At 65.3% G+C, this 57,671-nt stretch carries 47 protein-coding genes, 1 tRNA gene and 1 pseudogene (1 of these 49 running past the window's edge); 16 read left to right on the plus strand and 33 right to left on the minus strand.

The window, feature by feature from the left end; all coding sequences use genetic code 11:
• Window positions 1–667: 667 nt before the first annotated feature.
• The 6 genes from AC1DT6_RS13560 to AC1DT6_RS13585 all read right to left on the minus strand — a co-directional run bounded on the left by AC1DT6_RS13560 (window position 668) and on the right by AC1DT6_RS13585 (window position 6,583).
• Window positions 668–1,423, minus strand: coding sequence for a DUF4393 domain-containing protein (locus AC1DT6_RS13560; protein WP_477102605.1), 756 nt, complete (start codon window positions 1,421–1,423; stop codon window positions 668–670).
• A gap of 118 nt (window positions 1,424–1,541) precedes the next feature.
• Window positions 1,542–4,463 carry a DUF927 domain-containing protein gene (locus AC1DT6_RS13565; RefSeq protein WP_477102606.1) on the minus strand — a complete coding sequence of 974 codons (2,922 nt, stop codon included), beginning with the start codon at window positions 4,461–4,463 and terminating at the stop codon, window positions 1,542–1,544.
• A 113-nt stretch (window positions 4,464–4,576) separates the two neighbouring features.
• Window positions 4,577–4,942, minus strand: coding sequence for a hypothetical protein (locus AC1DT6_RS13570; protein WP_477102607.1), 366 nt, complete (start codon window positions 4,940–4,942; stop codon window positions 4,577–4,579).
• Window positions 4,939–5,256 carry a thioredoxin domain-containing protein gene (locus AC1DT6_RS13575; RefSeq protein ID WP_477102608.1) on the minus strand — a complete coding sequence of 106 codons (318 nt, stop codon included), beginning with the start codon at window positions 5,254–5,256 and terminating at the stop codon, window positions 4,939–4,941. Before AC1DT6_RS13575 ends, AC1DT6_RS13570 begins: the two co-directional genes overlap by 4 nt.
• Window positions 5,257–5,829: 573 nt before the next feature.
• Window positions 5,830–6,219: a hypothetical protein gene (locus AC1DT6_RS13580; protein WP_477102610.1), complete on the minus strand. Its 390-nt coding sequence runs from the start codon at window positions 6,217–6,219 to the stop codon at window positions 5,830–5,832.
• 49 nt (window positions 6,220–6,268) lie between these two features.
• On the minus strand, window positions 6,269–6,583 hold the full coding sequence (locus AC1DT6_RS13585; protein ID WP_477102611.1) for a helix-turn-helix transcriptional regulator: 315 nt from the start codon (window positions 6,581–6,583) through the stop codon (window positions 6,269–6,271).
• A 1,549-nt stretch (window positions 6,584–8,132) separates the two neighbouring features.
• Between AC1DT6_RS13585 and AC1DT6_RS13590 the strand changes: the two genes are divergently transcribed.
• A complete protein-coding gene (locus tag AC1DT6_RS13590; protein WP_477102612.1) occupies window positions 8,133–8,687 on the plus strand; it encodes a hypothetical protein in 555 nt (184 codons plus the stop codon).
• A 246-nt stretch (window positions 8,688–8,933) separates the two neighbouring features.
• On the plus strand, window positions 8,934–9,491 hold the full coding sequence (locus AC1DT6_RS13595) for a hypothetical protein (protein WP_477102613.1): 558 nt from the start codon (window positions 8,934–8,936) through the stop codon (window positions 9,489–9,491).
• 884 nt (window positions 9,492–10,375) lie between these two features.
• On the opposite strand, the gene AC1DT6_RS13600 is transcribed toward AC1DT6_RS13595, so the two are convergent.
• From AC1DT6_RS13600 to AC1DT6_RS13625, 6 genes are all read right to left on the minus strand, one after another.
• On the minus strand, window positions 10,376–11,800 hold the full coding sequence (locus tag AC1DT6_RS13600) for an efflux transporter outer membrane subunit (protein ID WP_477114728.1): 1,425 nt from the start codon (window positions 11,798–11,800) through the stop codon (window positions 10,376–10,378).
• A gap of 11 nt (window positions 11,801–11,811) precedes the next feature.
• Window positions 11,812–12,726: an HlyD family secretion protein gene (locus AC1DT6_RS13605; RefSeq protein ID WP_477102615.1), complete on the minus strand. Its 915-nt coding sequence runs from the start codon at window positions 12,724–12,726 to the stop codon at window positions 11,812–11,814.
• On the minus strand, window positions 12,713–13,462 hold the full coding sequence (locus AC1DT6_RS13610) for an ABC transporter ATP-binding protein (RefSeq protein ID WP_477102616.1): 750 nt from the start codon (window positions 13,460–13,462) through the stop codon (window positions 12,713–12,715). The genes AC1DT6_RS13605 and AC1DT6_RS13610 overlap by 14 nt, the downstream gene beginning before the upstream one ends.
• A gap of 10 nt (window positions 13,463–13,472) precedes the next feature.
• Window positions 13,473–14,597 carry an ABC transporter permease gene (locus AC1DT6_RS13615; RefSeq protein WP_477102617.1) on the minus strand — a complete coding sequence of 375 codons (1,125 nt, stop codon included), beginning with the start codon at window positions 14,595–14,597 and terminating at the stop codon, window positions 13,473–13,475.
• Window positions 14,598–14,604: 7 nt separating this feature from the next.
• Window positions 14,605–14,994, minus strand: a complete 390-nt coding sequence (locus AC1DT6_RS13620; RefSeq protein WP_441631059.1) for a hypothetical protein — start codon at window positions 14,992–14,994, stop codon at window positions 14,605–14,607.
• A 151-nt stretch (window positions 14,995–15,145) separates the two neighbouring features.
• Window positions 15,146–15,739: a TetR/AcrR family transcriptional regulator gene (locus AC1DT6_RS13625; protein ID WP_441631061.1), complete on the minus strand. Its 594-nt coding sequence runs from the start codon at window positions 15,737–15,739 to the stop codon at window positions 15,146–15,148.
• A gap of 461 nt (window positions 15,740–16,200) precedes the next feature.
• Here AC1DT6_RS13625 and AC1DT6_RS13630 point away from each other — a divergent pair, with 461 nt between their 5' ends.
• A complete protein-coding gene (locus AC1DT6_RS13630) occupies window positions 16,201–17,061 on the plus strand; it encodes a hypothetical protein (protein ID WP_441631063.1) in 861 nt (286 codons plus the stop codon).
• Window positions 17,062–17,106: 45 nt separating this feature from the next.
• Here the strand turns inward: AC1DT6_RS13630 and AC1DT6_RS13635 are convergent, their stop codons facing one another.
• Window positions 17,107–17,577 (minus strand): cyanophycin metabolism-associated DUF1854 family protein, encoded by a 471-nt coding sequence (locus tag AC1DT6_RS13635; protein ID WP_441631065.1) that lies wholly within the window; start codon window positions 17,575–17,577, stop codon window positions 17,107–17,109.
• A gap of 14 nt (window positions 17,578–17,591) precedes the next feature.
• Window positions 17,592–19,892: a cyanophycin metabolism-associated ABC transporter gene (locus tag AC1DT6_RS13640; RefSeq protein ID WP_441631067.1), complete on the minus strand. Its 2,301-nt coding sequence runs from the start codon at window positions 19,890–19,892 to the stop codon at window positions 17,592–17,594.
• A 240-nt stretch (window positions 19,893–20,132) separates the two neighbouring features.
• On the opposite strand from AC1DT6_RS13640, the gene cphA (AC1DT6_RS13645) reads away from it, so the two are divergent.
• Together cphA (AC1DT6_RS13645) and cphA (AC1DT6_RS13650) are read left to right on the plus strand one after the other, a co-directional pair.
• Window positions 20,133–22,769, plus strand: a complete 2,637-nt coding sequence (cphA, locus tag AC1DT6_RS13645) for a cyanophycin synthetase (RefSeq protein ID WP_477102618.1) — start codon at window positions 20,133–20,135, stop codon at window positions 22,767–22,769.
• 20 nt (window positions 22,770–22,789) lie between these two features.
• Window positions 22,790–25,360: a cyanophycin synthetase gene (gene cphA, locus AC1DT6_RS13650; RefSeq protein WP_441631070.1), complete on the plus strand. Its 2,571-nt coding sequence runs from the start codon at window positions 22,790–22,792 to the stop codon at window positions 25,358–25,360.
• A 974-nt stretch (window positions 25,361–26,334) separates the two neighbouring features.
• Here cphA (AC1DT6_RS13650) and AC1DT6_RS13655 read toward each other — a convergent pair.
• From AC1DT6_RS13655 to AC1DT6_RS13670, 4 genes are all read right to left on the minus strand, one after another.
• The gene (locus AC1DT6_RS13655; protein WP_441631072.1) at window positions 26,335–26,994 is read right to left on the minus strand and encodes an amino acid ABC transporter permease; all 660 of its coding nucleotides are present in this window, start codon (window positions 26,992–26,994) and stop codon (window positions 26,335–26,337) included.
• Window positions 26,995–27,101: 107 nt separating this feature from the next.
• Window positions 27,102–27,899 carry a transporter substrate-binding domain-containing protein gene (locus AC1DT6_RS13660; RefSeq protein WP_441631074.1) on the minus strand — a complete coding sequence of 266 codons (798 nt, stop codon included), beginning with the start codon at window positions 27,897–27,899 and terminating at the stop codon, window positions 27,102–27,104.
• A 142-nt stretch (window positions 27,900–28,041) separates the two neighbouring features.
• Window positions 28,042–28,953, minus strand: coding sequence for a glutamate/aspartate ABC transporter substrate-binding protein (locus AC1DT6_RS13665; RefSeq protein ID WP_441631076.1), 912 nt, complete (start codon window positions 28,951–28,953; stop codon window positions 28,042–28,044).
• Window positions 28,954–29,051: 98 nt separating this feature from the next.
• Window positions 29,052–30,314 (minus strand): D-amino acid dehydrogenase, encoded by a 1,263-nt coding sequence (locus tag AC1DT6_RS13670; protein ID WP_441631078.1) that lies wholly within the window; start codon window positions 30,312–30,314, stop codon window positions 29,052–29,054.
• Window positions 30,315–30,446: 132 nt separating this feature from the next.
• Here AC1DT6_RS13670 and AC1DT6_RS13675 point away from each other — a divergent pair, with 132 nt between their 5' ends.
• A complete protein-coding gene (locus AC1DT6_RS13675) occupies window positions 30,447–31,400 on the plus strand; it encodes a LysR family transcriptional regulator (RefSeq protein ID WP_441631080.1) in 954 nt (317 codons plus the stop codon).
• Between the two features lie 95 nt (window positions 31,401–31,495).
• Window positions 31,496–32,809, plus strand: a complete 1,314-nt coding sequence (gene paeA, locus AC1DT6_RS13680; protein ID WP_477114729.1) for a polyamine export protein PaeA — start codon at window positions 31,496–31,498, stop codon at window positions 32,807–32,809.
• Window positions 32,810–32,966: 157 nt separating this feature from the next.
• Here the strand turns inward: paeA and AC1DT6_RS13685 are convergent.
• The 7 genes and pseudogenes from AC1DT6_RS13685 to AC1DT6_RS13715 form a co-directional block, all read right to left on the minus strand.
• Window positions 32,967–33,767 (minus strand): annotated as a pseudogene (locus AC1DT6_RS13685) (phosphatase PAP2 family protein); the annotation flags it as partial.
• A 3-nt stretch (window positions 33,768–33,770) separates the two neighbouring features.
• Window positions 33,771–34,640 carry a DUF1653 domain-containing protein gene (locus AC1DT6_RS13690; RefSeq protein ID WP_477102619.1) on the minus strand — a complete coding sequence of 290 codons (870 nt, stop codon included), beginning with the start codon at window positions 34,638–34,640 and terminating at the stop codon, window positions 33,771–33,773.
• 154 nt (window positions 34,641–34,794) lie between these two features.
• Window positions 34,795–34,884 (minus strand) — tRNA-Ser (locus tag AC1DT6_RS13695).
• Window positions 34,885–34,963: 79 nt separating this feature from the next.
• Window positions 34,964–36,268 carry a serine--tRNA ligase gene (serS, locus tag AC1DT6_RS13700; RefSeq protein WP_441631086.1) on the minus strand — a complete coding sequence of 435 codons (1,305 nt, stop codon included), beginning with the start codon at window positions 36,266–36,268 and terminating at the stop codon, window positions 34,964–34,966.
• Between the two features lie 157 nt (window positions 36,269–36,425).
• Entirely contained in the window at window positions 36,426–37,787 is a 1,362-nt protein-coding gene (locus AC1DT6_RS13705; protein WP_441631088.1) for a replication-associated recombination protein A, read from the minus strand.
• 107 nt (window positions 37,788–37,894) lie between these two features.
• A complete protein-coding gene (locus AC1DT6_RS13710) occupies window positions 37,895–38,944 on the minus strand; it encodes a TRAP transporter substrate-binding protein (RefSeq protein WP_477102631.1) in 1,050 nt (349 codons plus the stop codon).
• 97 nt (window positions 38,945–39,041) lie between these two features.
• Window positions 39,042–40,142: an ABC transporter ATP-binding protein gene (locus AC1DT6_RS13715; protein ID WP_477102632.1), complete on the minus strand. Its 1,101-nt coding sequence runs from the start codon at window positions 40,140–40,142 to the stop codon at window positions 39,042–39,044.
• A gap of 201 nt (window positions 40,143–40,343) precedes the next feature.
• Between AC1DT6_RS13715 and AC1DT6_RS13720 the strand changes: the two genes are divergently transcribed.
• Window positions 40,344–41,996 carry an ABC transporter permease gene (locus tag AC1DT6_RS13720; RefSeq protein WP_477114730.1) on the plus strand — a complete coding sequence of 551 codons (1,653 nt, stop codon included), beginning with the start codon at window positions 40,344–40,346 and terminating at the stop codon, window positions 41,994–41,996.
• Between the two features lie 219 nt (window positions 41,997–42,215).
• Window positions 42,216–42,881: a hypothetical protein gene (locus AC1DT6_RS13725; RefSeq protein WP_441631096.1), complete on the plus strand. Its 666-nt coding sequence runs from the start codon at window positions 42,216–42,218 to the stop codon at window positions 42,879–42,881.
• A gap of 49 nt (window positions 42,882–42,930) precedes the next feature.
• Here AC1DT6_RS13725 and AC1DT6_RS13730 read toward each other — a convergent pair whose 3' ends face one another.
• The 4 genes from AC1DT6_RS13730 to AC1DT6_RS13745 form a co-directional block, all read right to left on the minus strand.
• Window positions 42,931–43,965, minus strand: a complete 1,035-nt coding sequence (locus AC1DT6_RS13730; protein WP_276286312.1) for a Fe(3+) ABC transporter substrate-binding protein — start codon at window positions 43,963–43,965, stop codon at window positions 42,931–42,933.
• Between the two features lie 199 nt (window positions 43,966–44,164).
• The gene (locus AC1DT6_RS13735) at window positions 44,165–44,587 is read right to left on the minus strand and encodes a hypothetical protein (RefSeq protein WP_441631100.1); all 423 of its coding nucleotides are present in this window, start codon (window positions 44,585–44,587) and stop codon (window positions 44,165–44,167) included.
• A gap of 8 nt (window positions 44,588–44,595) precedes the next feature.
• A complete protein-coding gene (gene lolA, locus AC1DT6_RS13740) occupies window positions 44,596–45,234 on the minus strand; it encodes an outer membrane lipoprotein chaperone LolA (RefSeq protein ID WP_045237963.1) in 639 nt (212 codons plus the stop codon).
• A gap of 131 nt (window positions 45,235–45,365) precedes the next feature.
• On the minus strand, window positions 45,366–47,693 hold the full coding sequence (locus AC1DT6_RS13745; protein WP_441631102.1) for a DNA translocase FtsK: 2,328 nt from the start codon (window positions 47,691–47,693) through the stop codon (window positions 45,366–45,368).
• Between the two features lie 170 nt (window positions 47,694–47,863).
• Between AC1DT6_RS13745 and trxB the strand changes: the two genes are divergently transcribed.
• From trxB to AC1DT6_RS13760, 3 genes are all read left to right on the plus strand, one after another.
• Complete coding sequence (trxB, locus tag AC1DT6_RS13750; protein WP_477114731.1) at window positions 47,864–48,811, plus strand: thioredoxin-disulfide reductase; 948 nt, start codon at window positions 47,864–47,866, stop codon at window positions 48,809–48,811.
• Window positions 48,812–48,979: 168 nt separating this feature from the next.
• Window positions 48,980–49,654 carry a Smr/MutS family protein gene (locus AC1DT6_RS13755; protein WP_441631106.1) on the plus strand — a complete coding sequence of 225 codons (675 nt, stop codon included), beginning with the start codon at window positions 48,980–48,982 and terminating at the stop codon, window positions 49,652–49,654.
• A gap of 13 nt (window positions 49,655–49,667) precedes the next feature.
• Window positions 49,668–50,309 carry a trimeric intracellular cation channel family protein gene (locus AC1DT6_RS13760; RefSeq protein ID WP_441631108.1) on the plus strand — a complete coding sequence of 214 codons (642 nt, stop codon included), beginning with the start codon at window positions 49,668–49,670 and terminating at the stop codon, window positions 50,307–50,309.
• A 72-nt stretch (window positions 50,310–50,381) separates the two neighbouring features.
• Here AC1DT6_RS13760 and glnK read toward each other — a convergent pair whose 3' ends face one another.
• Complete coding sequence (glnK, locus tag AC1DT6_RS13765; RefSeq protein ID WP_441631110.1) at window positions 50,382–50,720, minus strand: P-II family nitrogen regulator; 339 nt, start codon at window positions 50,718–50,720, stop codon at window positions 50,382–50,384.
• Between the two features lie 308 nt (window positions 50,721–51,028).
• Between glnK and AC1DT6_RS13770 the strand changes: the two genes are divergently transcribed.
• Window positions 51,029–52,195: a GNAT family N-acetyltransferase gene (locus AC1DT6_RS13770; RefSeq protein WP_441631112.1), complete on the plus strand. Its 1,167-nt coding sequence runs from the start codon at window positions 51,029–51,031 to the stop codon at window positions 52,193–52,195.
• Window positions 52,196–52,224: 29 nt separating this feature from the next.
• On the opposite strand, the gene AC1DT6_RS13775 is transcribed toward AC1DT6_RS13770, so the two are convergent.
• Window positions 52,225–52,779: a cytochrome b gene (locus AC1DT6_RS13775; RefSeq protein ID WP_441631114.1), complete on the minus strand. Its 555-nt coding sequence runs from the start codon at window positions 52,777–52,779 to the stop codon at window positions 52,225–52,227.
• Window positions 52,780–52,974: 195 nt separating this feature from the next.
• Complete coding sequence (gene ppa / locus AC1DT6_RS13780; RefSeq protein WP_035859760.1) at window positions 52,975–53,502, minus strand: inorganic diphosphatase; 528 nt, start codon at window positions 53,500–53,502, stop codon at window positions 52,975–52,977.
• Between the two features lie 188 nt (window positions 53,503–53,690).
• On the opposite strand from ppa, the gene AC1DT6_RS13785 reads away from it, so the two are divergent.
• The 3 genes from AC1DT6_RS13785 to AC1DT6_RS13795 all read left to right on the plus strand — a co-directional run bounded on the left by AC1DT6_RS13785 (window position 53,691) and on the right by AC1DT6_RS13795 (window position 56,853).
• Window positions 53,691–55,127, plus strand: coding sequence for an aldehyde dehydrogenase family protein (locus AC1DT6_RS13785; RefSeq protein WP_477114732.1), 1,437 nt, complete (start codon window positions 53,691–53,693; stop codon window positions 55,125–55,127).
• Window positions 55,120–55,362 (plus strand): hypothetical protein, encoded by a 243-nt coding sequence (locus AC1DT6_RS13790; RefSeq protein ID WP_035859752.1) that lies wholly within the window; start codon window positions 55,120–55,122, stop codon window positions 55,360–55,362. Before AC1DT6_RS13785 ends, AC1DT6_RS13790 begins: the two co-directional genes overlap by 8 nt.
• Window positions 55,363–55,548: 186 nt before the next feature.
• Window positions 55,549–56,853 carry an MFS transporter gene (locus tag AC1DT6_RS13795; RefSeq protein WP_441631119.1) on the plus strand — a complete coding sequence of 435 codons (1,305 nt, stop codon included), beginning with the start codon at window positions 55,549–55,551 and terminating at the stop codon, window positions 56,851–56,853.
• A gap of 537 nt (window positions 56,854–57,390) precedes the next feature.
• Here AC1DT6_RS13795 and AC1DT6_RS13800 read toward each other — a convergent pair.
• Window positions 57,391–57,671 carry the 3' portion of an Hpt domain-containing protein gene (locus tag AC1DT6_RS13800; RefSeq protein WP_477114733.1) on the minus strand. Its footprint extends 5,914 nt past the window's final position, so 281 of the gene's 6,195 nt are visible here — the last part of the coding sequence; its start codon lies beyond the right edge, outside the window — the gene reads right to left on this strand; the stop codon is at window positions 57,391–57,393.

Below are 57,671 nucleotides of genomic sequence, written 5' to 3' on the forward strand. Positions count from 1 at the left end.
CGTTACCGGTGCACCACCGCCCGATCTATCGTGATGATGGACGGCGCTGCCGCGCCGGGTGGCAGGCCGCTGGCATCGAGCGGTAGACACGCCGCCGGCACGCGTGTCTTGGAGCTGGCCAGCAGCTCGCCGACCGCCGCGCGAATAGCGCCTCCACCGGGCCGCCACCGCCGCACCGCCAGGCGCTCACGCTACAGGCCACCACGGCACGCATGAGCGGGACGCAGTCCGGTCACCACCTGGTCGGCAGCGAGCGGCGAGCCTGCGGCTCGCTGTAGGTCCTGCCGGCGCATCACCGTTGGGAGGGAGTTCCAAAGGCAGAGGGCGACGAGCATCAAGCCGCTGGCAAGACCCCGCTCAATAGGGAATATCGAAGCCCTCGCGCCAGTCATCCAGACGGATCGACTCCGACTGCTCGATAAGGTGGACGGCGCTGCCGCGCCGGGTGGCAGGCCGCCGCCGCACCGTCAGGCGCTCACGCTGCAGGCCATCACCGCTCGCCTGAGCGGGACGTAGGGCGTCACCACCTGGTCGGCATCGAGCGGCAAGCCTGTCGCCCGCTGCGGGCCTGCTGGCGGAGCACCACCCGATCTAGTTCGATCTTGCATAGTGGGACCCAAAGGGGCGCCGCACCTTGCAGCGCTCCGCGCTGTGAAGCGCCAGATGGTTAGGATTCCCTCTTCAGACAGGCTCTATGAAAGAGCCTACCAAACTCTGTGAGCTCCACAAACCAGTAGCGATGCCCTTCTAGCGAATCGTGCTCAAAGTTGTCGTACCTATTCGTGTAGCGCACTAGCCCGAGCGAAACTAGGTGTTCAAGATACGTCGTAAAGAGCGTTGGCTGAGCGAGTGCCTCAGGCTGCAACCAACACCCATTGAGAAACAATTGATCAGCACCGCTTAGCTGAGAAACAGATACGACCCGCACTCTCTCGACGGCATCAAGCAGCTTGGATGGCGAGGCATTTACGAGGATGTACGCGCTCGGATTCCTGACCGCAAGCTGCTCGATGAATGCGGCCTCATCCGGAGCAAGTTGACCAATCAAATGGACGAATGCCGGGTGCGCTTCACCGACACGCTCTCGGTCCATCGCACGAGCAAGCAACTCAACATACATCTCGGTAAGAACGCTCCCCTCGTCTTGATAGCGGAGCTTCTCAGCAATTGGCAAGACTAGCGACTCAACCGGTGCAATTCGACTCTCGGCAGGCACCTTGCGAATAGCCGCATTGATATAGCTGGCAACACGATCCTGAAATGCGGCGGTGAATTGCAACGGGAAAAGCGCGAGACGTATCGTTTTAACGGCGTCCACTCCCATCTTCCCCACCTCACGTAAAGCCCCACCAACCGCGTCGCTATAAACCTCTTTTGCAACCTCCGCCGGCACTGCTTTCAAGACACTAACAGGGTCTACCATTGCCCTCTCCTCTTCGGGACCGTGAGGCGAAGGATATCAAGGCTGTACGACACCTCTCCGCCAATATCGAAGATCATACTTCAATGAAGAACAGGCCAGTTCGCCCTTAGGATGAAGGTCACACATCCAGCTCGAATAGCCCCGAGGAAATGCAATACACGCGCGTTCGCCCCACACCGGGTATTCGCATCAGCTTGTCTGGCCGCCCGCTCTTCTCTTCGTGCTGCAGCACATCCATGGCGATCAACAGAGCAGCCACTGCCTTCGGGTCATAGCCCTTGCACACCTCCCTGCGCCACACCTCAGGTTGGATGAAGTACTCGCACGCGGAGGCCTCCTCCGCCTCATGGCTCATCTTGTCGCCAAACTCGCGCAGGTAGTCAGTATTGGTGTTGATCGGCGTTCCGTTGCCCGTTACCAGCCGCTTGTAACCCGCTCGACTCATCGTATTTGGCTTGTGATCATCCGCCGCACGATTCACCCAGGTGAAACGCGCATCGCCGTGCAGCTCCAGGAAGCTGCGCACCTGCCGGAGCATTGATTTGTGCTCGCCGCTGCCGGCCCCGCCCCGCTCAGAAAGCCACGCCTCAAAGCAGGCGCGGGCGGCATCAAGCGCCCCGCCCTCCGGCCAACCGGTCAATCCTGCTGACGAGGCGCACTCCCCCGCCATGCCCACCAGGGCGAAGCGGGAAGCAACACGGAATACTTGCCCATGCGCGCGGTCAGGCACCCACTCATTGACCAGATCATTGACGCCCTGCCGGAGATCCTCTGCCAACGTATCCTGGTTCTCCACAGCCCATTCAATAAAGCTCATACCGGCAACGCCGTAATAACTTCGCGTTGCCTCCTGCAGGTGGTCGGACAACGATTTTCCCGATGCAAACCCGCACAGGTGATCAAAGACGCCAAGTTTCTTACCAGCGTCAGCCGGGATATTTGCAAGGCGAATCTCCTGCCCTGATTTCGCAGTCTTTCCCGCTTCTGCCATGTGATCAGATAGCTTGATCTCGCCATCGGACAAGAAAAGCAGCCGCCACGTGAGCGCCGGCCGCGCCGTGGCAGTGCGAGTGGCGCGACCCTTGCCGGCCTCGTTGGCCAGCATGTAGACGGTATCCCCTATGATTTTCGGATCGACCTGCCCAATCTCATCCAGAATCAGCAGCGCATCCGAATGCTGCGCAGCGGTCAGTTCTAAGGCGTTGTCAGTCGCACGCCAGCTCCGCGCATAGTCACGCCCTCCAAACACTGAGGCCGCGACGCGTAAACCCGTTGTCTTGCCGCTGGAGCTATCCCCTACCAGGTGAAAGCCGCCCGACTGCAAGCCGGCATGATGCAGGAGTGGTGCTGCAAACGCCGCAGAGGCGCAGAAGGTTAGCCGCGTGTTTCCGACGCACGCCGCCGCAACCTGCGTTTTCCACTCATCGAGCGTGCCACGTTGCTTGAACTGCGACACGACACCAGCTGCAGATTGGAATATCACCCGCTCGCCTTCTTGCTCACCAATAGTGCGATCTGGCAAGACGAATGCACCGCCGTGCCAGCCAATGCGATCCGTACACCGTGCACGTGCCTCCGTTTCCGCCGTTTGAATGTAGGTTGTCAGATAGTTCTTAGCCTTCGAGCCTGGTGCAATTTTGACGCCCATGGAAAGCAGCGTCGCCCGGTATTCCGTCCCATCGCCCGCCAACATACGCGCCGGCATTGCCCATTGCTTTGGGCGGCCATCTGCATCTTTGGCCACCAGGAGAAAACCCCACTCTCCATTGTGTTCGTCGCGGGTCTTGGCTTCGACATCGAGACACGAACAGACCCAGTACGGCGGCAACGGGTCGCCCTGGTCGCTAAAGCCGTGATGCCAAACCCCTTTCTCGTCCGCATCGAACCATCCGCGGCCAGCCGACCGGGCCGATTTAGCGGCCTTAGGCGCTTTCGCTTTGGTGGCGGCCACCTCACCCCCGCCCTGCACCTTTGCGTCGCGCGTAGCGGCTGCCTGCTGGCTCGCCGCAGCCTTATCACTGCAGCCCGCTGCGGCCACCTCCGAAAGCTGTGACCGCATAGCTGTCTCAAGCTGCTGGCGCACCTGATCAGTTCCAGAAGCGCGGGCCAGGTCGTTAAAGTCGCTGCCATCGTCTGGCAAGCCTGCCGGCGCCACCATCTGACCACGTGCCCGCCGCGCGGCGTCCTTGGCCGCCAGCAGCCCCGGATTCTTGCCCGTCTCAGCTTCGGTGGCCCGGTCATCATCGGCGCAGATAAGCAACTGCACATCCGGGAAGAGCCGCCGCATGGTTTCTGCCACGTGCCGCAGATTCGACGCATTGAAGGCGACCACCACCGGCAAGCCGCACACCTGGTGCAACGTCGCTGCCGTAGCATATCCCTCGGCCACCAGCAGCCATCCGGTCGCATCCGGCGTGCCAATCACGTGATAGCAGCCTGACACGCGGCCACCCTTCAAAAAGATCTTGTCATTCCCGCCGCTCAGCGGTTTGCCGTAGATCCGCTGCAGATTCCACAACTGGCCAGCAGCATCACGCACCGGCACCAGGATGCAGCCTTTGGCGAAGCGCAGGCCGTGGGCCTCCACGCCCTTGCGCTTGAGATAGGGCGAACTGCCCGACTCGGCCGCCGCCTCCCACAACTCCGCAGCCTTGGCAGCAGCCTGGCGCTGCTCGCCCTCCTGCTTTGCCTTGTCACTCAGCTCACGCTGTTTGCGCTCGGCATCGCGGCGCGCCGTCTCTTCTTTCGACAAGGCCGGCGCCGGGCCAAACCGCTTAGGATCGAAGCCCAATGCCATGGCGTCGCGCAGCAGCGTGCCAATGCCCACGCCACCCGAAGCCTTGCAGCTCTTCCAGGTAGCCTTAGCTGCGGCAGCATCGTAGTTCGCCGCGGATTCGCTCCACTCGTTGAATAGAGGCCAGCCATCGTCGCCGTACTCGTTTTTGAGGGCCATGCCCATGCGAACCCAGCGCTCCCGGTCATCAGCGGGGATATGGGTCAGGGCGGCGCGAATCTTGTCTGGTGTGTGTTCGTATTGCATCAGGCTTCGCCCCCTCCCTGAGGATTCACCCATTCGTCAATTCGTAGGGGCGAGTTCGCCCCGCCGACCCCGCAGCGGGCCAGCATGTAAAGTTCATTCACGGTGTTTTGTTCCTAGTGCAGGTGCGCAGCAGTGCCCGGGCCGGAGCTCATCCGGCCACCAAACCCCGCGAGCAAGTACTGCTGCAACCGACCCAGCAGCCCCGATACGAAAGCGTCGCCGGCCGCCACTAACTCGGCTGCGGGTACCGCTTGCCCTGCCTCTGCCCCCGCTCGCTGCAATGAAGCTCGAAAGCTCATTGCGCAACCCGGTACGAAAACGTGCAGCGGGATTTCACCAAGTTGCTGCAAGCAGCCATCCGCAGTCTCAATGCCCAGGTCGACGGCCCATTGATACTGAAGGCCAACAAAGGCGTCACGTGCCGGCGCGTGCGCAATGGCAGGAATCACGGCAGTCTTGGTACGGTTCATTGCGCTCATTGCCAGCTCCCCATAAAGCCATTCCAGATTTGGCGATCATTGCCAACCAGGCGAACTTTGCCGCTCTCCACCGCAGCCACCAGGCGCTCAATACCTACCACGTGCGCGGCACGGGCGAGCAACGCTGGCAGGCTAACAAAGGAAACCTGACCGGCCTCGCCGTGCAGCTCAGCGAGCAAGAGCGGATCGGAGCTTTCATCAACCGCAAAGCCGACGCTAACTAGCGCAGCCCGCACCTGGCCGAACGGGTTCTGCATGGTAACGAGGGCGTCGGCAGCGGCGACGCTCGGAACGGGTTTGATAGTGCTATGCATGGCGCACCTCCGCTTGCAGGGCACGCACGCGGTCAGCGATGGACACAAGGGCAGCGCCGGCGACATCGAGCGATTCGCGGTCAGTAGGCGCGGAAACGGCATCACGCAACGCGGCGCGGACGATAGCGAGGATTTCGGGAAGGGGGGATTGCCCGGTATGGGCGAGCGAAGACTGGCGCATAGTGCGGCCTCCTATGGTGGTGGAGGCCCGCCGCTCATTCTCACATGAGTGGTGGCAGGCCTGACAGCGAGGGTGAGAATCCGGCCCATAGGAAACCGGCCAGCCTTGCGGCTGCCCCGCCCGGCCCGCCATAGAAGTAAGCGCGCAGGAGCAGACAGACGAAAAAAAGCCGCCAAAAGTAGGCGGTCGTCCGCCTATGGAACTCGGGTTCTCACGCCCGGCCGCTGTGGTTGCAGCGACGGGCACAGTATAGCGCGAGCTGGCCATCGTGGCGAAGGCCCACGCCGGCGAGGCCTGCGAGGCCAGCACCAGGGCAAGGGGCTCTGGGCCGCAGCGGGCGAGCGTCAGGGCGGCTGACATGGCCACAAGGCGCAAGTGGCTAGCGAAAGCGCTCACAACAGCTCCCCCTGCATGGCCAGCGCGGATTTGCCCGCCAGGCAGGCGCCGCGACAGCAATAGTTGCCTTGCGGCGTGACGCAGGCCGGCGCCAAGAGGCCGGGCTCCTCCGTCGCATGGATGCGCAATCGGCCCACCAGCCACGCACGCGATGCGCCGGATTGCCGGCACAGCATCAACATTTTGCGAATACGCAGTTGATCGAGTGGGCGCCGCAGCGCTTCCGGCAAGATTCGCGTGCCCAGTGCGCCAGGTGCATCCGCCACAGCCACCTCAACCAATGCCTCCACGATGGCAAACAGCTGACAGCCACCCGTCAGCAGTGGTGCAGAGTCGGCCGCGGCGCCAGATTTTCCAAGATTTACGTTACGCGGCATGGCGTTCACGCTCCCTCTCGCTGGCAGCCCACCTGATCGCCGAAGGGAACCAGGCGCGTCATGCTGCACCACATTTAGAGCGCGAGGCAGCCCAGGCCAATACCTCCGACGAGTACCAGGCGCGGGAACGCTCGGACAGGTGCACGGGCAACGGCGCATCGCCGGCCGCCATCATGCGGTACCACTGCGACTTGCTAATGCTGGTGTACTCCAGCACGCGCGGCAGCCGCCACAGCGGACCGCTACGCAATGCAGCCGCCTCGGCCGGGCTTCCGGTGGGTTCAGTGCGCACGTATTCGGCCGGCGCTGGCACTGCCGCGTGATGAATTGACAGGCCCGCGCGTTGTCGGGTTTGTCGCTCTCTTTCGTTCATATCTGGCCTCGTAATACCCGCTGGTGCGGGATGGGACCCGCCGAAGCGGTACGAATCCAGTGTGAGGCTCGCCAATGCGTCAAGAAAGACGCCTAAGCCGGCAGACGAGGGAGCGAGCTTGTTGACGGTGCGTCCAGCTTGCTCGATAGCCGTTGAGCTAGCTGACCGGGTATTGACAAAGCCAAGCGCCGAGGCTGGCTGCGAGATGCCGGGACCGGGGGCGGGTGTCGTTTAGGGGTCCCTTTGGGCGTGCCGAGCGGCTGGCCTGAACAGTCCATTGCGAGGCCTCTGGTACATTGTCAAGCCTCCGGAATGCCTCTCCCCTTGGCCCAACCGGCAATCCAAGTCTCAATGGTCCCCACACTCTTAATGTGTTCGCATTTGGAGTGCATATCCCGGGAAAATTCCGCTCCAGACGGATATCTCCGCTTCCCGCTTCGCCAGTCTTGCCAGCAATCGTAGACAAAAAGCTTGTCCTTTAGACTATCCCGATGCCGAGCCTTGCCGCCGGCCGTGGCAACCTCACGAAGCGTAACCATCCGATTCTCATAAGGGCGGAGGGCCATGCACGCGGAGTTATAGTTTTCTGTGGCCTCCATCGCTAGTCGGACGGCGCCCTGCGCATTTCCCCGCTGCAGCATAAGTATCGCGTCGTCAATAGACACGAGGCTAGCCACGCAATACATGCGGCACAAGAAGAGTCGCGCGTCGGGGATGGCTGCTTTCAGTCGCTGCGCTTCGACACGCCACCGCTCGTCGGTTACTCCTAGCGCCTGCCCAAACGCTAACGCGGCGGAACCCAGCGAGTAATCCCTATCTCGAAGCCCCCCCTGAACGATGGACGAAGCAGCTTGTTCTGCGAAACAGTGGTCCTGCGTGACCATGCGAGCAAATTCGTCACGCCACCACGTCATTTCGCAGACGGCTCGATTCAGACCAGCATCATCGAGCGAGATGCCACAGTCGTTTTCCAATAGGTCATACGCGGCATGAGCAAGAATAAAAAGGCCGTGAGCAGCTTGCCCGGTAAAGCTCTGCGTAGCGCCGCCAGGCCGGCAGCGTCCCATCGGCGCGGCGCCACGGACGAGCAATTTCGTGCCCCATGCGTCGAGCCACTCTAGCCACTCTGTAGAGCCGTCGTCATCCAACTCGAACAGTGATCGCTCAAAACTGACACGCAATGAGCGCCAATATCGCAGCCTAGCCACGTGCCTTCCCTCCGCTTCGGAGCGCAGATGGGACCGACAGTCTTTCGACCAGACGGCTACCTTGCGCATTCCTTCCAATGCCCTTCAGGGGATGCGAGGCCAGCTGGTGAAGGAATCCGGCTTTCGGGTGGCCGCCCTAGGCCTCGCAGTGTGCGATTCTATCGTCGCCAGTGTGCGCAATCAAAGCTATTGGTGCACAAGGAATGGTGGTGCAACTCCACCCACACTACCGGCGTTTCGAAACATCCATAACGTAACGTAACGTAACGAAACATAACGCCATAACGCAATGGCTTGATGGCTTATCTCGCCCCCGCCAAATCAACTGCAAGGAGCAAGCCTTGGATCCTCACTACCCAATCAATATCCGTTACCCGGAGCGAACGCCTCTAGATCGAGGCGCGGTGTTTGTCAGGCTAAGTACGCTGGAAGAACTCGGCACTTTCTGGCGCGAAAATCGTGCCAATCTGCCGTTTGCCGCCCAGGAAAGCACCGTGGGAGGGAACGTGTTCCTCGACGACCGCGCGTGGATCTTCGCGCCCACCAAGGTCGCCTTGGTCCAGACGGTATTGCGTTGGGATGCGTTCGGCCTTGGCGTTGCCTATGACCCGCCCGGTGTCATCTATGGGTGCCCTTATGACGGCAGTTGGGCGCTCACGGGCTCTCTACCTGGCACCTCACCGCTGATGGAGTGGCTATCCCCTCGCCGAAATGTCCCGGATGATCCCGCGCTGACGCCCGAACAGGTGACTGCCCAGTTCCAGGAATTGATCTTTGACGAACTGCGCGACGAATCGGGCGGACTGCGTTTCTATGAACCCGAGGCGTTCGAGGCCATGCTGGTTTGCGCGCACGAGGAACGCGTTGCCCGCCGCTCAACATATGGCGACGACTAGGCAAGCTCGACAAGGACCGGGCGGGTTCCATTGGGGCATAGACCGGGTCTGGCAAACAGCACATTGCCGATGTTATCCACAAAAATCCATCCACGAATGCATTACTCGGTACTTTTACGGCCTCCATCTATGGCTTACCGTCCGAGGATGCCCCAATTGCCCGGTCTTTGCCCCAATACGCCCATGTCGAACCCCCCAAGCCTAGACAGCCGATCTGACGTGCCACCCCATTCTGGAGATCTCGCCATGTCCAACTCAGGAACTCAAGTGAAGGCAATCCGCCGACCCTTCGACATCACCTATCCAGAACACACACCGCTGCAGAATGGCGCGCTCTTTGTCGTACTTCCCACCCTGCACGAGCAGGAGGAATTCTGGCGCAGCCATGGCGCGCAGTTGCCGTACGCCGTGGAAGAAGGATGGACGTGCGATACCTATCTGGGCGATGACGGCTGGCTATTCGCGCCGACCAAAGCCTCCCTGGTCAAGGCCGTCCTACGATGGGATGCACTAGGAATCGGCGTGGCATACGTGCCGGCTGGGGTAGACGAGTTTGGGCGGCCCTATGCCGCAGGCTGGACCCTGACCAATTTGCTTCCGAGCATGGATCTGGATGAACTGCTCTCGCCCGACGCCGCCATTCCAGACGACCCCAGCATGACCCCAGATGAAGTTGCGAGCGTCTTCCAGGACTTGGTCTTCGCCGGTGGACTCGATGGCTTAAGCCCGCTGTGGTTCCACGACGCGGCCGCCTTTGAGGCACAGCTCGCCCGGCGAAAGGAAGAGCGGTGGGATGACCAATAGCGAAGCGTAGAAGCGGCGGGACTGGAACAAGCGCAGGCGCCGGCCCTAGGGCGTGCTCTGCCGGGCTGGTTGACATAACAGTGATTGGCGCCAGGCCGGCCCGACCACGACACCGCTCATGCTGACCCATTGCCAATCTTTTGAGGGCGATATCGCATGGGCACCCGAGCCGTGGGGCGGCCACGGGGGGGGGGTTTTCCTCGCGCTACATCCCGGACCATCCCGCCTAGCACCAGCAAGGGGGCAAGTACGGCTCCGCCTGCCGCGCGTAGCACGGGCGCACGCGAAACGCAAATATCACGGCGCCAAGCGGGTTTGCGGGCAGAAACGGCCCGCCAAGCCTGATGCCACCGTGCTCTATTTGGAACTGTCACCAACTTTGTCACCAAAATATATGTGTGTCACCAAAAAACACAAAGATAGTTGGTGACACTGAAACCGTTGACAGGCATGGCTTTCCGGCCGATCCCCTACCCTGTCACCATTGTCACCAAGCGTTTTTGCGGCTAGCTTTTCCAGCGAGCCGGCGCAGCGTCCACGCAACACCGCCCACCACCGGTCGTTCGACAGGCGGGCGCGCGTCGCACTGAACCTCGCGGGAGGGGCAGCGTGCCCAGTTTGGGGGTAACTTTGGGGGTAACTTTCGACAACCAGAAATCAGGATCGGCCATCACAGCCACTTTCCGGCAACTATTCGATTGACGCCGGCCCACCAATATTCAGTCCCGGATAATCCCGGGACTACCCAAACCCCCGAAGGCGCGACGCCTTTCGGGGGTTTTTCTTTTTGGTGGACTGCCTATAATCGGCCGCCATAATCCGGAGATACCAGGAACCATGGCGTTAGTGCGAATCTCGCATCGCACTAAAGAAATGGGCGACGCTTACCGCCCCAGCGACCTGTGCGCCGACGCCCAGCTGACAAGCACCTCGTGCTGGCGCACGGTGAGCTCGCGTCGCGCGTCGAGCCATGCCATGTCTGCCCGTAGGGCGGCATCGCGCGCGCTTGTCCCCGCCGCGACCAAAGCCCTGGCCGCGGCTTGGTCAGCCGCGCGCCGTGCGAGACCGGCTGCCGCGATTTCGCGCTGCCTGCTGGCGGTGGCTACGGCCCCGAGCGCGACCTCCACCTCGCCCAACGCGGCCAGCACCGTCCTGCGGTAAGCTGCTTCCTGCTCTTCGGCAGTCGCGGTCGCGTGGGCGGCATGGGCCCGCAGCCTGCCCCCGTCGAACAAGGGCATCTGTACCGCGGATCCGAGTGCCCAGCCAAGCGCATCGCCACTGAGCCACCGGCCCAGAGACTGGCTCAGGAACCCCGACGTGCCTGTCAGCGTGAGCGTGGGGTAGCGCTCGCGCCGTATCCGCTCGGCGGCCATGCTGGTGGCAACTACGCGGTGCCATGCCGCATCGATATCGGGGCGGCTGGAGATCACCGAAGCGGGCATGTCGGCGCGCAGGGACCCGGTGAGCGCCATCCGGCCGAGATATCCGTCCTGCGCCTCCAGTTGCAGTTCCGATGGCGCACGACCCAACAGCACCGCCAGGCGAGAGATGGCGTCGTGGCGATCTTGTTCAACCTGCACCAACGACTGCTGCCGCTGCGTCACCAGATCGGCCCGATGCCGGACGGCGGCCAACGTTGCGAGCCCAGCCTCGCGCCGACCGGATTCGTCCGCCGTCAGCTTGCGGGCAAGCTGCAGATCCAGCAGCAAATCCTGGCGTAGCGCGTCGGCCAGACGGACATCGGCGTAGGTGCGTACGACGTCATGAATCAGCCACTGCCGCACCGCGCGGCGATCCGCCTGCGTCGCATCGGCGTGGGCACCGGCCTCGCCCTGCGCAAGCGCCAGGCGGCCAAACAGATCGATTTCGTAGCTGGCGGCGAGTTGCGTGCCAAAGTGCGAACTCCGGTACGGTGGCACGCGAAATTGACCGCCCTCGCCATCCCGGAACGCGGATTGCTGGATACGCCCCCGCTCCGCGTTCACGTTCAGGTCCAGGCGCGGCATCCTGTTTGCACGCGCGGCATCCACCGAGGCGTGTGCCTGCCTGACCCGCGCGGCCGCTGCCCGCAAGTCCAGGCTGTCGTCGAGCGCGACATCCACCAGGCCGTTCAGAACGGGATCGCCGAGGCTTGTCCACCAATCGGCGGGCAGCGCCGCTTCGGCGGCATCGGGCAACCCGCTCGCTTCGGTGACAAGGCCGGACCACCGCTGGGCTGGCGGCGCGGGACGCGTTGGCGAGACCGTGCCGGGCACGCATCCGGCCAACAGGAACGAAAGCGCCAGCATGGCAATGCAGATTCGGTGCATCCTGTTCCTCCTCAGCTCGCCAGGAAGCGCACCACCACGCGCTGGCCAATAAGCAAGTCTTGCGCATCCAGCGCGACGACGACTTCTACGACACGGTTGTCCTGCTTTTCGGCGGGGTCATCGCCCGCGCTTCGCTGCCCGACGATTCTGCCAACGCGCAGCACCTTGCCGCGCCACCGCCGTGCGGGATCCGCCTCCAGGATGATTTCCGCCGGACCTCCCGTCTTGATGCCCGGGATGTATTGCTCTTCCAGTTCGGCACGAACGATGCGGCCAACATCCGGGGCGAACAGGAAGAGCGGCGTGACATTGAGCGTGCTGACGCCATTGCCGGGCCGCGCCTGCCGCTGGATGATCTGGCCGTCGAGCGGTGCCGTGATGGACCGCTCCTGCACTTCGCGCTCAGCGATGGCGTGCCTCGCGCCTGCCGTGACGATGGCGGCTTCGGCGGCAAGCAAGCCCACCGCCGCGCTGGCGCGCCGGTCCCTGGCCTGATCCAGTTCCTGGCGCGGAATGGTCTCGTCATCGGCAAGCGGCTGCAGCCGCCTGGCCTCGCGCTCGGCAGCCCCGAGTTCCACGCGGGCCTTGTTGCGTTCCTGGACGGCTTGCCCGACTTCGGCGCGGGCCAGAGCGAGGCCGCGCACCGCGATCTCCGTGTCCAGCGTTGCCAGCAACTGGCCAGCCCGCACTCGATCGCCTTCCTCGACCATGACGCGGGCAATCACGCCGTCGCGCCTGGCGGCCAGGCGCACCGGGCCGCCCTCGATGTCCACGCGCCCCTTGGCGCTGGCAAGCGCGCCCGCCGGGACGCCATGCCGGGCGGACGTTGGCGCACCTGGCGTTTCATGGCCGCATGCGCCCAGCCACAGCGCGGCGGCAACGAGCCAGCAAGCCTTCGGCAGGCGAATCGGACTATGCATATTCATGTTTGCGCTCCTCTGGCGCGAGGTTGTTTGCAGACGGCCGCCCACGCTGTCGCCGATCACGGATGACGATGCCGTCCTCTAGCTCGATGACGCGGTCGGCATGCGACAGGAGGCGGGGGTCATGGGTGACTCCCAGCACCGTTGCGCCATGCTCGGCGGCGATCCTCTTGAGCAGGTCGATCACGATCTCTCCGTTGGTCTTGTCCAGCGCTGACGTCGGTTCATCGGCAAAGATCAGCCGGGGGTTCTTGACCAGCGCCCTGGCAATGGCCACGCGCTGCTTCTCTCCCCCTGAAAGCTCGGCGGGCCGCAGGTGGCTGCGATGGCCGAGCCCCACTTCATCGAGCACGCGCCGCGCTCGCGCAGCCGCCGTTGCGCCACGCGCGCCGAGGTACTGCAGGGGCAGCAGCACGTTCTCGAACGCGGTGAGCGCCCCGAACAGGTTGAAGCCCTGAAAGACAAAGCCGCAGTTCTCCAGCCGGAACCGGTCCAGCGCCGCTTCATCCAGCGTCCACAGTTCGGTGTCCAGTGCAAAGACCTGGCCGGTGTCCGGCCTGAGCAGTCCGGACATCATCGACAGCATCGTGCTCTTGCCCGATCCCGAAGGCCCGACAATCAGCGTCAACGCCGCCGGATAAATCTCGAGACTGCTGTCCTTGATCACCTGCTGCGTGATCTTGCCGACCGTGACCGCCTTGGCGATGCCGCGACTGGCGAGTGAAGGTTGGATGGGCATGGGTTCCCCCTCAACGAAGCAGTGATGCCGGCTCGGCGCGGCCCAACGGCCTTAGCGCGAGCAGCCCGGAAACGATGGCGATCGCAAGCAGCAGCCCGCTGGCGCCTGCCAGCATCCAGGCGGGAAACCGCATGGAAATCCGCAAGGCATCGCCCAGCCATGCGATCAGCAACGTGAATATCCCCGTCGCGAACAGGCCGGCCACCCCGACCCAGAGCGACTGCTCAACCACGATGGCCCGCAGCGATTTGTGCGGTACGCCTAGCGCGCGCAGCGCGGCGAACTCCTTGACCGAGGCCAGGATGGCGCCTGAAAGCGTCTGGCTGGTTATGACCATGCCCACCACCAGGGCCAGCAGGGATGCAAACCCGGTGCCGATCCCCGAGCCCGACTCGAGCAGCCAGTAAGCCTGCGACTGCGTGGAAAGCGTATCTGCCGTCCAGACGCTGTAGCGTGGGAATCGCGCCTTGTCCGAGATCTCGGCGGCCACCTTGTGCGCATCGAATCCCGGCTTGAGCCGAACCAGGTAGAAGGCAGCCTGCTCGGCGGTTTCCGGAGCGAGGTATCGCGCGGTCGCGAACGAGGCCAGTACATTGACGCCGCCGACGGAGCGTATGCCTTCGACAACGCCGGCGATGCGCGCCCGCCGGCCATTGATCTCAACCGCGGTGCCTACCTGCGCGCCCAGTTTGCGCATGTCGGCAGCGTCGATGATGATGGCATTGGGCTCGCGCAGCAGCGTCCGCTCAGCCGGCGTGAGCAGCCGCGAAAAAACGAGCCCGGCACCGGACACATCCATGGCGTGGAGCAGCACCGCTACCGGCACCCCGTCCGGGCGCCTCAGGTCGCCGTATGCGGTGGTATAGGCTTCGATCCTGCCGGCACCGGAATGGGACCAGGCAAGCGCATCGCTCCCGCGCCCCAGCGGCCGGCCGAGATCGACACTTTGCGTGTTGCGAAAGCCGATCCACAGCTCGGCGCCGGATTTGTCGACTACCGCCGCGACCGAGCCGAACAGCCCCAGCAGCAGCGCTAGTTGCACAACGATCAGCAGGCCCGCGAAGGTGATGGCGAGCACGGCGGCGAGGTAGCGCCGCCATTCATGGACGAGGGTGGCACGAGCAAGGGAAACCATGCCTGCCTCACTCGCAACGAGGCGCCGGGGCAATGCGGCGGATCAGGGTGTATCGCTCGACCACCAGTCCGAGCGGGCCCCGCACCTCGACCAGCGCCCGGTGCGCGGAAGCCTGGCTGATATCGACCGGATGGCGGCTGACGGCTGTGCCACCGAGCAGCGTCTCGGGATCGGCGATCTGGCCAATCAGCATGGGCGCGTCCCCATCCTTGCTCTCTTGCGGCACTAGGCCATCGACCAGCACCGCGCCGCACAACTTATTGAGCTCTGCCTCGCTGCGCCGGTAAGCGGCCCGGGGCGGCTGCACGATCATGCCGCAGGCATTTCCCGGCACGTCCGGACACGGTCGGATGTCGATGACCGTGCCGTCGTCCAGGAAGGTCCACTGCCCCGCCATGCCCACTGGCCTGGCATGACCGCAAGCCAGGAGAAGGAGTGATCCAATAATAAACGGAGTAATCCGTCCGGTTTTGAGAAATGCCAGGAATACTTGCATATGCTGTGATATCGCTTTAATCAGCTGCCGTTACGTGGGCCGTCCCGCGGGATCAGGCAAAGATATAGACGCGGCAGAAATCCGCCATTGCGGTGGCCGTGGCCTGCATATCGATTTCGATGCCCGTGTCGCGGTCGAACCCCAGGCCGGAAAACATGGCCAGGATCAGGTTGGTAGCGCCGCGCGCATCGAGCGAGGCTCGCACCCAGCCCTCACGCTGGCCCCGTTCTAGCTCCATGGTCAGGGTCTGGCGCAAGTCCCGGTCAAAGGCCAGCACCTTCTCGTTCCATTCCGGATCGCGCTGTAGTTCCAGCCAGCTATCCGCGCCCAGGTCGTACTCGGAGGGCGCGAGGACCGCCGCCAGCCCTGCCGCATCTACCTGGCCGAGCCATTCAAGCCCTTCCCTGCTCGCCAGTTGGCGAACCTCGCCCTGGTAACGCGCGAACTCGCGGGCGGCAATCTCCATGATCATTTCCTGCTTGCTGCCGAAATGCCTGAACACGGTCCCGGCGCTCAGTCCAGCCTCGGCGCAGATGTCCTCGGTACGCGCGGAGTGGAATCCCTTCGTCTTGAAGGTGCGCGCGGCCGCCCGCAAGATGTCGTCCCGGCGCTGAGCGTGAAGCTGTTCGTCCTTCGTCCTGGCCATGATTGTAATAAACGGAGTAATCCGTCGCATTATATGGACATTCGGAGCGATGTCAACTGTCCGCCGCGGACTTGCCGCAGCCGCCATGTCTTGCGAATACGCGCGGTATTCGCCCAGAATTTTTGCACCCTCTCTGCGAAATTAAGAGCCGTCTGATTCACATTGGCAATGATTCTCTGCATCATCTGGTCAGATCGCCTCCCAGGAGGCGACCTTCCAGGTCGGGGGAATCACCCTCCCGGCCATCAGTTGCCCTCCAGCGCCCGCCAGTTCCTGTGCGGGCGTCTTTTTCGCGAGGCATATACCCGATGCCAGCCGATTTCGGAACGCGCAAGCACCGCGGCACCCCTCTGCCGTCTACTGCATTAATTTGTAATCAGCTGTTACAGTCCACTTTTTTTTTCGACAACCGGAAGGCGGCGCCAGCGCCGCCCGGGTTCACCGGAACGGGCAACGTATAAATGAAAAGAACGATTGGGGCAGCCGGCTTCGCGCTGGTTCTCGTGGGCTGCGGCGGATCGGGGGATAACGATGGCGGACTGGCGATCATACGGACCCCACCGGCCACTGTCCCCGCTGAACCGGCGGTCCCGGCGGTCCCGGTGGTTCCACCGGCTCCGGACACCAATGCGCTGGGCACGGGCATCTACACCGGCACTACCGTCGCCAACGAACGGTTCAACATCCTGGTCCTCGACGAGAATGTCTATTACGCGTTCTACGCCAGGGCAGGTGTACCGGACGTACCGTCCGGCGTGGTGACCGGCAACTATAGTTCCGGCAATGGCGCGCTCACCACCAACAACAACGGACGGGACTTCAACCTGGTGGACGTGGGCTACAGCCTCACGGCAGCGAACCTGGCCGCTTCCTACACGCCAGGCACGGCACTGCAGGCGCAACTCAACTACCGCAACGGCAGCGTCGCGACGGTCAACACCACCTACAGCACGGACTACAACTACATCGCCACGGCCGATGGGTTGAAGGGAACGTACTACGGCGCGACGGAGGTGATCGATACCACCGGGCTTGGCCCGGGATTCGCGCGGCTGGATATCGATGCCAACGGCAAGTTCACCGTCGACGGCGGCACGGGTTGCAGCTTTACGGGCAGCGCCACGCCGCGCCGCCAGGGCAAGGTCTACAACGTCAGCATTACACTGGGCGGCCCGCCCTGCCGCAATCCGAATACCGTCATGAGCGGCGTGGCCTATTACGATCCGACCACCACGCATAGCCTGCCCACCCCCGGCCAGCTCTATCTRTTCGCGATGCGGGCCGATCGCGAGGTGGGCTTCCTCTTCACCGGCAAGCACTGATGCCAGGGCGCGGCAATCGCGCCCTGAATGGCACGCCCGTGCGGCTTAGAGGAAACGGTCCAGCAGCTTGCGGCTGGCCTTGTCCAGGCCCATCAGGTTACGTACCAGATAGTGGATGCCGTGGCTGTCGGAGATCAGCAGCGTGGAACCAGCCAGGCGGCGGATGTCTTCCTCGCCGCGCAGTACCAGCGAGGTGCGGCCGCGGTCGGTCTCCACATCCCAGGTGCTGGGGGTGGCATAGGTCGACACCGAGCGGATCCGGCGGATCTCCGGCATGAATTCCCGGCTGGCCAGTTCGGCCTCGATCATCTCGCGCACGGAGACCGGCAAGGTGTCCAGGCGAGGCAGCCACGCCAGTTCGCGGCCGTCGGCGCTGATCATGCCGACGCCATCGTCCGGCGCGGCGATCGGGAAAGCGCGCACGGGCACTACGCCCTCATGCACGGTCCCATCCGCCGTGGTCATCACCAGGCGCCCAAAGGCATTGCGGGAGAGCTTGAAATCGACTTGTTGCATAGGGCCTCCCTTCCTTATTGCACGGTGACGGTGACCGCGGCGGCAGCATCGAGATCCGCCTCGGCATCGGCGTCAACGTTGCGGGCCTGCGCCTGGTAGAGCTTGTAGTAGGCGCCTTCGCGCGCCAGCAACTCCTCATGGCCGCCCACTTCGACAATCTGTCCACGGTCCATCACCACCAGGCGATCCGCCTTGCGCAGCGTGGACAAGCGGTGCGCGATGGCGATGGTGGTACGGCCTTGCACCAGGTTGTCCAGCGCCTTCTGGATTTCCTTCTCGGTGGCGGTATCGACCGAGGAGGTGGCTTCATCCATGATCAGGATGCGCGGATTGATCAGTAGCGCGCGGGCAATCGAGATGCGCTGGCGCTCACCGCCGGACAGCGCCTGGCCTCGCTCGCCCACCAGCGAATCGTAGCCATGCGGCAGCCGGAGGATGAACTCATGCGCGTGGGCTGCCCGCGCGGCGGCGATGATCTCCTCGCGGCTGGCGCCCGGCTTGCCATAGGCAATGTTCTCGGCAATCGTGCCGAAGAACAGGAACGGCTCCTGCAGCACCAGCCCGATATGGCTGCGGAATTCCGACACCGGCAGCGAACGGATATCGACGCCATCGAGTCGGATTGCGCCTTCGGAGACGTCGTAGAAGCGGCAGATCAGGTTGACCAGCGTGCTCTTGCCGGAGCCGCTGTGCCCCACCAGGCCGATCATCTCGCCCGGCTTGATCGACAGGTTAAGCCCTCGGATCACGGCGCGATTGCCGTAGCGGAAACCCAGGTCGCGCAGTTCGATGGCGCCTTCGACGCGCTCCAGGTGCGCCGGCCGCACGGGCTCCGGCACGCTCGATACGTGGTCGAGGATATCGAAGATGCGCTTGGCACCGGCGGCGGCCTTTTGCGTGACCGAGACGATGCGGCTCATCGAATCCAGCCGGGTGTAGAAGCGGCTGATATAGGTAAGGAAGGCCACCAGCACGCCGACCGTGATCGCGTTGTGCGAAACCTGCCAGATGCCGAAGATCCACACCACCAGCAGGCCGATCTCGGTCAGCAGCGTGACGGTCGGGGTGAACAGCGACCACACGGCGTTGACGCGGTCGTTGATCGCCAGGTTGTGCCGGTTGGCCTCGCGGAAACGCTCAACCTCGCGCTTCTCCTGGGCAAAGGCCTTGACCACGCGGATGCCGGGAATGGTATCGGCCAGCACGTTGGTGATCTCCGACCAGATCCGGTCGATCTTCTCGAAGCCGTGGCGCAAACGATCGCGCACCAGATGGATCATCCACGCGATGAACGGCAGCGGCACCAGGGTGACCAATGCCAGCCACGGGTTGATGGAGATCAGGATGGCCGCCGTCATGACGATCATCAGCACATCGGTGGCAAAATCCAGCAGGTGCAGCGACAGGAACACGCAGATGCGGTCGCTTTCCGAGCCGATGCGGGCCATCAGGTCGCCGGTGCGCTTGCCGCCGAAGTACTCCAGCGACAAGCGCAGCAAGTGTTCGTAGGTGGTCGTGCGCAGGTCGGCGCCGATGCGCTCGGACACCCGCGCCAGCAGGTACGTCCGCGCCCAGCCCAGGCTCCATGCCACCAGCGCCGCGCCCAGCAGGCCGGCCAGGTACAGCTTGACCCGGCTGTAGTCGATAGGCAGGCCGTTCTGGTACGGGATCAGCACGTTGTCCATCAACGGCATGGTCAGGTACGGCGGCACCAGCGTGGCGGCGGTGGACAGCAGGGTCAGCAGGAAGCCGGCCAGCAACTGGAACCGGTACGGCCTGGCAAAGCGCCACAGGCGCAGCAGCGCCCAGGTCGACGGCGGGGTCTCCAGATCGCGGCTACATTGCGGACATTGGTCGTCGTCCGGCGGCAGGGGTGCCTTGCAGGTCGGGCAGACCGCCTCCACATCGGCCTCGGCCAGCCCTCCCCGGCCCGAGCCGGACAGGTCGCACTGCGCGTGGAACTGGTCGATCAGGCGCAGCGCGGCCGGGTTGTGGCCGAGCGTGTAGCGCCAGGTGGCCAGTAATCGCCCACTGTCGTGCAGTTCAAGCGTGCCAACCCCGGCGTGATCGGCGTGATGCAGCGATAATCCGGGCTGGATCGTCCATTCCTGCCAGTCTTTTTGCCCCGGCATGCGCGCCAGCAAGCGACGATCCGTCACAAGTACCCAGCCTTGGGTAAAATGCAGCTTTGCGTCTAGGTCGACTTCCAGCCAGGCCAGGACGGCCTCGCCGGGTTGCAGGCGGGTGCCGATTTCGTTACGCCACGGCTCGTTCGGGGCGTCGCTGTCAATCACGGGCAAGGAAGGTTGGGTCATCGTTGGTACGGCATGCTGCGTCCCTGGGCTATGGACATAACTTGAAACAATTTAAGGCGGGCGCACCATGGCGGCCCGCCGATTTGCCCGCAGTATACATAAGGCCAAACACACGGGCGTCCCTGATGCACTGCACAATCGCTTTTTAATCAAGAAAGTCAACCGGCTGACCGTTGTAACGTTACTGAAAGGTTAGGCTTCTATTTCTCGGGCACTCGCCCACTGCCTCAAGCTAAATCAATGAAAAAGAAGGACATTGAGATTTTCGATGTCATGTCGCTGCGCGGCCCGAATATGTGGACATATCGGCCTGTGCTGGAGGCGTGGGTCGATATCGGGGAACTGGAGGATTTTCCCTCCAACACGATTCCGGGGTTCTACGAGCGCCTGTCGGCATGGCTGCCCTCGCTGATCGAGCATCGCTGCAGTATCGGCGAGCGCGGCGGCTTCCTGCAGCGGCTCAAGGAAGGCACGTGGCCTGGCCACATCCTGGAACATGTCACGCTTGAGCTGCAAAACCTCGCCGGCATGCCCGGCGGCTTCGGCAAGGCGCGCGAGACCCCGATCCGCGGTGTCTACAAGGTGATCGTGCGGGCCTGGCATGAGGACGTCACCCGTGCGGCCCTGTTCGCCGCCCGCGACCTCGTGATGGCAGCCATCGGGGACCGCCCCTACGACGTCCAGGAGACGGTGGACCACCTGCGCCGCCTGGTGGACAAGCACTGCCTGGGCCCGAGCACCGCCTGCATCGTCGACGCTGCCGACGACCGCGACATCCCTGCCCTGCGCCTGTCGGAGGGCAACCTGGTGCAACTCGGCTATGGCAGCCGCCAGCGCCGCATCTGGACCGCCGAGACCGACCGCACCGCCGCCATCGCCGAGAGCATCTCGCGCGACAAGGACCTGACCAAGAGCCTGCTGGAGTCATGCGGCGTGCCCGTGCCCGAAGGCCGGCTGGTGGAAAGTGCCGCCGACGCCTGGGACGCCGCCGAGGACATCGGCCTGCCGGTGGTGGTCAAGCCCTATGACGGCAACCATGGCCGCGGCGTGTTCACCAACCTGACCACCCGCGAGGAAGTCGAGACCGCCTACGGCGTGGCCATCGACGAAGGCAGCGGCGTCATCGTCGAACGCTTCGTGCCGGGCAACGAACACCGCCTGCTGGTGGTGGGCGGCCGCCTGGTGGCCGCCGCCATGGGCGAGACCGCCAGCGTGACCGGCGATGGCAAGTCGACCATCGACGAGCTGATCGAGTCGCAGATCAATTCCGATCCGCGCCGCGGCAGCACCGAAGATCACCCGCTCAACAAGGTCCGGCTGGATTCGGCCGCGCGCCTGGAGCTCAAGCGCCAGGGCTTCGACGCCACATCCGTGCCGCCCGAAGGCAAGCACGTGCTGATCCAGCGCAACGGCAACGTCGCCTTCGACGTGACTGACCGCGTGCATCCCAGCGTGGCCGCGCATGCCTCCCTGGCCGCCCGCGTGGTCGGCCTGGATATCGCCGGGGTCGACCTGGTGGCGCAGGATATCTCGCGCCCGCTCGCCGAGCAGCGCGGCGCCATCGTCGAGGTCAATGCCGGCCCTGGCCTGCTGATGCACCTCAAGCCCTCCAACGGCGAAGCGCGCCCGGTGGGCCGTGCCGTCGTGGATCACCTGTTCCCGGCCGGCGAAGGCGACGACAACGGCCGCATTCCGGTGGTCGGCATCACCGGTACCAACGGCAAGACCGTGGTGGCCAAGCTGGTGGCGCGCCTGCTGCAACTCTCCGGCAAGCACACCGGCCTGGCTTGCAGCGACGGCCTCTATCTCGACCGCCGCCAGGTCCAGGGCGGCGACCGCGCCAACTGGGACGCAGCCCATCGCATCCTGATGAACCGCGCCGTCGATGCCGCCGTGCTCGAAAACGACAGCGGCGCCATCCTGTCCGAAGGCCTCGCCTACGACCGCTGCCAGGTCGGCGTGGTGACCAACATCGATGTGCCCGACCATCTCGGCCAGTACTACGTCGAAGAAGTCGAGAAGATGTACAACGTGCTGCGTACGCAAGTCGACGTGGTGCTGGACGGCGGCGTGGCGGTGCTCAACGCGCGCGACCCGCTGGTGGTGGAGATGGCGGAGCTGTGCGACGGCGACGTGATCTTCTTCGGCCTGTCCGCGGACCTCCCCGCCATTGCCGCGCATCGCGCGGCCGGACGCCGCGCGGTCTATGTGCGCGACGGCAAGGTAGTACTCGCCACCGGCAGCCGCGAGACGCCGCTGACCGACGTGGCGGCGATCCCTCTCACTTATGCTGGCCGGGTGGCCTTCCAGGTCGAGAACGTGCTGGCGGCTGTCGCCACCGGCTGGGCGCTTGGCATCTCAAACGACCTGATCCGCGCTGGCGTGGTGACCTTCGATGTGGGCCAGGTGGATGCGCCCGGCCGCTTCACGCTGTTCGAGCGCAACGGCGCCACCGTGGTGATCGACGACGCCCACAATGCCCCGGCGCTGGAAGCGCTGGTGGCCGCGCTGGAACGCTTCCCGAGCGATCGGCGCGTGGTGGTGTATGGCGCCGGCGTGCAGCGACGCGACGAAGACATGGTCAAGCAAGGCAAGGTGCTGGGCGCCGCCTTCGACCGCGTCTTCCTGTGCGAGGATCGCTCCGTCAACAGCGCCCTGCCCGATGCCGAAGCGCGCGCGCTGCTCAAGCAAGGCCTTTACGAAGGCCGCCGCGTGACCAAGATCATCGACGAAGGCACGCGCCGCCAGGCCATCGAGGCCGCGCTCGCGCAAGTCGTGGCCGGCGACCTGCTGGTCCTGCAATGCGATGAGGCATCGACGCTGCCGACCATCGATCTGGTGCACCAGTGGATGGGCCAACCGGGCCGCCGCGCCTGATCCGGAAGGAAACTGATTTCATGGAAGTCTCACGTATCCGGGCCCTGCGCGGCCCCAACCTGTGGTGTCGCCACACTGCCATCGAAGCCATCGTATCGTGCTCCGACGAGGCCCACACCCTGGCCGACCTGCCCGGTTTCGAAGAGCGCCTGCGCGCGCGCTTTCCCGAGGTGGGCCCGCTGCGGCCCGACGACAACGAAGGCGTGGTGTCGCTGGCGCACGCGCTGGAATGCGCGGCGATGCGCCTGCAGGCGGAGGCCGGCTGCCCGGTCAGCTTCAGCCGCACCGCGCCTACCGTGGAACCCGGCACCTACCAGGTGGTGGTGCAGTACAGCGAGGAGGAAGTCGGACGCCTCGCGATGGAACTGGCCGCCACGCTGTGCCGCGCCGCGCGCGACGACGTGCCCTTCGACCTGGCCGACGCGCTGCATCGCCTGCGCGAGCTCGACGAAGACCTGCGCCTGGGACCGAGCACCGGCTCCATCGTCTATGCGGGCGTGGCACGCGGCATTCCTTACCGTCGCCTGACGCAAGGCAGCATGGTGCAGTTCGGCTGGGGCAGCAAGCAACGCCGCATCCAGGCCGCCGAAACCGATATGACCAGCGCCGTCGCGGAATCGATCGCGCAGGATAAGGAACTCACCAAGACCTTGCTGCACGCGGCCGGCGTGCCGGTGCCGATGGGCCGCTCGGTATCCGATCCCGACGAAGCCTGGGCCGTGGCGCAGGAAATCGATGCGCCGGTGGTGGTCAAGCCGCGCGACGGCAACCAGGGCAAGGGCGTGGCGGTGCGTATCCGCACCCGCGAGGAAATCATCGCCGCCTATGAGGTGGCTGCGGACATCAGCTCCGACGTGATCGTCGAGCGCTATATCCCCGGTCACGATTTCCGCCTGCTGGTGGTGGGCAATCACCTGGTCGCCGCTGCCCGCCGCGACCCGCCCCAGGTCACCGGCGACGGCAAGCACACCGTGCGCGAGCTGGTCGAGGAAGTCAATCGCGACCCGCGCCGCGGCGAGGGCCACGCTACCTCGCTGACCAAGATCCGCTTCGACGATATCGCGCTGGCTACGCTGGCCAAGCAAAACCTGACGGCGGACTCCGTGCCGCCCAAGGGCACCCGCGTGGTGCTGCGTAACAACGCCAACCTGTCCACCGGCGGCAGCGCCACCGACGTCACCGACGACGTCCACCCCGAAATGGCCGCGCGCGCCGTGGCCGCCGCGCGCATGGTCGGCCTCGACATCTGCGGCGTCGACGCGGTCTGCGAGACCGTGCTCAAGCCGTTCGAGGAACAGGCAGGCGGCATTGTCGAGGTCAACGCAGCGCCGGGCCTGCGCATGCATCTGCAGCCCTCCTACGGCAAGGGCCGCGCGGTGGGCGAGGCCATCATCTCCACCATGTTCTCCGACGGCGACGATGGCCGCATCCCAGTGGTGGCGGTCTCCGGCACCAATGGCAAGACCACCACGGTCCGCCTGATCACCCACCTGCTCGCCGCCAGCGGCCTGCGCATGGGCATGACCGGCACCGACGGCGTCTACATCAAGGGCGAGCGCATCGATACCGGCGACTGCAGCGGCCCGCGCAGCGCCCGCAATGTGCTGATGCACCCCGACGTGGACGCCGCCGTGTTCGAGACCGCGCGCGGCGGCCTGCTGCGCGAAGGCCTGGCCTTCGACCGCTGCGACGTGGCGGTGGTCACCAATGTGGGTGAAGGCGATCACCTCGGGCTGTCCTACATCAGCACCGTGGAAGATCTCGCCGTGCTCAAGAGCGTCATCGTGCAAAACGTGGCGCCGCATGGCATGGCGGTGCTCAATGCAGCCGACCCCATGGTGGTACGCATGGCGGACGCCTGCCCCGGCGCCGTGACCTTCTTCGCGGCCGACCTGAACAATCCGGTGATGGCCACGCACTGCGCGCAGGGCAAGCGCGTGGTGTACGTCGAGGACGGCCATATCGTGGCCGCCGAAGGCGAGAACCAGGTTCGCATTGCGCTGTCGGGCATCCCGCTGACGCGCGGCGGCACCATCGGCTTCCAGGTCGAGAACGCCATGTCCGCCACGGCCGCGGCTTGGGCGCTCGGCATCGACTGGGATGTGATCCGCCGTGGCCTCGCCACGTTCGTCAACGACGCAGCCAATGCGCCCGGACGCTTCAATGTGTTCGACTACAAGGGTGCGACGCTGATCGCCGACTATGGCCACAACCCGGATGCGATCCAGGCGCTGTGCAACGCCATCGAGGGCATGCCGGCCAAGCGCCGTTCGGTGGTGATCAGTGGCGCGGGCGACCGCCGCGATGTCGACATCCGCCGCCAGACGGAGATTCTTGGCGGTGTATTCGACGAGGTGATCCTGTATCAAGACCAGTGCCAGCGCGGCCGGGAAGACGGCGAAGTACTGGCTCTGCTGCGCGAAGGCCTGGAAGGCGCCAGGCGCGCGAGCGCGATTGAGGAGATCCGTGGGGAATTCCTCGCCATCGATACCGCACTGTCGCACCTGCAGCCGGGCGACCTTTGCCTGATCCTGGTGGACCAGGTGGAGGAAGCGCTGGGGCATATCGAGCAGAGGATTGCCCAGGGGTGAGGGTGGGAGTCGCCTCGCGGTAAACAAGAAAGCCAGCCTTATCGGCTGGCTTTCTTGCTTTCTTGCTTTCGTGCTGCGGGGCGCGGCGTAGCTTCTTTGAGCGGCGTTGGCTCTTGCATTCAACAGCCATACGACATCGCCCTGCGAGGTTGGTCGCTGTTTCTTTTTGCGGCGATGGTTTTTGCACCCAAGTGCGTACGACATCCCCCTGCGGGGGATGCCGGTCACTCTTCTTTGCTTCGGCAAAGAAGACTAACGAGAAGAAAGCCGACCCTGCCGGGGGCAGAGCAATCAGGCCTATGAGGCTCGGTGGTTTCGTCGTACGGCCCGGAGTTCCGGCGAGCTTCTGCCGGTACCGGCTTGAGCGGCCACGAATCTGCCAGCTTCCGGGATTCACGGTGGGGCCCCCGGTAGCGGACATCACATGCTACAAGCCGTCTGTCGCGCGCGAAGTGGGCGGCCACGAAGTTGCAAGCGCACCGGTTCCGTCGTGGGCGCGGTGGCACCGCTTTGAAAAGCCCGAAACCTTGACCACCGCGCCCGCCCCACTACGAAACCATTGGCGGGCGATGTGTCGTGGTGGTTCGCGCCGGTAACGGTAGATGGTCGAATGGGCAAGGATTCCGCTACCGGGGGCCACACCACGAATCCTGGAAATTGGCAGATTCGTGGCCGCTCAAACCGGTACCGGCAGATGCCAGCAGAACTGTAGCCGTACGACGAATCTCCTGTCCCTTGCACCCGCGATTGCTCTGCCCCCGGCAGGGTCGGCTTTCTTCTCGTTAGTCTTCTTTGCCGAAGCAAAGAAGAGTGACCGGCATCCCCCGCAGGGGGATGTCGTACGCACTTGGGTGCAACAACCATCGCCGCAAAAAGAAACAGCGACCAACCTCGCAGGGCGATGTCGTATGGCTATTGGGTGCAAACGCCAACACCGCCAAAATCAAAAACCACCTCCCCCTACCCCCTACCCCCTAATGCCTCCCCGGCAGCGACAACCGCCGCTCCAGCCGCCGCTGCACCTGCGACAACGCCGTACTGAGCATCCAGTAGATCGCAGCCACCGCAAGATAAAGCGGCAGCGGCTGGTAGGTTGCCGCTATCACCTCCTGCGCCGTGCGCAGCAGTTCGGTCACGGTAATCACCGACACCAGCGAGGTGTCCTTGATCAGGCTGATCAGGCTGTTCGACAGGCTTGGCACCGCCAGCCGCAACGCCTGCGGCCCTACCACGTAGCGCAGCGTCTGGCCCTGGGTCAGCCCCAGGCTATAAGCCGCCAGCCACTGGCCGCGCGGGATGCCAAGGATGGCGCCGCGCATGCTTTCGGAAAGATAAGCCCCCACGTTCAGGCTCAGCGTGAGCACGCCGGCCGGCGTGGGCTCCAGTGCAATGCCGATGCCGGGCAACCCGTAGTACACCACGAAGATCTGCACCAGCAGCGGCGTGCCGCGCATGATGCTGACATAGACCCGCGCGATGGCCATCAGCACACGCCGGTGGCTGATGCCCATCAGGGCGACCACGGTGCCGATCACCAGTCCGAAGACCATCGACAGCAGGGCAAACTTGATGGTGAGCAACATGCCCTGCATCAGCACGGGCAGCGAATCGGCGACAAGCTGGAGAGCGGACATGGTAGGCCCTGGAGCATGCCGGCCACGGCAACGAGGGCGGCCATGGCAGCATCACAACGTCACAACGCCCGGTTGACAGGCTCGCGCCCGGCAGGCGCAACCCGCGCTTACTTGGCCGGCCTGGTCACGTCCGCGCCGAACCACTTCACCGAGAGCTTGCCGAGGCTGCCGTCCTTGCGCATCTCGTCGAGCGCGCGGTCGATGGCCTGCCTGAACTTCGGATTGTCCTTGCGGAAGGGGATCGCCACCTCGGCATTGCCACCTTCGACGATCGCGCCGGGCCGCAGCGGCAGGCTCGACGTCTTGATCAGGTAGCCGATCATCAGGCGGTCGTTGAGCGCGGCGTCCACGCGTTCCGCCGCCAGGTCGCGCAGGTACTCCGGTGCGCCGGGATAGGTCTTGACGTCGATGCCGGCCACCGACTTGGCCAGCTCGTTGTAGTTGCTGCCCAGGCTCACCCCGAGCTTCTTGCCCTTCAGGTCATCGAGCGATTTGAACTGGCGCTTGTCGTCTTTGCGCTGGATCAGCTGCGCTGCCGAATAGACATAAGGCGTGGAGAAATCCAGCACCTGCTTGCGCTGCGGTGTGACCGCGACCTGATTGACGATCACATCGAACTTGCCAGCCTGTAGCCCGGCAATGATGCCGCTCCACTCGGTGGTGACGAACTCCGGCTTGACGCCGAGCTTGGCCGCCACGCCCTTGGCCACGTCGACGTCGAAACCCTCCAGCTGGTTGCCGCCGCCGCGGTAGTTGAACGGCGGATAGGTACCCTCCAGGCCAATCTTCAGCACGCCGGCCTGCTTCACGGTGTCGAGCAGGTCGGCGGCCTGCACGGCGGCACCCGTTGCCAGCAGCGAAACGGCGAGCAGTGCCCCGAGGCAGCCAGTACGAAGCGATCGCATATGTTCTCCAGTCAGCACAAGCGGCGCGAACCGCATTCGCGCCGCCAAGGGTTGGCCCACCAGGAGCGTAGACCTGCATTGAGCCTACCGCAACTTCCCGTTGCACAGCAATAACGATTCGCCCTGCCCGCGCCGGCCTGGCCTACTGGAACGCCTTGTCGTTAGGCTGTGCGTAAAGATCCTTCATCTCGGCCGAGAGCGGATAGTTGAGATTGATGCCGCGCGGCGGGATCGGCGACTGGAACCATTTCTTGTAGAGCTGCTCGGCGCGGCCGCTGGTCATCAGCCCGGCGATTACGCCATCGGCCAGCTTCTTGAAGGACGGATCGTCCTTGCGGAACATGCACGCGTAGTTCTCCGTCTGCAGCGGCGTGCCTACCACCGTCCACTCGCCGTGGTTCTTGGCCTTGGTCAGCTCACCGTACAGCAGCGGCTCGTCCATCACGAAGGCCACCGCGCGGCCGGTCTCCAGGATCAGGAAGGACTGGCCGTGATCCTTGGCGCTGATCAGGTTCATGTTCATGCCCTTCTCGCCGTTCATCTTCACCAGCAGGCGTTCGTCGGTGGTGCCCGCCGTGGTCACCACGTTGCGGTCCTTCAGGTCCGGGAAGTCCTTCACGCCCGAGTCCTTCTTCGTCAGCATGCGCAGGCCGTAGACGAAGAGGCTGTTGGAAAACGCCACCTGCTTCTGACGCTCGAGGTTGTTGGTGGTGGTGCCGCACTCGATGTCGATGGTGCCGTTCTGCACCAGCGTAATGCGGTTCTGAGAGGTAATCGGGACCAGCTTGACCTGCAGGTTGGGCATCTGCAGTTGCGTTTTCACCTTGTCGACGATCTGCAGCAGGATTTCGTGCGAGTAGCCCATCACGTCCTTGCCATTGGTATAGGAGAACGGGATCGACGACTCGCGATAGCCCAGCGAGATCACGCCGGTATCCTTGATCTTGCGCAGCGTCTCGCCATCGTCGGCGATGGCCGCGCCGGCGGCACACGCAAGCATGGCGGCAGCCAGCAGGCAGCGGGAGAATCGGTGGGGACGAACGTTGGATTGCATATCGCTTTCTCCTTGGGTTGGTGACGGCTCGTGAAGTATTGAGGTGGTGACGTCTCTGCGCCTTGACGCAAACAAAACTGCAACGCCGGCGCTAGGGCTCAGGCCAGCGTCGCGGCGAAATCCCCGGCTTCGATGACCGGCTTGCGCCCTGCCAGGCCATCGGCCAGCAAACCCGCGCTGCCCATGGCCAGCGTGAAGCCGAGCGCGCCGTGGCCGATATCAAGCCACAAGCCGCGCAGGCGCGAAGGCCCCACCATCGGCAGGCCGCTCGGCGTAGCCGGACGCAGGCCGGCCCATGGCTGCAACTGCCCAGGTTCCATGCGCGGCGCGATGTCGCCAAACAGTGCGCGCGTCTCGCCGGCCAGCGTGGCGATCCGCGCGCGGTCGATGACGGTGTCCGCCCGCACCAGATCGGCCATGCCGGCCACGCGCAAGGTATTGCCGATGCGGGCATAGACGATCTTGCGCGCAAAGTCGGTGATGCTGATATGCGGCGCGCTGGCGCCATCCGCGATCGGCACCGTGATGCTGTAGCCCTTGAGCGGCCACAAGGGCGGCCGCAGGCCCAGCGGCTTGAGCAGCGCCACGCTGCCGATGCCGCCGGCCACCACCACCGCATCGGCGCGCTCGATGCCGGACGCGGTGCGCACGCCGGTCACACGGTCGCCTTCGCACTCGATGCCCAGCACGCTGGCGCCGAAGCGCAGCGACACGCCAGGCCTGCCGCGCAGCAACTGTGCCAGTGCCAGGCAAAAGCGATGGCAATCGGCCACTTCCTCGCTCGGGGTATGAATGGCGCCGGCGATCTCGCCGCGCATGCCGGCCAGCGCCGGCTCCAGCGCCACGCACGCATCGCCGTCCAGCGCCTGTTGCTCGCAGCCCAGGCTGGCCTGATAGTCGAGCAGGCGGCAGGCTGCCTCGAAACTGTCTTTATCGCGATGCACAATGAGCTTGCCGCGCCGGGCGAAGCCGAACTCCGCCGGCTGGCTGTCGACGAAAGCCTGCATCAGGTCGCGGGAGTAAAAGGCAAGGCGCAGCAGCTTGCGCGTGGTGGCTTCACTGGTGGCGGCGTTGCAGGCACGGGCAAACGCAGCCAGCCAGCGCCACTGCGCGGGGTCCCCCGAGGGCCGGAAGCGCATCGGCGAATCGGGACGCAGCAGCCAGCCAGGCACTTTGCCCAGCACCCCCGGGCCTGCCAGGGGGGCGACATAGCTGTAGCTGAGCTGCCCGCCGTTGGCGAAGCTGGTTTCCTCGCCGGGGCCGCCGTGCCGCTCCAGCACGGTCACCTCATGCCCGTCGCCTGCCAGCCGCCACGCGGCGCTCATCCCGATCACGCCCGCCCCCACGATCACAACCTTCATCGTCCGCCTCTCTGCCCCGGTCCAATCCGATCCGACGAAGGTTAGACCAAGCAGCCAGCCTTGCCCAATGCGAATACGTGCAAGAATATGTCTTTAGGCTATAGGTGCTCCCCAGGCACCATCCGTTACCCGATGCGATTGCGCCAGATCGAGGTCTTTCGTGCGGTCATGCTGACCGGCACCGTCAGCGAGGCGGCCCGCCTGCTGCATGTCTCGCAGCCTGTCGTCACGCGCGTGCTGCAGCATGCCGAGGCCACGCTCGGATTTCGCCTGTTCGACCGGATCAAGGGCAGGCTGCAGGCCACGCCGGAGGCCACCGCGCTCTACGGTGATGTCGAGCGGCTCTATGGCGAGATCGAGCGGGTGCGGCGCGTCTCCGAAAGCCTGCGCCACAAAGGTGCCGGCCGCCTGCGTGTGGCGGCCACGCCGAGCCTGGCCAGCCCCTTGCTGGTGCCTGCCGTACGCGCTTTCTGCGCGCGCCATCCCGAGACCCAGGTTCAGGTGCTGACCCACCACACCGACGAGATCGTGCAGGGGCTGCTGGCCAACCAGATCGACCTGGGTTTTGCCTTCTCGCCGCCGCGCCACGAGGCCATCTCCAGCGAGCCGGTGGCCGGCGGGCAGATGCTGCTGGCGGTGCCTCGGGGCGAGCCGCTATCGTCGCGCGGGCGCCGGGCCGACGTGCCGATGCACCGGCTGGTGGAACGCCCCTTCATCGCCTACGACGACAACAGTTCGCTCGGCCTGCTGGTGCGCCAGACGCTGGCACGCAACGCGCTTGAGCCGCGCTCCACGCTGGAAGTCCAGACTTACTCGCTGGCACTGGCCCTGGTCGATGCCGGCCTCGGCCTAACCTTGCTCGACCAGTACACCGCGCTGGGCGCAAACCCCGAGCGCGTCTCGCTGCACGAGGTAAAGCCCGCCCTGTCGTTCGAGATCCAGTTGCTGCGCGCCAGCCACCGCGGCAGCTCCAGCCTGGCCGACGATATGCGCGAGCAGTTTGCCGCCGCGGCGCGGGAGGTGGCTGCTGCGCTGCCGCAGCGGCTGGAGGCGCCGGCGGTCAGTTTCGAGCACGCCCCTAAATGAGCCCTTTTGCCGTCCTCTATGGAAGCTGAGGAATTTGACAGTACCGTGCGCCGTGCACCATCATCAAAGCGCCTGAACGGTGCTTTCCCAAACCTATGTTCGCCCTGACCCTGCTTCTCCTCATCCTGGTAAGCGCCTTCTTCTCGATATCCGAGATCGCGCTGACCGCTTCGCGCCGCACCAAGCTGCAGACCCTGTCCGAGCGTGGCGACCGCCGTGCCACCAAGATCATGCTGCTCAAGGAGGAGCCGGGCAACTTCTTCACCATCGTGCAGATCGGCGTCAACAGCGTGGCCATCCTGGCGGGTATCGTCGGCGAGAAGCATGTCTCCGACCTGGTGCAGGCCGCGCTGCTGCCCTACCTGGACGCCGTCGCGACGCAGCGCATCGCCAATGTCGGCTCCTTCCTGATCGTCACCCTGCTCTTCATCCAGTTCGCCGACCTGATCCCCAAGCGCATCGCCATGACGTACCCCGAAGCGTGCGCGCTGGTGGTGATCGACCCGATGCTGACCCTGATCAAGATCTTCAAGCCGCTCGTCTATGTGTTCAACGGCGCCGCCGACGCCACGCTGCRCCTGTTCGGCGTGCCCACCAAGCATATCGACCAGATCACTTCGGAAGACATCGCCGCCATGGTCGACGCCGGGGCGGAAGCGGGCGTGCTGCACAAGCACGAGATTCACCTGATCGAGAACGTGTTCGAGCTCGATGCCAAGAGCGTCACCGCCGTGATGACGCCGCGCGACGAGGTGGTCTACATCGGCCTGGACGAACCCGCCGACAGCCTGCGCCGCAAGCTGGTCAATTACCCGCACGCGCAATACCCGGTGTGCGGGCACAACCTCGACGACGTGCTGGGCTATATCGATTCGAAGGACATCCTGCAGATGTTCCTCGCCGACGATTCCACCGGCGTGATCGGCAACATCGGCAATATCGGCAAGCACCACGACAAGAACGTGCTGGTGATCCCGGACACGCTCACGCTCACCGAGTCGCTCACGCGCTTTCGCGAGATGCACCAGAACTTTGCCGTGGTGATGAACGAGTACGGGCTGGTGGTCGGCATCGTCGCGCTCGACGATATCGTCGGCGCGCTGATGGGCAACATCATCTACTCCACCGAAGACGAACAGATCGTGCGGCGCGACGAAAGCTCATGGCTGGTCGACGGCCTCACGCCGCTGGTGGACCTGAAGAAGGCGCTGGAGCTGGACGAGCTGCCCGGCGAGGATTACGTCGATACCGCCGCCGGGCTGGTGATCTACACGCTCAAGCGCATCCCGAAGAAGTCGGAATCCATCGAGGCCGCGGGTTTCCGCTTTGAAGTGGTGGATATCGACCATCACAAGATCGATCAGTTGCTGGTCTCGCGGCTGCCACCGGCGGAACCGTTCCAGCCGTAAGCGCACGGCGATAACGCTCCACCGTGGTGGGCAACTGGAACGCCACGATCCAGGCGCCAACCACCACCACCGCCGCAGCAGCGGCCACGCCCAGGCGTAGCGGCGCAAGGCGCTCCGGCGCGTGCAGGGTCGCGTAGGCGGTACCCAGCAGCACGATCCAGGCAAAACCGAGCGCGCAACCGGCCAGCACGTCGGACAGCCAGTGCATGCCAAGGTAGAGCCGCGACAGGCAAATCAGCGCCACCGTCACCGCGGTCAGCGCAATCACCGGGATCCGGGCGCGCCACGGCTGGCGCAAGCACAGCAGGAAAGCCAGGAAGCCATAGGTCACCATGCTGCTGGTGGCGTGCCCGCTGGGGAAGGAGAAGGACTCCAGGCCGCCGTAGATGCTGGCAGGACGGCTGCGCTCGAGCGCCAGTTTGAGCACCATCACGCAAGCGCGCGCACCGACCAGCGCCCCCACCCAGTAGGCCGCCGCCACCCAGGCACGGCGCCACGCCAGCCAGCCAAACACGGTCACGCCCACCGCCACGGAAACTCGCGCTCCACCCAGTTCGGTCAGCACAACCATGGCCGTATCGAGCCACCCTTGCTGCCACGCGCGCAGTTGCGCGAACACGGCCTGATCCACTTGCACCAGCGGCGCACCCTCGGCGATGGACTCGCCCAGCCACAATAAAGCGCCCGCGCAAGCCAGCAGCAAGACCCCGCCCAGCGCCAGCAGGAGCAGTTCGGCGATATCGCGCTCCAGCATGCGGACCACGCGCGGCCACTGCCGGCCGGCACGCGCGTGCAGCGCATCGCGGCCACGCAGGCGCGCGGCATCGAGCCGGCGCACGAGCGGGCGGATGACCAGCAACAAGCCGCGCACCAAGCACAGCAGCAATAGCGCAAACAAGGCTAGCAGGCCCACTACGCCCAGCGCGGTCGCCGGCGTGAGCCAGGAAGCGGTAGGCATCGGTCAGCCTCCCGCGGCCATGCGCGCGATATTGGCGCGTGCCGGCGCTTCGCAATCGGCGAACGCCGGCGTGAGGAAGAGCTGCGCGCGCTGCGCCAGGCCTTGCAGGAAAGCRATCCTGCGCTGCAGGAAGGCCGCGAACAGGGCATCGCCGTCCAGGCCGGTGCGATTAGCCAGCAGCGCACGGTTTTCCTCGAACACAGCGGTGGTCCAGGCACCGAAGTCCGCCGGTGACGCCGCCAGACGGCAGAGATCGAGATCCAGCACGAGTTCCGACTCGGGCACCGAGGCGCGATGCCCGCACGTATCCATCACGATGCGCGCGGCCAGCGATGTCACCGCGGCATCGACGCCGACGACCATGGTCTCGATCAGCGCGGCCGAGGCCGCTTCGTTATGCTCGCAGCCCGGCACGTAGACCGCGTCGTGAAACAGCACCGCCAGCGCTTGCGCGGGCGTCAGTGCCACACCGCGCGCCTGCGCGGCTTCAAACATCTCCAGCACATGCCGGCGATCATGGTAGTGCCGGTAAGGCGCGTCGTAGCAAGCCAGCACCTGCAACACCGTCGCGCGCGGCAGGAAGTCCAGGCAGCCCAGCGCCGCCGGCCAGTCCAGTGCGAAACGCGGCTGCGTGCCTTGTGGCGTAGCCACGTTTTCGGCGAACACATCCAGCGGACGCACCCACAACCGGGAGCGGTCCCGCATCGACTCGTACACCACCACCTGCGACATGTCCGACTCGATCACGCCGAGGCCGACGATGGCATAGGCGCCGCCTTTGTAGTGGCGATAAGGCATGTCCGGCAGATAGCCGGAAGGCAAATCGGCGCCGGATTGGGCTTGAGTGGAGGGCGGGAAAGAAGGCTGGGTCATGAGCGGCTGTTCGAATCGGAGCAGCGTCATGATAGTGCATTGACTGCGCGAGACCGCTTGGGCTGCTCGCGCCATGATGCGGGCAGCGCGATTCCGCACCCCCAATGCAAAAGCCCCACGACTCCGTGAAAAATCGTGGGGCTTTGCTTACTGCTGGCGGAGAGGGTGGGATTCGAACCCACGGTAGGCTCGCACCTACGCCTGATTTCGAGTCAGGTACATTCGACCACTCTGCCACCTCTCCGGTAACTGGGTCGCTTGTCGCGAAGAACAAGATTATAGAGGAAATCCCGCTCCAACCGCAAGCCCCCGGCGGCGAAAATTTATGCCTCGGGGCCCAGGCGCGTCAGGCCGCCCAGATACGGCTGCAATGCGGCCGGTACCGTCACCGAGCCATCGGCGTTCTGGTAGTTCTCCAGGATCGCCACCAGCGTGCGGCCAACGGCCAGGCCCGAGCCATTGAGCGTGTGCAGCAGCTCCGGCTTGCCCTGGCCCGCGCGGAAACGGGCCTGCATGCGGCGCGCCTGGAAGTCGCCCATGTTCGAGCAGGAGCTGATCTCGCGGTACGTGCCCTGCGCGGGGATCCAGACTTCGAGGTCATAGGTCTTGGTGCTGCCGAAGCCCATGTCGCCCGTGCAAAGCGCGACGGTGCGGAACGGCAGGTCCAGCTTCTTCAGGATGGCTTCCGCATGGCCCGTGAGCTGTTCCAGCGCATCGAATGAATGCTCGGGCTGCACCACCTGCACGAGTTCGACCTTGTCGAACTGGTGCTGGCGGATCATGCCGCGCGTGTCCCTGCCGTAGGAACCGGCTTCCGAGCGGAAGCAAGGCGTGTGGGCAACGAAACGCAGCGGCAGCTTGTCGCCGGCCACGATGGCGTCGCGCACGATATTCGTCAGCGGCACCTCGGCGGTGGGGATCAGGTAGAAGTTCTCGAGGCGCTCGCCCTCTTCGCTGCCAACCTTGCGCGGCACCTTGAACAGGTCTTCCTCGAACTTGGGCAACTGGCCGGTGCCGCGCATCGATGCGGCATTGACGATGTACGGCACGTACATCTCGGTATAACCGTGCTCCAGCGTGTGGGTATCGAGCATCAGCTGCACCAGCGCGCGGTGCATGCGCGCGACGCCGCCACGCAGCATGGAGAAGCGCGAGCCCGTAACCTTGGCCGCGGTATCGAAATCCAGTCCGAGCCGCTCGCCCACGTCGACGTGGTCCTTGACCTCGAAGTCGAAGCTGCGCGGCGTGCCGACGCGGCGCACTTCCACGTTCTGGGTTTCGTCGCGGCCCACCGGCACGCTCTCGTGCGGCAGGTTGGGGATGGCTTCCAGGATTTCGGAGAGCTGGGCCTGGATTTCTTCCAGGCGCGCGGCCGATGCCTTGAGGGTATCGCCGATGCCGCCGACTTCGGCCATCACCGCCGAGGCGTCTTCGCCCTTGCCCTTGAGCATGCCGATCTGCTTGGAGAGGCTGTTGCGGCGCGCCTGCAGTTCCTCGGTCTGGGTCTGCAGTTGCTTGCGCTCGGCTTCGAGTGCCTGGAAGGCCGCTACGTCGAGTTGGAATCCGCGCGTGGCAAGGCGTTGCGCCACGGCGTCGATGTCTTTGCGGAACAGCTGGATGTCTAGCATGTTGCGTATGAGGGGAGGTGCATGGGCCAGCGGCATGCCGGCGGACCCGCCATTTTACTGTACTGGCCGGCGCAAGCGCCGAACCACCGGCCGGGGAACAGGCACGCGCTTCGGCCGCTGTTCCCGACGACGGCCCGCCCGGCGCTGTCGATGCGCGCTATTGCGCCCCGCCCTCGCCGCCTTCGTCCCTGCCCTTGCCTTTGCCCTGCTGCCGCTGCCACTGCGCATCGAGGTCGCGCAGGTGGCGCAGCTTGTCGCCGATCTTGCCTTCCAGCCCGCGCGGGGTGGGCTGGTACCAGCCCTGGCGCCTGAGGTCATCGGGGAAGTAATGCTCGCCGGCAGCATAGGCCTCCGGCTCGTCGTGCGCGTAGCGGTAGGCGTGGCCGTGGCCCAGCTCTTTCATCAGCTTGGTCGGGGCGTTGCGCAGGTGGACCGGCACGCCGCGCGACTTGTCCTTCGCCACGAAGGCGCGCGCGGCGTTGTAGGCGTTGTAGCCCGCGTTGGACTTGGGCGCGACTGCGAGGTAAATCAGCGCCTGCGCCAGCGCGAGTTCGCCTTCGGGCGAGCCCAGCCGCTCGTAGGTCTCGGCCGCGTCAAGCGTGATGCGGGCGGCACGCGGATCCGCCAGGCCGATGTCTTCCCATGCCATGCGCACGATGCGGCGCGCCAGGTAGCGCGGATCGGCGCCGCCGTCGAGCATGCGGCAGAACCAGTACAGCGTGGCGTCCGGGTCGGAGCCACGCACCGATTTATGCAGCGCGCTGATCTGGTCGTAGAAGGCGTCGCCGCCCTTGTCGAAGCGCCGCAGGTTCTCCGACAAGGCGCTGCCCAGCAGCGCCTTGTCGATGATGGCCGCGCCGGCGCTGCGCGCGGCACGCGCCACGATCTCGATATTGTTGAGCAGCTTGCGGCCGTCGCCATCGGCGGAGGCCACGGTCAGCTGCAGCGCCTCGTCCTCCCACTGCAGGCCGCCCAGTTCCTCGCCGGCGCGGCGCGCCAACTGCGTCAGCTCATCGTCATCCAGGCTCTTGAGCACATACACCGCGGCGCGCGACAGCAAGGCGCCGTTGACCTCGAAGGACGGGTTCTCCGTGGTGGCGCCGATAAAGGTGAACAGCCCGCTTTCCACGTGCGGCAGGAAGGCATCCTGCTGGCTCTTGTTGAAGCGGTGGACTTCGTCCACGAAGACCAGCGTGCGCCGGCCGTGGGCGCGGTATTGCTCGGCGCGCTCGACCGCCTCGCGGATGTCCTTGACGCCCGAGAGCACTGCCGACAGCGCAATGAACTCGGCATCGAAGGCCGTGGCCATCAGCCGCGCCAGCGTGGTCTTGCCCACACCGGGCGGGCCCCACAGGATCATGGAGTGCGGCTCGCCGGATGCGAACGCCACCCGCAACGGCTTGCCGACGCCAAGCAGGTGTTGCTGGCCGATCACCTCGTCGATGTTGCGTGGGCGCAGGCGCTCGGCCAGGGGTTGTAGGGAACGATCGGGAGCTTCGGAAAACAGCGTGTCCGCCACGGTATTCAGGCCTTTATGTCGGGGCAGGCGCGCACGGTGCGAACCGCTGCGCCTCGGAACCTGACAGTGTAGACCATCGCGCGTGGCGGCCCGCTCGGGCGAGCGCTTTAGCGCGCGGCGCGCTCGTTGCGCATGAAGGCATCCAGCACGCCGGCCCGCGCGCTGCCCACGCGCGCGCGCCACGCGGTTACCGCCCCCGCGCCGGCCTCGCGCAGTGCCTGCTGCACGGCCGCGGCAGGGCTTGCCTGGATGGTCACGCCGTTCGCGCGCATGCGCGCGGCGTTCTCTTCCAGCCGGGTACCCAGGCGCGTCCACTGCCGTTGCTCGGTAGCCTGCGCGGCGGCATCCACGGCGGCGCGCAACGCGCCCGGCAGGGCCGCGTAAGCGGCCGCGTTGATCGTGGTAAAGGACAGCGGCATGGCATAGCCAATGGCCGTGAAGTTGGGCAGGTAATCCCATAACTTGCGCCCCGCGCCGCCGTCGCCCGAGGACAGCACCGCGTTGACCGAACCGTCTTTCAGGCGCGGCATGGCGTCGGCAAAGGACAGGCTGGTGGCCTGCGCGCCGGCAGCGTGCATGACCTCGGTGGAAGTCTCGTCGTAGGTGCGTGCCGACAGCGCGCGCAGGTCGGCCAGCGTAGCGACCGGATTGCGCGACCACAACCCGGTCGGCGGCCACGGCGTGACATACAGCAGATGCTGCCCCTGCGCCTCGAAGGCCCGTGCGTAATCCGCGCGGGCCAGTTCGGCCAGGCGCCGGGCGGACTCCACCGAGGTCGCGACGAAAGGCAGCGAAGACAGCAGGAACAGGGGATCGACCGCGCCCAGCGCGCCACCGAAGGCGTCCCCGCCCTCCAGCCGCCCTTCTTTCACCGCTGCGGGCATCTGCGCGGACTTGACGCCCGCGCTGGCATCGAAGCTGGGCATCACCTCGATGGCGCCAGCCGTGCGCGTCTTCACCTCTTCGGCGAACGTGGCCAGCCCTTCGCCCGGCATGGCGCTGGCCGGATATTCGGTGGCCATGCGCCACGCCGTGGGGGTGGCGGCGGGCTGCGCCCAGCCCTGTCCGGCGCCACAGGCAAGCAGGGTGAGCAGCACGCCGCCGCGCAGCAGTTGACGGCGCAGCGGCCGGGACGCGCGCTTCAGGGAAGCAGACATGGTGGAAAGTCCTGGGGTCGTGGGGTAGTGAAGCCGTCGTATCCAAAAGGACCGACAAGAAGGGCAAGCGAGCTGCCAAATGCCCGCCGGCGTACACTCAGCCGCGCCGGAACGCCACGACATCCTCCACCTCCACACGGATGCCGATGCGCTCGCCGAGCGCATGATCGTGGTGCGAAGGCACCAGCGACAACACCTGCCCGCCGCCAGCCAGGCGCAGCGTGTACAGGATATCGGCTCCGCGAAAGGCTTTGTGCAGGATCTCGGCCTGCAACGGGCTGGCGTCGTCATGCACGATATCGTCGGGGCGAATCAGCACGTCCACCTCGGTGGTGGCGGGCGGCACGCCAAGCGGCTCACGGCTTTGCAGCGTGCCCAGCTCAAGCGTGACCACGTGCGGACTGGCGAGACGGCCCGGCATCAGCACGCCCTGGCCAATGAAGTCCGCAACCACGCGCGTGGCCGGCCGGTGATAGAGGTTGTGCGCGCTGTCCCACTGTTCGATCGCGCCGGCATGCATCACGCCGATCTCGTCAGCCATGGCGAAGGCCTCGTGCTGGTCGTGCGTGACGAGGATGGCGGTGGTGCCCTGAGCCTTGAGAATGTCGCGCACCTCCAGGCTCAGGCGTTCGCGCAGTTCGATATCCAGATTGGAGAATGGCTCGTCGAGCAGCAGCAATTCGGGACGCGGCGCCAGCGCCCGCGCCAGTGCCACGCGTTGCTGCTGGCCGCCCGACAGCTCATGCGGAAACTTGCCGCCGGAGCCGGCCAGCCCCACCAGCGCCAGCATCTCCCCGACCCGCGCGGCGCGTTCGCCGCGGCGCATGGCATGCAGCCCGAAGGCGATGTTGTCGGCCACGCTCAGGTGCGGGAACAAGGCGTAGTCCTGGAACACCATGCCGATGCGACGGTGCTCCGGCGCCACGGCAAAACCCGGCGACGACATCACCGTCCCCTGGAGCAGGATGCGCCCTTCGCGCAACGGCTCGAACCCTGCGATTGCGCGCAGCACGGTGGTCTTGCCGCAGCCGCTGGGCCCGAGCAGGCAGGCGATACTGCCGCGCGCCAGGGTAAAGGACAGGCCGTTGACGACGGCATGCCCGCCGAATCCATGATGGATGCGATCAACCACGATCACGGTGTCGGCTCGTGCTTGCTCGGACGAATTGGGAAGCGGGTGGCTTGGCATGCCGAGCATTATATGGAGGGCGGGCCCATCTGTGTGCCGCGCATGTATGCAGGCCGCCCTGCATGCATTGCTAGAATGCTGGGCCCGGCTATCGAAGCACCATGCTCGAATCACGCTGGCCCCGGGCGTCCCTGCCGGGATCGTCCGACCGGGCCTGCCAGCGGGCCTCATCCTCCCACGCACCATCACAGTCATCCAAGCCGCCACCGAATGAGCCTGCTTCGACYCAGCCCTACCAGCCGCCTGCACCCCCTCGCCCTAGTCGCCGGCCTGGCCGCACTGCTGATCGCGCTGCCGATCGCGCAGGTGGCCAGCAGCCTGCTCACGCCCAGCGGCGACACCTGGCGGCACCTCGCCGACACGGTGCTGGCCGAGTACGTGGTCAATACCTTGTGGCTGCTGGCCGGGGTCTGTGCCGGCGTGCTGCTGCTCGGCGTACCCACCGCCTGGCTGGTCAGCACCTACCGCTTTACCGGACGGGCATGGCTGGAATGGGCCCTCGTGCTGCCGCTGGCGATGCCCGCCTATGTCATCGCCTACGCTTATACCGATGCGCTGCAGTTCGCGGGCCCGGTGCAAAGCTGGCTGCGCGAGCTGACCGGCTGGCGCGCGCGCGAGTACTGGTTTCCGGATATCCGCTCGCTGGGCGGCGCCATCGCGCTGTTCACGCTGGTGCTCTATCCCTATGTCTACCTGACCGCGCGCGCGGCCTTCCTGCAGCAAACCCTGAACACGCTGGAGGCGGCGCGTCTGCTTGGCTATGGCACCTGGGGCAGCGTATGGCGCATCATGCTGCCGCTCGCGCGCCCCGGCATCGTCGCCGGCACCGCGCTCGCGCTGATGGAAACGCTGGCCGATTTCGGCACCGTGGCCTACTTCGGCATCCCGACCTTTTCCACCGGCATCTACCGCGCGTGGTTCTCGCTGGGCGACAAGAACGCAGCGGCCCAGTTGTCCGCCTTCATGCTGGTGTTCGTGATCGGCATCCTGCTGGCCGAACGCATCAGCCGCGGCCGTGCCCGCGTGCACGGCGGCCAGCGCCGCGCTCCGGCCTACCGGCTGCATGGCTGGCGGGCCGCGCTGGCGCTGCTGGTGTGCGTGCTGCCCGTGCTACTGGGTTTTGCCATCCCGGCGCTGATGCTGTGCAAGATGGCGCTGGCCGAGGGCGATGCGAAGTTCGGGCCGCGCTTTATAGGGCTGGTGCGCAACAGCTTCCTGCTGGCCAGCGTCACCGCGCTGGTAGCCGTGCTGGCCGCGCTGTTGATCGGCTATGCGGGACGTGGCATTGCCGCCGGCCGGGGCTGGCTGTTGCGCGCGCTCACGCGGGTGTGCGGCATGGGCTATGCCCTGCCCGGCTCGGTGGTGGCGGTGGGCGTGCTGGTGCCGGTGGCGCGGCTGGACAATGCCGTTTCGTCCTGGCTGCAACAGCATCTGGGATGGTCGGCCGGGCTCTTGCTGACCGGCGGCATTGCCGCGCTGGTCTATGCCTACCTGGTCCGCTTCCTGGGCGTGGCCCTGCAAACCGTCAACGCTGGCCTGGTCAAGATCACGCCAGGCATGGATGCGGCATCGCGCAGCCTGGGCCACGGCCCCGGCGCCACGTTGCGGCGCGTGCACCTGCCGATGCTACGTGGCAGCCTGCTGACCGCGGCGCTGATCGTCTTCGTCGATGTCATGAAGGAGTTGCCCGCCACCTTTGTGATGCGGCCGTTCAATTTCGATACGCTCGCGGTACAGGCCTACAATCTGGCATCCGACGAGCGCCTTGCCGAAGCCGCCACGGCGTCGCTGGTGATCGTGGCGGTGGGCCTGCTGCCGGTGATCCTGCTGTCGCGCTCGATACGGCGGGAGGCGCGGGAGTAACCCACAGGGATCGCCTGCAGAAACAGGTGCGAATACTCCTAAATTTCTTCAACGTATTGCCGATATCTCACTAGTCCGAAGCTGCGCCCCGGCTCGCCGCCCCCTTCCCGCGCGTGCCGGGCGGCCTGCCCCCGCCGCTGGCGTGCTTCGCGCCGCATCATGACTGTGCCGCCCGCAATCGTTGCCCGGCACTTGTTCGCAGCGACTTCAGAGAGTGTTATGCAGCTTCGTTACCGCATGCTCGTGTTCAAGCTGAACCGGCTGAACCCGCAAGACCGGGTCAGCGCCGTCGAGGAAATCGCCCTGGCGGGCCAACTGGCGGAGCAACTGGAAAAGCCAGGCATGGTCGAGCGCGTGGTGGCGGACCTGTTCGATCACGATAATTCCCATGTCAGGCGCATCGCGCTCAACGCGGTAAGGCGCGCGCACGGCTACCTGCAGACCGATATCTCGCTTGCCCTGCTGCGCAAGCTCCGCGACCCCGAGCCATGGCTGCGCCACGACGCTGCCTGGATCCTCCATGAGGCCGGGCTGGACAGCCCGCACATCCGCGCGGCACTGCGCCAACTGGCCGGCCCGGTCATGCTGCCTTACGACCAGGCGCGCGCCCGCGCCAATCCCTCCGACGCGATGCTGCACGCCCAGGTGCGCGCGCGGCAAGCACTGGACGTGCTGCTGGCACGCCAGACCGCAGGCGCCGTGGTGGCCAAGCTGCCGTACGCGGATGGCACCTTGGGCCACTCGCACACGCGGCGGCGCGAGCACTTGAAACTGACCTTCGAGAAGCACAGGGAGCGTGGCGCAAAGCTGCGCTTCCGGCGCCTGGAAAGCGGGGAAAACAAGGCCGCGGGCGCCTTGCAGCCGAAGCAGAAGGCCCCCGCATGAAAAATGGCGGCTTGCGCCGCCATTCCCGTCCCGCCCAGTCAGACCGCGCTTACTTGTAACCAGCCTTGTCCGCTACCTTCTGTGCTTGCGGCTGGTACTTGCCCAACTCAGCAACATTGATCTTGTCCGCCTTGAAGCTGCCCATGGCTTCGAGTGCCGGATTGCTGATCTTCACGCTTTCCACCACCGGCCACTCGTTATTGCCATCGGCAAAATAGCGCTGCGCCTCGTCGCTTGCCAGGTACTCCAGGAACGCGCGCGCCGATGCCTTGTTGGGCGCATGCTTGAGCATGCCGCCGCCAGAGATGTTCATATGCACGCCCTGGCTGGCCTGGTTGGGCCACACGACGCCCAGCTTCTCCGCCACGGCCTTGTCCTCGGGCTTGGCCGACTTCAGGATGCGGGCGATGTAGTAGGTATTGGCGACCGCGATATCGCATTCGCCGGCGGCCACCGCCTTGAGCTGGTCGGTATCGCCGCCCTTGGGCGCGCGCGCCAGGTTGGCCACCACACCGCGCGTCCATTGCTCCGTCCTGGCCTCGCCATCGTGGGCAATCAGGCTGGACATCAGCGACAGGTTGTAGACGTGCCCGCTGGAACGGATGCACAGCTTGCCCTTCCACTTGGGATCGGCCAGGTCTTCATAGCTCTTGATGTCGCCGGGCTTGACTGCCGCCTTGTTGTAGGCGATCACGCGGGCCCGCGCCGAGAAACCGAACCAGTCGCCGTTCGGGTCGCGGTAGTTGGCGGGAATGCGCGAGTCCAGCACGCTCGATTTGAGTGGCGCGAACACGCCCGCCTGCTGGGCTCGCCACAGGCGGCCGATGTCGACCGTGATGAACACGTCGGCGGGGCTGTTCGCACCCTCGCTCTTGATGCGCTCCAGCAGCGGGTCTTCCTGGCCTTCGATGCGGTTGATCTTGATGCCGGTCTGCTTGGTGAAATTGGCGTAGAGCGCTTCGTCGGTCTGGTAATGGCGTGCCGTGTAAAGGTTCAGCACTTTTTCCTGTGCGCTCGCGGCGAGCGGCAGCGCCAACACGGCAAGCGCGGCGGCGCGCGGCAGCAAGTGACGGAATACGGTCATGACTCTCCCCCTGGATGATGTTCTGCTTCGCCCTGGAGGTGCAGTGGAAGCATCCTCACACAAGACGAACAAGGAACAATAATCATTCCTATTTCGGAGGTCAAGTTACAACGTTGTAATGTTGGAAGGCCCCGGGCGGGGCCATTCAGGCCGGATCATTACGCGGCATCACCATCGTGCCTCGCCCCGCCACCCGGATTCAGGCGCCGGCGCGCTCCACCAGCACTTTCATGGCATCGGCAGGCAGCGGCCCATGGCAGGTCCGTTCTCCGCTGCCCTTGCTGACGACCAGCCAGACCTTGCCCGGAGAACCCGCCGGATGCAGCAGCCAGGCCGGTCCGCGGCCGCTGCCGGTTGGGTGGAGGTCTTCCAGCACGCCACTGCTGGTCGATTGCAGCAACGCGGCGCAATCGTTGGCGCTTGCCTGCGTGGCGGTGAGGAAATCCGGATTGGCGAGCACTTCGGGCAAGGCGGTGTCGGAGGCGCGCAGGAAGGCATCGACATCGAAATGCTTGCTGGCGCCGTTCTGGCCCGCGCAGGCGGCGAGCAGCACGGCCACCGCGATGCCGGCGACGGCGCCGCCACGGCGCCGGGCCAGCCGGGAGAGGGAAGCTCGGATCATGGCAGGCCTCATTGCTTCAACACATCGGCGCCCTTGGGCACCGTGAACCGGAAGGTGTCGGCGGGCAGCGAGGGGTTCTTCTGCATCGCGCTGAACGTCAGCAGCGTCGTATTGCCGAACGCATCGCGCAATTCCATCGCCTCCAGGTTGCCGGCCTTGAAGCCGATGCCGATGCGTTCGAACTGTGTGTCCTTGGACCTGGGCGTCAGTTCGATCCACTCTACGCCGTCGCGGGTGGGACCGTTCTTCACGGCGAAGTTCTTTTCCAGGTCATTGCTGCCGAACAGGATCGCGGCGGGGCTCGAACCCAGGGCGCCGTCGAGCTTGCGCTCGGTCACCTGGTTCAGGTCCTTGTCGTAGATGTAGAGCGTCTGGCCATCGGCCTGCAGCAGCTGGTCGTAAGGCTTGACATAGCGCCAGGTGAACTTGCCCGGACGCGAAAACGCGAAAGTGCCGCTGGAGGTGCTGGCCACCTTGAGGCTGTCGCCCTGCCCTTTGACCTGGCGCTGGGTGAACTCGCCCCTGGCGCTCTTGACGCCCGCGACGAAGGCCTGGAGCTGGTCGGTGCCGGCAGCCATGGCCGCGCTTGCCGCCAGCGACAGCATGGCTGCCGCGGCACATGCCGACACGAGAATGCGGATTCGCATGGTTTGTCCTTGCTTGGTGGAGGGGGGGCGGCGCCAATGCGGCAGCGCCGCCTGTCCGGTTAGAGCCCTGGGCGCATGGCGGATTCCGCAACCATGTGCTTCGCGCGTAACAGCATGTTACGCGCGGCGGCTCATTCTTCTTCGCGGGCGGTGCCGGCCGGGGCCAGGATGTCGCGATTGCCGTTGCCGGACATGGCGGAAACCAGGCCGGCCTTTTCCATGTCCTCGAGCAGCCGCGCGGCGCGGTTGTAGCCGATGCGCAGGTGGCGCTGCACCAGGGAGATCGATGCGCGGCGGTTCTTCAGCACCACGTCGACGGCCTGGTCGTAGAGCGGATCGGCCTCGCCGCCGCCACCGCCGATGCCGGCGCCGCCGCCCATGCTGTCGCCGCCCAGGTCGCCCTCGGCCACGCCGCCTTCGAGAATGCCCTCGATATAGTTGGTCTCCCCGCCTTCCTTGAGCTTCTCGACCACGCGATGCACTTCCTCATCGGAAACAAAGGCGCCGTGGACGCGGATCGGCAAGCCGGTGCCGGGCGCCAGGTAGAGCATGTCGCCCATGCCCAGCAGCGCCTCCGCGCCCTGCTGGTCCAGGATGGTGCGCGAATCGATCTTGCTGCTGACCTGGAAGGCGATGCGGGTCGGCACATTGGCCTTGATCAGGCCGGTAATCACATCGACCGACGGCCGCTGCGTGGCCAGCACGAGATGGATGCCGGCGGCGCGGGCCTTCTGCGCGATACGCGCGATCAGCTCTTCCACCTTCTTGCCCACCACCATCATCAGGTCGGCCAGCTCGTCGATGACGATCACGATCATCGGCACTTTTTCGAGCGGCTCGGGCGCGTCCGGGGTCAGGCTGAACGGGTTGGGAATCTTCTCCTCGCGCGCGGCGGCTTCGTCGATCTTCTTGTTGTAGCCGGCCAGGTTGCGCACGCCGAGCTTGCTCATCAGCTTGTAGCGCCGCTCCATCTCTCCGACCGCCCAGTTGAGGGCGTTGCCGGCCTGGCGCATATCCGTCACCACCGGGCACAGCAAGTGCGGGATGCCTTCGTAGACGCTCATTTCGAGCATCTTGGGGTCGATCAGGATCAGCCGAACCTGCTCTGCCTTGGCCTTGTACAGCAGCGACAGGATCATGGCGTTGATGCCCACCGACTTGCCGGAGCCGGTGGTGCCGGCCACCATGCAGTGCGGCATCTTGGCCAGGTCCGCCACCATCGGCTTGCCGGCGATGTCCTTGCCCAGCGCCATGGTGAGGTTCGATGCGCTCTCGTTGTAGACCTGCGAGCCGAGGATCTCGGACAGCCGTACCGTCTGGCGCTTGGGGTTGGGCAGTTCCAGCCCCATGTAGACCTTGCCGGGAATGGTTTCCACCACCCGGATGGAAACCAGCGACAGCGACCGCGCCAGGTCGCGCGCCAGGTTGACCACCTGGCTGCCCTTGACGCCGGTGGCCGGCTCGATCTCGTAGCGGGTGATGACCGGACCCGGGTAGGCCGCCACCACCTTGACCTCGACGCCGAAATCCTTGAGCTTCTTCTCGATCAGGCGCGAGGTGAATTCCAGCGTCTCGGCGCTGACGGTTTCCTGGTGCGTCGGGATGGGGTCCAGCAGCGCCAGCGGCGGCAGGTCGGAGTCCTGGATATCGGCGAACAGCGGCTGTTGCTTCTCGCGCTCCACCCGCTCGTGCTTGGGCACCGCCTGCGGCCGCACGATCTGCACCGGCGCCGCCTCCTCGATCTTGACCCGCTGCACTTCCACGGTTTCGGTGCGCACGACCTTGGCCGCCTCGCCGATGATGCGGTCCTGCTTGCTCTCGCGGCGCGCCTTGAAGCCGAGGAAGAGGTTCTCGACAAAGCCGCCGATGTGCTCGGCCACCGACAGCCACGAGAAATGGAAGAACAGCGACAGGCCGATGGCCAGCGTCAGCAGCAGCAGCAGGGTCGCGCCGGTAAATCCCAGCGCCATCTGCATCCAGCCGCCCAGCAGGTCGCCCAGCACGCCGCCGGGGGCGCGCGGCAGCGCCGAGCGCAGCGGATACATGCGGATGGCTTCCAGGCCCATGCTGGCGGTCAGCGACAGGCCAAAGCCGATCCAGCTCACCACCAGCCCCTGGCGCGCCTCGCCGTTGCGCTCGGGCAGCTCGGCGGTCAGCGCGCGCCAGCCGCGCCAGCAGCGGCGTACCAACAGCACCGCCCACCAGTAGGCGGAGAAGCCGAAGATAAAGAACAGCACGTCGGCCATCCAGGCGCCCACGCGGCCGCCCAGGTTGTGGATGTCGGCCACCTGGTTGGCGTGCGACCAGCCGGGGTCCGCCTTGCTGTAGCTGGCCAGGATGCAGACGAAGGCCAGTGTGACAGCCAGCAACAGGAACCAGCGCACTTCGCCCAGCAGCTTGCCGATGCGCGAGGGCAGCGCGGATGGATCGGTACGTGTTGTCGTAGTAGCTCGGGCCATGCCTGGGTCTGGGTTACCGTGTGAAGTTTGGTTTGCCGGCCATTTTAACCTTGGCCGGGGCTATCGCTCCCATTGGAATTTGCAACAGTGAGCAAACGCCGGTCCACTTATAATGCTGGTTTCGATTCACGCTGGCGCGCACCAAGGCGCACCAGCCATAGGAAAGCATCATGGCCAAACACGCAAAAGTGCTGATTCTCGGTTCCGGCCCCGCCGGCTATACCGCTGCCGTCTACGCGGCCCGCGCCAACCTCCAGCCGGTGCTGATCACCGGCCTGGCCCAGGGTGGCCAGCTGATGACCACGACCGACGTGGAAAACTGGCCAGCCGATGCCAACGGCGTGCAAGGCCCGGAACTGATGCAGCGCTTCCTGGAGCATGCCGAGCGCTTCAACACCGAAATCATCTTCGATCACATCCATACCGCCAAGCTGACCGAACGCCCGATCCGCCTGGTCGGCGATGCCGGTGAATACACCTGCGATTCGCTGATCATCGCTACCGGCGCCTCGGCCCAGTACCTCGGCCTGCCATCGGAAGAACTGTTCATGGGCCGCGGCGTGTCGGCCTGCGCAACTTGCGACGGATTCTTCTACAAGAACCAGGAAGTCGCGGTTGTCGGCGGCGGCAATACCGCGGTGGAAGAAGCGCTCTACCTGTCGCATATCGCCAGCAAGGTCACCCTGATCCACCGCCGCGACAAATTCCGCGCCGAGCCGATCCTGGTCGACCGCCTGCTCCAGCGCGAGAAGGAAGGCCGCATCGAAATCCGCTACAACACCGTGCTGGACGAGGTGGTGGGCGACGAATCCGGCGTGACCGGCGTCAAGCTGCGCGATGCTCAGGGCGACAAGACCGAAGAACTCAAGCTGGCGGGCGTGTTCATCGCCATCGGCCACAAGCCCAATACCGACCTGTTCGAGGGCCAGYTCGACATGCGCAACGGCTATATCGTGACCAAGACCGGCCTGGCCGGCGATGCCACGGCTACCAGCATCCCCGGCGTGTTCGCCGCCGGCGACGTGCAGGACCACATCTACCGCCAGGCCATCACCAGCGCCGGCACGGGCTGCATGGCAGCGCTGGACGCCCAGCGTTACGTGGAAGCGCTGCAGTAAGCGCCTGCCCCCGGCACCTGCCGCACTGTGATTCGCTGCGCACAGCGATCACCGTGCCGYGGGCGCCCGGATAAATGGCCGCGCGAGCCCTTGGGCGCGACGCCAGTCCCGCCCGTCTGCACTACCTCCCCCCACTTTATAATCACGCCGAGCACCCCGGAGAATTCCATGACGCACGGCGCAAAGAAACCCGCCAGCCCGCCCAAGCGCTTCGGCCTGACCGACCTGGCTGGCCTGCGCGAATCCCTCAAGGCTGACACCGAGCGGCGCGAAGCCGAACGCCGCGAGGCGGAAAGCGTCGCCCAGCGCGCACGCGAGGAGGCTGACGTCTTCCGCAGCAGCGTGGGCAACGTCAGCGCCCTGCGCGACCGTAACCGCATCACGCCCACGCCGCGCCACCCCGCGCCGGTACCGGTACAAACCCAGCTGGACGACAAGGCCGTGCTGGCCGCATCGCTTTCCGACGAATTCGACGTCGAGAACCTGCTGGATACCGATGAAACCCTGTCGTTCCGCCGGCCGGGCATCGGCATGGACGTGGTCAAGAAGCTGCGCCGCGGCGAATGGGTGCCCCAGGACAAGATCGACCTGCACGGCCTGCGCAGCGACGAAGCGCGCGAGGTGCTGGCCGAGTTCGTGCGGCGCTCGGTCAAGCGCGGCGTGCGCTGCGTGCGCGTGATCCACGGCAAGGGCAACGGCTCGCCGGACAAGACGCCGGTGCTCAAGGGCAAGGTGCGCAGCTGGCTGGTACAGAAGGAAGAAGTGCTGGCCTTCGTTCAGGCGCGCGGTGCCGAGGGTGGCTCCGGCGCGCTGATGGTGCTGCTGCGCCAGCCGCACGCCTGAGGCCGCGCGCACGATGCATCTGCCGCTCGATCTCCTGATGGGGCGGTTGCCCCTGATCCTGCATGTCATGGAAGTGGTGGGCGTGCTCGCCTTCGCCGTCTCCGGCGTGGTCGACGCGCGCAAGCAGCGCTTCGATGCCGTGGGTACGTTTGTGGTGGCGTTCGCCACCGCCTTCGGCGGCGGCACGGTGCGCGACGTGCTGCTGGACCGCCGGCCCTTCTACTGGGTCGACCACGAAGGCTATGTGATCCTGATCTTCGTCATGTCGCTCGGCGCTTCGTTCGTGCTGCGGGTAGTCAGCCGGGTGGCGTCCGAGCGCACCATGATCACGGCCGATGCGATCGGCCTCGGGCTGTTTTCCGTCACCGGCACGTCGCTCGCGCTGGTGGCGCAGATGACGCCTACCGTGGCGGTCATGATGGGCATCATTTCCTCGGTGTTCGGCGGCGTGGTGCGCGATGTGCTGTGCAACGAGGTGCCGATGATCCTGCGCGACAGGTCGCCTTATGCCACCTGTGCCTTTGTCGGTTGCTGGGTCTATGTCGGCCTGACCTGGGTGCGGGCCGAGCAGGAACTGGCCCTGCTCGCGGGCGCGATCACCATCACGGCGACGCGCCTGCTGTGCGTGCGCTTCGGCTGGAAGCTGCCGAGCTAGCCGGGCAATCCGGGCGCCCCTCCCCCGGGACCGCCAGGATTGCGCCGGTGCTGAATTGCCTGCGCGGAGCGCTTAGACGGCGGCCTCGTCCTGCTCGCCGGTGCGGATGCGGATCACTCGCTCGATCTCGGTGACGAAGATCTTGCCGTCGCCGATCTTGCCGGTGTGCGCCGCCTTGACGATGGCGTCGAGCACGGTATCGAGCTGGTTCTCGGCAACCACGACCTCGATCTTGATCTTGGGCAGGAAATCGACCACGTACTCGGCGCCGCGGTACAGCTCGGTATGCCCTTTCTGGCGGCCAAAGCCCTTCACCTCGGTTACCGTCAACCCGGTCACGCCGATGTCAGCCAGCGCCTCGCGCACTTCGTCCAGCTTGAACGGTTTGATGATGGCGGTAATCTGCTTCATTTTGGCCCCTTATATAGTCGTTGGTTAGTGAGAGAGTTTAGCCTGCCCGGCGGGTTGCCGGATGTTGCCTGCCGCACCGCGCCATTTCCGGTAGACTCAACCGGCCCTGCCGCCCGCGCAAAGCTCGCGCGGCGCGGACAGCCATGGCGGAACAAGGCCCTGGCCGGCGCCACCGAGGCGTCGGCAGCAGGCAAATGATGAGCGGATCTAGCGCAATGCAGTCTGAATCTTGCAAGCCGGGACCGGACCACCCTGACGCAAGCCCCCCAGGGGCGGCTGCGGCACAAGGCGGACAGGAACACGAGCGGATGGAGAATTATCGCACGCAGATCGTTTTCGATCTGTCCGAGCTGCCGGCGGCCACATGGGATGCCCTGGTGGCGGCGCAGCCCGGCGCCACGCCGTTCCTGCGCCACGCCTTCCTGCACGCCCTGCACGCCAGCGGCAGCGCCTGCGACGAAACCGGCTGGAGCCCGCGCTACCTGACCCTGTGGGCTCCGCACGAAGGCGGCGGCGAGCGCCTGGTGGCGGCCATGCCGCTGTACGCGAAATCGCACTCGTATGGCGAATACGTGTTCGACTGGGCCTGGGCCGACGCCTATGCGCAGCACCGCCTTCCCTACTACCCAAAGCTGCTGTCCGCGATCCCCTTCACGCCCGTCCAGGGCGCGCGGCTGCTGGCCAAGGACGTGGGCGCGCGCCGTGTCCTGCTGCAAACCGCGCTGGCGGTGGCGGAGCAAAGCCAGTTGTCATCCCTGCATGTGCTCTTCCCGGACGAGCATGAGGCCGCGTTGATGGCAGACGCCGGCATGCTGATGCGGCATGGCGTGCAGTTCCACTGGACCAACCCGGGCTATGAGAGCTTCGAGGCGTTCCTGGCCACGCTCTCGCAAAAGAAGCGCAAGAACATCCGCGCCGAACGGCGCCGCGTGGCGGAAGCTGGCATCACCTTCCGCCAGTTGCGGGGCGCGGAGATCGGCGACGACGAATGGCGCTTCTTCCATCGCTGCTATCGCCAGACCTACCGCGAGCATCATTCCACGCCCTATCTGAACCTGGACTTCTTCCGGCGCATCGGTGCCGCCATGCCGGAGAACCTGCTGCTGGTGGTGGCCATGCGTGCCGGCCAGCCGATCGCCGCCTCCCTGGTGGTCTACGACGGCGACCCCGCACGCAGCACCTTGTTCGGGCGCTACTGGGGGGCGCTTGAGCACCACCCATGCCTGCACTTCGAGACCGCCTACTACCAGCCTCTGGAATTCTGCATCGCGCAGGGTATCCGCACCTTCGAAGGCGGCGCGCAGGGCGAACACAAGATGGCGCGCGGATTCCTGCCGGTCGCGACCCGCTCCGCCCACTGGCTGGCGCATCCGTCCTTCGCCGATGCCGTCGAGCGCTTCCTCGTGCGCGAGCGCCAGGGCATCGACGCCTACCTGGACGAACTCAACGACCGCACGCCGTTTGCCCGCGGCTGAAGCCGGCCATGGCTGGCCGGCTTGCCGCGTCAACGCCACATGCGCCGCAGCGTGTTGTCGCCCAGCATGTAGTGGTGGAACAGCGCGGCCACCGCATGCAGCCCGATCACCGTGTAGAAGGCGGTACCCAGCGTTTCATGGATTTCCTTGAGGGCATCCTTCAGGTCCGCGTTCTGCGCCACCAGCGAGGGCAGTTCGATGCCGAGCCCCGGCAGCGTCATCAGGTGGCCACCCGCGTTGAGGGCCAGCAGGCCCAGCACGGGCTGTATGAAGATAAACAGATAAAGCAGGAGGTGCATGGCGCCGCCCAGCAGATGCATCCAGCGCGGGCCGGGCTCGGGCGCCGGCGCCCCGCCCATCAGGCGCCACAGCAGGCGCGGCACCGCCAGCACAATCACCAGCGCGCCAGCCCACTCGTGGACCGACATCGACAGGGCGCGGGCGGCGCTGCCTTTTGCGGTAAAGCCCTTGAGTTCGATCGCGGCGTACGCGGTGGCAATCAGCAGGAACACCGCCCAGTGGAAGAAGACCGCCAGACCGGAATAGCGAACCGTCGCGGATGGCTTCGAAGAGGTAACGTACATGGGGATTGGCAGTCTTTCTGCCGAGTTGTTCTGTGATTGGAGCTTAACCCACAGGCTTCATGGTGTCTTTGGCCTCCATCAAACCCGACGCAACAAAAAACCCCGCCGTGGCGGGGTTCGTTCAGCTGCGGTTCAGCCAGGCGCGGGAAACGGCCATGACCGACCCTGCGGCGCGCCGCCCGGGGCGGCGAAGGCTTACTTCGTGTAGTTGGCCACGCCGTCGGTGATTTCCTTGTGGGCTTCCTCGATGCCGGCCCAGCCTTCCACCTTGACCCACTTGCCCGCTTCGAGTGCCTTGTAGTTCTCAAAGAAGTGCTTGATCTGGTCCAGCAGGTTCTGCGGCACGTCGGATAGGCCCTTCATGAAGGCGGTGGCCGGCGACAGCTTGTCCAGGGGCACGGCGATCAGCTTGGCATCCACACCCGACTCGTCGGTCATCTTGAGCATGCCCAGCGCGCGGCAACGCACGACGGCACCGGCCAGGATCGGGAACGGCGAGAGCACCAGCACGTCGACGGGGTCGCCGTCGCCCGACAGGGTCTGCGGAACAAAACCGTAGTTGGCGGGATAGCGCATGCCGGTGCCGATGAAACGGTCGACGAAGAGCAGGCCGGTTTCCTTGTCGGCTTCATACTTCACCGGATCGCTCTGGGCGGAGATTTCAATGATGACGTTGAAATCGTTCGGGATGTCCTTGCCGGGGGAAACGAGGTTGAAGCTCATGCTTGCTCTCCAGATGCCTGTGTTTGAGGATGGCGGGCATTATAGCGGTTCGAAGCTGACCCGGGCCTGACGCCACGTGCCTTGCGCGCCTCGCGCGGTGAGTGATAATGCTGAATTGTCCCAATGACGCATCGACAGGCGCACTAACAGCCACAGGCTGACGGTCGCATCCAGCCGGAGCCATTTCAATGCACGCCCAGCACTTCGTTGCCAACCGCCTGATCGCGCCGGATTCCGGCATGCGCATCAAGGTATTCGACCCTTCCAGCGGCGAGCCCTTCGCCGAAATCGCCCGCGGCAACGCGGTCGACATCAATGTGGCCGTCCACGCCGCCCGCCAGGCCGCCGAAGGCGCCTGGGGCGCCATGGCGCCCGCCGAGCGCGCACGCCTGCTCAACCGCGTGGCGCTGACGCTGATCGAGCATGAAGCCGAACTCGCCGCGCTGGAAGCGCGCGACACCGGCAAGCCCTTGCGCCAGGCTGCCGCCGACGCGCGCGCCGTGGCGCGCTACTTTGAGTTCTACGCCGGCGCGGCCGACAAGCTGCACGGGCAGACCATTCCCTACCAGCCGGGCTTCACCGTGCTGACCGTGCGCGAGCCGCATGGCGTGACCGGCCACATCATCCCTTGGAACTACCCGCTGCAGATCTTCGGGCGCAGCGTCGGCGCGGCGCTGGCCACGGGCAATGCCTGCGTGGTCAAGCCCGCCGAGGACGCCTGCCTGTCGCTGCTGCGGGTGGCGGAGCTGGCGGCCGGGGCCGGCCTGCCCGAAGGCGCGCTCAATATCGTCACCGGCTATGGCCACGAAGCCGGCGCCGCACTAGCGCGCCACCCCGGCATCAACCACATCTCCTTCACCGGTTCGCCGCAGACCGGCAAGCTGATCGCGCAGATGGCAGCCGAGAACCACGTGCCGGTCACGCTGGAACTGGGCGGCAAGTCGCCCCAGATCGTGTTCGCCGACGCCGATGTCGATGCGCTGGTGCCGGTCATCGTCAACGGCATCGTGCAGAACGCCGGCCAGACCTGCTCGGCGGGCAGCCGCGTGCTGGTGGAACGCCCGCTCTACAATGCCGTGCTCGACCGCCTTGCCACGGTGTTCGAGTCCCTGCGCGTGGGTCCATCGGAGCTGGACCTTGAATGCGGCCCGCTGATCAACCGCAAGCAGCAACAGCGTGTATGGGACTTCGTTTCCGACGCGCAGCACGCCGGCATTACCGCGATGGCGCAAGGACAGATCGTGGCGGAAGCGCCGGAATCCGGCTACTACCAGGTGCCGATGCTGTTCCGCGACGTGCCGCCGGCGCACCGGCTGGCGCAGGAAGAAGTCTTTGGGCCGCTGCTGGCGGCAACGCCCTTCGACACCGAGGCCGAAGCCATCGCGCTCGCCAACGGCACCCCCTACGGGCTGGTCGCCGGCGTCTGGACCCGCGACGGCGCACGGCAACTGCGGCTGGCGCACAAGCTGCGCGCGGGCCAGGYCTTTATCAACAACTACGGTGCCGGCGGCGGGGTGGAACTGCCTTTCGGCGGCAGCGGGCAGTCCGGCCACGGCCGCGAGAAGGGCTTCGAAGCCCTGTACGGATTCACCACACTGAAAACCATCGCCATACAACATGGGTAATATCAACTTCCTGTCGGTCGCGTTCGCCATTTTCTTCTTCTGGATGGCGTGGCATGTCAGAAACAAACGCGCCACCAACCCCTCGGCCATGCCGCGCCTGCAGGTCTTCAAGCGCAAGTGGGGCGACACCGTGGGCGACCGCGTGCACTGGTGCCTCTATGTGGCCCTGCCCTTCCTGCTCGCGCTGATGATGGTCGCCAACGCGCTGCGCGGCCGCGGCCCGTTCGCGCACTAGCAGGCCGCTCCAACATGAGCCCGGCACCGTTGCCGCGAACGGCACGCTTGCCGGCCGCCCTGCCCGCGCAAGGCGGTGGCACCGGTGCGGCCATCGCATTCAACGCGGGGGGCCGCATGTAGCAGGCGGCGCCCCTCATCCAGCGGTATCGTGCAATCACAGAGAGTAAATCCCAGAGGAGACAGCATGACAACAACCGCAGTACACAGCGGCGCAGCCGACCCCACCTTCGAGGATGCCACCTACCGCAAGGTGAGCTGGCGTCTCGTTCCCTTCCTGCTGCTTTGCTACGTAGTGGCCTACCTGGACCGGGTCAACGTAGGTTTTGCCAAACTGCAGATGCTTAACGACCTGCAGTTCAGCGAGACCGTCTACGGGCTGGGCGCGGGCATCTTCTTCATCGGCTACTTCCTGTTCGAGGTGCCCAGCAACGTGATCCTGCACAGGGTGGGCGCGCGCATCTGGATTGCCCGGATCATGATCACCTGGGGGCTGATCTCGGCGGCGATGATGTTCGTCACCACGCCGACGATGTTCTACGTGCTGCGCTTCCTGCTTGGTATCGCCGAGGCTGGCTTCTTCCCCGGCATCATCCTCTACCTGACCTACTGGTACCCATCGCATCGGCGCGGGCGCACCACCACCTATTTCATGACTGCGGTTGCGCTTGCCGGCGTGATCGGCGGGCCGCTGTCGGGCTGGGTGATGCAATCCTTCGACGGCCACAACGGCTGGTCGGGCTGGCAATGGATGTTCCTGCTCGAAGGCATCCCGTCGGTGCTGGTGGGGCTGGTGGTGCTGGCCTACCTCGACGACCGCATCGTCCACGCCAAGTGGCTGAACGATGAAGAGAAGGCCCTGCTCCAGCGCAATATCGCCAACGAGGACATGCACAAGGAAGACGCGCCGGTCAGCCAGGTGCTGACCAGCCCGCGTGTCTGGCTGATGAGTTCGATCTACTTCTGCTTCGTGATGGGCCTGTACGGCGTCAGCTTCTGGCTGCCCACGATCATCAAGCAGACCGGCGTGAAGAGCCCGCTGGACATCGGCCTGCTCACCGCCATTCCCTATGGCTGCGCGGTGGTCGGCATGATACTGGTGGCCTACAGCGCCGACCGCACGCGCGAGCGCCGCTGGCATATCGCCCTTCCCGCGCTGGCCGGCGCGCTTGGGCTGGTGCTGTCGGTGCAATGGCACAGCAACACAGTGCTGGCACTGCTCGGACTGACGCTGGCCACCATCGGCATCCTGACCACGCTGCCGCTGTTCTGGAGTCTGCCCACGGCATTTCTCGCGGGCACCGGCGCCGCGGCGGGTATTGCGCTGATCAACTCACTGGGCAACCTGGCAGGCTTTATCAGCCCGTATGCGGTAGGCTGGCTGAAGGACCTCACGCAAAGCACGGATTCCGGGATGTATCTGCTGGCGGCGTGTCTGGTGGTAGGCGCGGCGCTGACGCTGTCGGTGCCGGCGCGGATGGTGAACAAGTAGGAATTTGAGGGCGGGCGCCACATCAAGCGCCCACCCTCTCTCCCGTCCCCTCTCCCGCAAGCGGGAGAGCAAACCAGCGGCAAGGAAGAGCGATAGAGCCGGATCACGATGGGTGTAGCCGTGCGGAGCGCCCCCAAGGGCGGTCCGCACCCCGGCGCGATGCGAAGCGAGCCGTCAAGGTGTACCAGGCCGTATGGGGCGCCTAGTCGGCAGGCAAAAAGAGCGGAAAAGAGGGACCCATGTTTGAGTATCGCCTTAAGGCGATGCGAGTTTGGGTCCCGGCCGCTCTTTTTGTCTGCCGACGAGGGGGGGTCGCCCCATCCGGCGCGCCTTCTTTGCCTACTTTCTTGGAAAGACAAGAAAGTAGGTCGCCGCCCCGCAGGGGTGGTGAAACCGCCTTTGACTTTAGGGCTTTTAGGCTTTTAGGCTTTTAGGCTTTTAGGCTTTTAGGCTTTTAGGCTTTTAGGCTTTTAGGCTTTTAGGCTTTTAGGCTTTTAGGCTTTAAGGCTTTAAGTCTTTGACGCCAAGCCCCCCACCTCAATTCCCCGCATCCTCCCCCAACATCTGCGCCACCGACCCCGCCGTCCCCGCCGCACGCTCACCCAGCAACTGATGCAACGTAGTGAGCAGCTCATCCTCGTTATACGGCTTGCCCAGGTAGACATTGACACCGATCTCCGCAGCATAGCGGCGATGCTTCTCCGCCGTGCGCGAGGTAATCATCACCAGCGGCATATGCGCGGTACGGCTATCCGCCCGCACATTGCGAGTCAGGTCGAAGCCATCCATATGCGGCATCTCGATATCGACCAACATGG

It is taken from the genome of Cupriavidus sp. 01L45, from assembly GCF_056399885.1.

Excerpts from the sequence above, each read along its gene's own strand:
- AC1DT6_RS13770 (WP_441631112.1), top strand. The coding sequence starts at position 51,029 with ATGGAGAATTATCGCACGCAGATCGTTTTCGATCTGTCCGAGCTGCCG.
- AC1DT6_RS13790 (WP_035859752.1), top strand. The coding sequence starts at position 55,120 with ATGGGTAATATCAACTTCCTGTCGGTCGCGTTCGCCATTTTCTTCTTC.
- ppa (WP_035859760.1), bottom strand. The coding sequence starts at position 53,502 with ATGAGCTTCAACCTCGTTTCCCCCGGCAAGGACATCCCGAACGATTTC.
- cphA (WP_441631070.1), top strand. The coding sequence starts at position 22,790 with ATGGAAGTCTCACGTATCCGGGCCCTGCGCGGCCCCAACCTGTGGTGT.
- AC1DT6_RS13755 (WP_441631106.1), top strand. The coding sequence starts at position 48,980 with ATGACGCACGGCGCAAAGAAACCCGCCAGCCCGCCCAAGCGCTTCGGC.
- AC1DT6_RS13675 (WP_441631080.1), top strand. The coding sequence starts at position 30,447 with ATGCGATTGCGCCAGATCGAGGTCTTTCGTGCGGTCATGCTGACCGGC.
- AC1DT6_RS13710 (WP_477102631.1), bottom strand. The coding sequence starts at position 38,944 with ATGTCTGCTTCCCTGAAGCGCGCGTCCCGGCCGCTGCGCCGTCAACTG.
- AC1DT6_RS13660 (WP_441631074.1), bottom strand. The coding sequence starts at position 27,899 with ATGCGATCGCTTCGTACTGGCTGCCTCGGGGCACTGCTCGCCGTTTCG.
- AC1DT6_RS13610 (WP_477102616.1), bottom strand. The coding sequence starts at position 13,462 with ATGCCCATCCAACCTTCACTCGCCAGTCGCGGCATCGCCAAGGCGGTC.
- cphA (WP_477102618.1), top strand. The coding sequence starts at position 20,133 with ATGAAAAAGAAGGACATTGAGATTTTCGATGTCATGTCGCTGCGCGGC.
- AC1DT6_RS13725 (WP_441631096.1), top strand. The coding sequence starts at position 42,216 with ATGCAGCTTCGTTACCGCATGCTCGTGTTCAAGCTGAACCGGCTGAAC.
- AC1DT6_RS13635 (WP_441631065.1), bottom strand. The coding sequence starts at position 17,577 with ATGCAACAAGTCGATTTCAAGCTCTCCCGCAATGCCTTTGGGCGCCTG.
- AC1DT6_RS13625 (WP_441631061.1), bottom strand. The coding sequence starts at position 15,739 with ATGGCCAGGACGAAGGACGAACAGCTTCACGCTCAGCGCCGGGACGAC.
- AC1DT6_RS13665 (WP_441631076.1), bottom strand. The coding sequence starts at position 28,953 with ATGCAATCCAACGTTCGTCCCCACCGATTCTCCCGCTGCCTGCTGGCT.
- AC1DT6_RS13595 (WP_477102613.1), top strand. The coding sequence starts at position 8,934 with ATGTCCAACTCAGGAACTCAAGTGAAGGCAATCCGCCGACCCTTCGAC.
- AC1DT6_RS13620 (WP_441631059.1), bottom strand. The coding sequence starts at position 14,994 with ATGGCGGGGCAGTGGACCTTCCTGGACGACGGCACGGTCATCGACATC.
- AC1DT6_RS13615 (WP_477102617.1), bottom strand. The coding sequence starts at position 14,597 with ATGGTTTCCCTTGCTCGTGCCACCCTCGTCCATGAATGGCGGCGCTAC.
- AC1DT6_RS13640 (WP_441631067.1), bottom strand. The coding sequence starts at position 19,892 with ATGACCCAACCTTCCTTGCCCGTGATTGACAGCGACGCCCCGAACGAG.
- AC1DT6_RS13670 (WP_441631078.1), bottom strand. The coding sequence starts at position 30,314 with ATGAAGGTTGTGATCGTGGGGGCGGGCGTGATCGGGATGAGCGCCGCG.
- AC1DT6_RS13570 (WP_477102607.1), bottom strand. The coding sequence starts at position 4,942 with ATGAGCGCAATGAACCGTACCAAGACTGCCGTGATTCCTGCCATTGCG.
- AC1DT6_RS13795 (WP_441631119.1), top strand. The coding sequence starts at position 55,549 with ATGACAACAACCGCAGTACACAGCGGCGCAGCCGACCCCACCTTCGAG.
- AC1DT6_RS13730 (WP_276286312.1), bottom strand. The coding sequence starts at position 43,965 with ATGACCGTATTCCGTCACTTGCTGCCGCGCGCCGCCGCGCTTGCCGTG.
- AC1DT6_RS13560 (WP_477102605.1), bottom strand. The coding sequence starts at position 1,423 with ATGGTAGACCCTGTTAGTGTCTTGAAAGCAGTGCCGGCGGAGGTTGCA.
- lolA (WP_045237963.1), bottom strand. The coding sequence starts at position 45,234 with ATGCGAATCCGCATTCTCGTGTCGGCATGTGCCGCGGCAGCCATGCTG.
- AC1DT6_RS13655 (WP_441631072.1), bottom strand. The coding sequence starts at position 26,994 with ATGTCCGCTCTCCAGCTTGTCGCCGATTCGCTGCCCGTGCTGATGCAG.
- glnK (WP_441631110.1), bottom strand. The coding sequence starts at position 50,720 with ATGAAGCAGATTACCGCCATCATCAAACCGTTCAAGCTGGACGAAGTG.
- AC1DT6_RS13735 (WP_441631100.1), bottom strand. The coding sequence starts at position 44,587 with ATGATCCGAGCTTCCCTCTCCCGGCTGGCCCGGCGCCGTGGCGGCGCC.
- AC1DT6_RS13745 (WP_441631102.1), bottom strand. The coding sequence starts at position 47,693 with ATGGCCCGAGCTACTACGACAACACGTACCGATCCATCCGCGCTGCCC.
- AC1DT6_RS13775 (WP_441631114.1), bottom strand. The coding sequence starts at position 52,779 with ATGTACGTTACCTCTTCGAAGCCATCCGCGACGGTTCGCTATTCCGGT.
- AC1DT6_RS13575 (WP_477102608.1), bottom strand. The coding sequence starts at position 5,256 with ATGCATAGCACTATCAAACCCGTTCCGAGCGTCGCCGCTGCCGACGCC.
- AC1DT6_RS13585 (WP_477102611.1), bottom strand. The coding sequence starts at position 6,583 with ATGAACGAAAGAGAGCGACAAACCCGACAACGCGCGGGCCTGTCAATT.
- AC1DT6_RS13565 (WP_477102606.1), bottom strand. The coding sequence starts at position 4,463 with ATGCAATACGAACACACACCAGACAAGATTCGCGCCGCCCTGACCCAT.
- serS (WP_441631086.1), bottom strand. The coding sequence starts at position 36,268 with ATGCTAGACATCCAGCTGTTCCGCAAAGACATCGACGCCGTGGCGCAA.
- AC1DT6_RS13605 (WP_477102615.1), bottom strand. The coding sequence starts at position 12,726 with ATGAATATGCATAGTCCGATTCGCCTGCCGAAGGCTTGCTGGCTCGTT.
- AC1DT6_RS13715 (WP_477102632.1), bottom strand. The coding sequence starts at position 40,142 with ATGCTCGGCATGCCAAGCCACCCGCTTCCCAATTCGTCCGAGCAAGCA.
- AC1DT6_RS13600 (WP_477114728.1), bottom strand. The coding sequence starts at position 11,800 with ATGCACCGAATCTGCATTGCCATGCTGGCGCTTTCGTTCCTGTTGGCC.
- AC1DT6_RS13760 (WP_441631108.1), top strand. The coding sequence starts at position 49,668 with ATGCATCTGCCGCTCGATCTCCTGATGGGGCGGTTGCCCCTGATCCTG.